Annotated in this window: 51 protein-coding genes (1 of these 51 running past the window's edge); 36 read left to right on the top strand and 15 right to left on the bottom strand. The window is 34.3% G+C overall.

All coding sequences use genetic code 11. The features are described 5' to 3' along the window. From AAEO59_RS09065 to AAEO59_RS09045, 5 genes are all read left to right on the top strand, one after another. Positions 1 to 172 carry the 3' portion of a hypothetical protein gene (locus AAEO59_RS09065; RefSeq protein ID WP_341700418.1) on the top strand. Its footprint begins 803 nt before the window's first position, so the window shows 172 of its 975 coding nt (coding positions 804-975); its start codon lies beyond the left edge, outside the window; its stop codon occupies positions 170 to 172. Positions 173 to 357: 185 nt separating this feature from the next. Next, positions 358 to 2,313 carry a PKD domain-containing protein gene (locus tag AAEO59_RS09060; protein ID WP_341700417.1) on the top strand — a complete coding sequence of 652 codons (1,956 nt, stop codon included), beginning with the start codon at positions 358 to 360 and terminating at the stop codon, positions 2,311 to 2,313. 92 nt (positions 2,314 to 2,405) lie between these two features. Next, positions 2,406 to 5,078 carry a CHAT domain-containing protein gene (locus AAEO59_RS09055; RefSeq protein ID WP_341700416.1) on the top strand — a complete coding sequence of 891 codons (2,673 nt, stop codon included), beginning with the start codon at positions 2,406 to 2,408 and terminating at the stop codon, positions 5,076 to 5,078. Next, the gene (locus tag AAEO59_RS09050) at positions 5,038 to 5,475 is read left to right on the top strand and encodes a retropepsin-like aspartic protease (RefSeq protein WP_341700415.1); all 438 of its coding nucleotides are present in this window, start codon (positions 5,038 to 5,040) and stop codon (positions 5,473 to 5,475) included. The genes AAEO59_RS09055 and AAEO59_RS09050 overlap by 41 nt, the downstream gene beginning before the upstream one ends. 19 nt (positions 5,476 to 5,494) lie before the next feature. Further along, complete coding sequence (locus tag AAEO59_RS09045) at positions 5,495 to 6,259, top strand: LamG domain-containing protein (RefSeq protein ID WP_341700414.1); 765 nt, start codon at positions 5,495 to 5,497, stop codon at positions 6,257 to 6,259. A 72-nt stretch (positions 6,260 to 6,331) separates the two neighbouring features. Here AAEO59_RS09045 and AAEO59_RS09040 read toward each other — a convergent pair whose 3' ends face one another. From AAEO59_RS09040 to AAEO59_RS09025, 4 genes are all read right to left on the bottom strand, one after another. Continuing rightward, positions 6,332 to 7,120, bottom strand: a complete 789-nt coding sequence (locus tag AAEO59_RS09040; RefSeq protein WP_341700413.1) for a ThuA domain-containing protein — start codon at positions 7,118 to 7,120, stop codon at positions 6,332 to 6,334. A gap of 156 nt (positions 7,121 to 7,276) precedes the next feature. Beyond that, positions 7,277 to 7,672, bottom strand: coding sequence for a hypothetical protein (locus tag AAEO59_RS09035; protein WP_341700412.1), 396 nt, complete (start codon positions 7,670 to 7,672; stop codon positions 7,277 to 7,279). A 109-nt stretch (positions 7,673 to 7,781) separates the two neighbouring features. Next, the gene (gene odhB / locus AAEO59_RS09030; RefSeq protein ID WP_341700411.1) at positions 7,782 to 9,014 is read right to left on the bottom strand and encodes a 2-oxoglutarate dehydrogenase complex dihydrolipoyllysine-residue succinyltransferase; all 1,233 of its coding nucleotides are present in this window, start codon (positions 9,012 to 9,014) and stop codon (positions 7,782 to 7,784) included. 222 nt (positions 9,015 to 9,236) lie between these two features. Then, positions 9,237 to 12,026, bottom strand: a complete 2,790-nt coding sequence (locus AAEO59_RS09025) for a 2-oxoglutarate dehydrogenase E1 component (protein ID WP_341700410.1) — start codon at positions 12,024 to 12,026, stop codon at positions 9,237 to 9,239. 116 nt (positions 12,027 to 12,142) lie between these two features. On the opposite strand from AAEO59_RS09025, the gene AAEO59_RS09020 reads away from it, so the two are divergent. Continuing rightward, on the top strand, positions 12,143 to 12,688 hold the full coding sequence (locus AAEO59_RS09020; RefSeq protein WP_341700409.1) for a hypothetical protein: 546 nt from the start codon (positions 12,143 to 12,145) through the stop codon (positions 12,686 to 12,688). 12 nt (positions 12,689 to 12,700) lie between these two features. Here AAEO59_RS09020 and AAEO59_RS09015 read toward each other — a convergent pair whose 3' ends face one another. Together AAEO59_RS09015 and AAEO59_RS09010 are read right to left on the bottom strand one after the other, a co-directional pair. Further along, positions 12,701 to 13,054: a hypothetical protein gene (locus AAEO59_RS09015; protein ID WP_341700408.1), complete on the bottom strand. Its 354-nt coding sequence runs from the start codon at positions 13,052 to 13,054 to the stop codon at positions 12,701 to 12,703. A gap of 68 nt (positions 13,055 to 13,122) precedes the next feature. Then, complete coding sequence (locus AAEO59_RS09010) at positions 13,123 to 14,097, bottom strand: polyprenyl synthetase family protein (protein ID WP_341700407.1); 975 nt, start codon at positions 14,095 to 14,097, stop codon at positions 13,123 to 13,125. A 193-nt stretch (positions 14,098 to 14,290) separates the two neighbouring features. Between AAEO59_RS09010 and AAEO59_RS09005 the strand changes: the two genes are divergently transcribed. From AAEO59_RS09005 to AAEO59_RS08960, 10 genes are all read left to right on the top strand, one after another. Next, the gene (locus tag AAEO59_RS09005) at positions 14,291 to 14,812 is read left to right on the top strand and encodes a YceI family protein (RefSeq protein ID WP_341700406.1); all 522 of its coding nucleotides are present in this window, start codon (positions 14,291 to 14,293) and stop codon (positions 14,810 to 14,812) included. Between the two features lie 18 nt (positions 14,813 to 14,830). After that, a complete protein-coding gene (locus AAEO59_RS09000; RefSeq protein WP_341700405.1) occupies positions 14,831 to 15,427 on the top strand; it encodes a TetR/AcrR family transcriptional regulator in 597 nt (198 codons plus the stop codon). Beyond that, positions 15,427 to 16,767, top strand: coding sequence for a TolC family protein (locus AAEO59_RS08995; RefSeq protein WP_341700404.1), 1,341 nt, complete (start codon positions 15,427 to 15,429; stop codon positions 16,765 to 16,767). Before AAEO59_RS09000 ends, AAEO59_RS08995 begins: the two co-directional genes overlap by 1 nt. A gap of 1 nt (position 16,768) precedes the next feature. Beyond that, on the top strand, positions 16,769 to 17,836 hold the full coding sequence (locus tag AAEO59_RS08990) for an efflux RND transporter periplasmic adaptor subunit (RefSeq protein WP_341700403.1): 1,068 nt from the start codon (positions 16,769 to 16,771) through the stop codon (positions 17,834 to 17,836). Positions 17,837 to 17,931: 95 nt separating this feature from the next. Then, positions 17,932 to 21,108 (top strand): efflux RND transporter permease subunit, encoded by a 3,177-nt coding sequence (locus AAEO59_RS08985; protein ID WP_341700402.1) that lies wholly within the window; start codon positions 17,932 to 17,934, stop codon positions 21,106 to 21,108. A 205-nt stretch (positions 21,109 to 21,313) separates the two neighbouring features. Continuing rightward, positions 21,314 to 22,837 (top strand): S41 family peptidase, encoded by a 1,524-nt coding sequence (locus AAEO59_RS08980; RefSeq protein ID WP_341700401.1) that lies wholly within the window; start codon positions 21,314 to 21,316, stop codon positions 22,835 to 22,837. 319 nt (positions 22,838 to 23,156) lie between these two features. Further along, on the top strand, positions 23,157 to 25,592 hold the full coding sequence (locus AAEO59_RS08975) for a TonB-dependent receptor (RefSeq protein ID WP_341700400.1): 2,436 nt from the start codon (positions 23,157 to 23,159) through the stop codon (positions 25,590 to 25,592). 61 nt (positions 25,593 to 25,653) lie between these two features. Then, on the top strand, positions 25,654 to 25,983 hold the full coding sequence (locus tag AAEO59_RS08970) for a hypothetical protein (protein WP_341700399.1): 330 nt from the start codon (positions 25,654 to 25,656) through the stop codon (positions 25,981 to 25,983). 11 nt (positions 25,984 to 25,994) lie between these two features. Further along, a complete protein-coding gene (locus AAEO59_RS08965; protein ID WP_341700398.1) occupies positions 25,995 to 26,297 on the top strand; it encodes a hypothetical protein in 303 nt (100 codons plus the stop codon). A gap of 2 nt (positions 26,298 to 26,299) precedes the next feature. Next, on the top strand, positions 26,300 to 27,844 hold the full coding sequence (locus tag AAEO59_RS08960) for a PepSY-associated TM helix domain-containing protein (RefSeq protein ID WP_341700397.1): 1,545 nt from the start codon (positions 26,300 to 26,302) through the stop codon (positions 27,842 to 27,844). A 77-nt stretch (positions 27,845 to 27,921) separates the two neighbouring features. Here AAEO59_RS08960 and AAEO59_RS08955 read toward each other — a convergent pair whose 3' ends face one another. Together AAEO59_RS08955 and AAEO59_RS08950 are read right to left on the bottom strand one after the other, a co-directional pair. Beyond that, a complete protein-coding gene (locus tag AAEO59_RS08955) occupies positions 27,922 to 29,037 on the bottom strand; it encodes a sensor histidine kinase (protein ID WP_341700396.1) in 1,116 nt (371 codons plus the stop codon). Positions 29,038 to 29,246: 209 nt separating this feature from the next. Then, on the bottom strand, positions 29,247 to 29,933 hold the full coding sequence (locus AAEO59_RS08950) for a response regulator transcription factor (protein ID WP_341700395.1): 687 nt from the start codon (positions 29,931 to 29,933) through the stop codon (positions 29,247 to 29,249). Positions 29,934 to 30,111: 178 nt separating this feature from the next. Here AAEO59_RS08950 and AAEO59_RS08945 point away from each other — a divergent pair, with 178 nt between their 5' ends. The 8 genes from AAEO59_RS08945 to AAEO59_RS08910 all read left to right on the top strand — a co-directional run bounded on the left by AAEO59_RS08945 (position 30,112) and on the right by AAEO59_RS08910 (position 38,818). Next, positions 30,112 to 32,862, top strand: a complete 2,751-nt coding sequence (locus AAEO59_RS08945) for a TonB-dependent receptor (RefSeq protein WP_341700394.1) — start codon at positions 30,112 to 30,114, stop codon at positions 32,860 to 32,862. Between the two features lie 203 nt (positions 32,863 to 33,065). Beyond that, the gene (locus AAEO59_RS08940; protein WP_341700393.1) at positions 33,066 to 34,178 is read left to right on the top strand and encodes a hypothetical protein; all 1,113 of its coding nucleotides are present in this window, start codon (positions 33,066 to 33,068) and stop codon (positions 34,176 to 34,178) included. A gap of 99 nt (positions 34,179 to 34,277) precedes the next feature. Beyond that, positions 34,278 to 34,616 (top strand): T9SS type A sorting domain-containing protein, encoded by a 339-nt coding sequence (locus AAEO59_RS08935; RefSeq protein ID WP_341700392.1) that lies wholly within the window; start codon positions 34,278 to 34,280, stop codon positions 34,614 to 34,616. Between the two features lie 99 nt (positions 34,617 to 34,715). After that, positions 34,716 to 35,696: a LuxE/PaaK family acyltransferase gene (locus AAEO59_RS08930; protein WP_341700391.1), complete on the top strand. Its 981-nt coding sequence runs from the start codon at positions 34,716 to 34,718 to the stop codon at positions 35,694 to 35,696. A gap of 78 nt (positions 35,697 to 35,774) precedes the next feature. Continuing rightward, positions 35,775 to 36,353 carry a Crp/Fnr family transcriptional regulator gene (locus AAEO59_RS08925; protein ID WP_341700390.1) on the top strand — a complete coding sequence of 193 codons (579 nt, stop codon included), beginning with the start codon at positions 35,775 to 35,777 and terminating at the stop codon, positions 36,351 to 36,353. A 162-nt stretch (positions 36,354 to 36,515) separates the two neighbouring features. Continuing rightward, on the top strand, positions 36,516 to 37,373 hold the full coding sequence (locus AAEO59_RS08920) for an SDR family oxidoreductase (RefSeq protein ID WP_066327368.1): 858 nt from the start codon (positions 36,516 to 36,518) through the stop codon (positions 37,371 to 37,373). Positions 37,374 to 37,412: 39 nt separating this feature from the next. Continuing rightward, entirely contained in the window at positions 37,413 to 38,432 is a 1,020-nt protein-coding gene (locus tag AAEO59_RS08915) for a VOC family protein (RefSeq protein ID WP_341700389.1), read from the top strand. A 5-nt stretch (positions 38,433 to 38,437) separates the two neighbouring features. Further along, a complete protein-coding gene (locus AAEO59_RS08910; RefSeq protein ID WP_341700388.1) occupies positions 38,438 to 38,818 on the top strand; it encodes a putative quinol monooxygenase in 381 nt (126 codons plus the stop codon). 90 nt (positions 38,819 to 38,908) lie between these two features. Here AAEO59_RS08910 and tyrS read toward each other — a convergent pair whose 3' ends face one another. Further along, a complete protein-coding gene (gene tyrS / locus AAEO59_RS08905) occupies positions 38,909 to 40,201 on the bottom strand; it encodes a tyrosine--tRNA ligase (RefSeq protein WP_341700387.1) in 1,293 nt (430 codons plus the stop codon). Positions 40,202 to 40,421: 220 nt separating this feature from the next. On the opposite strand from tyrS, the gene AAEO59_RS08900 reads away from it, so the two are divergent. Continuing rightward, a complete protein-coding gene (locus AAEO59_RS08900) occupies positions 40,422 to 41,414 on the top strand; it encodes an NAD-dependent epimerase/dehydratase family protein (protein WP_341700386.1) in 993 nt (330 codons plus the stop codon). On the opposite strand, the gene AAEO59_RS08895 is transcribed toward AAEO59_RS08900, so the two are convergent. The 3 genes from AAEO59_RS08895 to AAEO59_RS08885 are packed head-to-tail and all read right to left on the bottom strand — an operon-like array spanning position 41,411 to position 44,051. Continuing rightward, the gene (locus AAEO59_RS08895; RefSeq protein ID WP_341700385.1) at positions 41,411 to 41,971 is read right to left on the bottom strand and encodes a DUF4296 domain-containing protein; all 561 of its coding nucleotides are present in this window, start codon (positions 41,969 to 41,971) and stop codon (positions 41,411 to 41,413) included. The genes AAEO59_RS08900 and AAEO59_RS08895 overlap by 4 nt on opposite strands. 3 nt (positions 41,972 to 41,974) lie before the next feature. Further along, positions 41,975 to 43,315 carry a dihydroorotase gene (locus AAEO59_RS08890; RefSeq protein WP_341700384.1) on the bottom strand — a complete coding sequence of 447 codons (1,341 nt, stop codon included), beginning with the start codon at positions 43,313 to 43,315 and terminating at the stop codon, positions 41,975 to 41,977. A 10-nt stretch (positions 43,316 to 43,325) separates the two neighbouring features. After that, positions 43,326 to 44,051, bottom strand: coding sequence for a polyprenol monophosphomannose synthase (locus AAEO59_RS08885; RefSeq protein ID WP_341700383.1), 726 nt, complete (start codon positions 44,049 to 44,051; stop codon positions 43,326 to 43,328). Positions 44,052 to 44,155: 104 nt separating this feature from the next. Between AAEO59_RS08885 and AAEO59_RS08880 the strand changes: the two genes are divergently transcribed. The 3 genes from AAEO59_RS08880 (at position 44,156) to AAEO59_RS08870 (ending at position 46,084) form a co-directional block, all read left to right on the top strand. Beyond that, entirely contained in the window at positions 44,156 to 44,827 is a 672-nt protein-coding gene (locus AAEO59_RS08880; protein ID WP_341700382.1) for a DUF4271 domain-containing protein, read from the top strand. A 14-nt stretch (positions 44,828 to 44,841) separates the two neighbouring features. After that, the gene (locus AAEO59_RS08875) at positions 44,842 to 45,591 is read left to right on the top strand and encodes a uroporphyrinogen-III synthase (protein ID WP_341700381.1); all 750 of its coding nucleotides are present in this window, start codon (positions 44,842 to 44,844) and stop codon (positions 45,589 to 45,591) included. Between the two features lie 139 nt (positions 45,592 to 45,730). After that, the gene (locus AAEO59_RS08870) at positions 45,731 to 46,084 is read left to right on the top strand and encodes a hypothetical protein (protein ID WP_341700380.1); all 354 of its coding nucleotides are present in this window, start codon (positions 45,731 to 45,733) and stop codon (positions 46,082 to 46,084) included. Positions 46,085 to 46,183: 99 nt separating this feature from the next. On the opposite strand, the gene AAEO59_RS08865 is transcribed toward AAEO59_RS08870, so the two are convergent. The 3 genes from AAEO59_RS08865 to AAEO59_RS08855 all read right to left on the bottom strand — a co-directional run bounded on the left by AAEO59_RS08865 (position 46,184) and on the right by AAEO59_RS08855 (position 51,110). Then, on the bottom strand, positions 46,184 to 46,873 hold the full coding sequence (locus AAEO59_RS08865; RefSeq protein WP_341700379.1) for a zinc metallopeptidase: 690 nt from the start codon (positions 46,871 to 46,873) through the stop codon (positions 46,184 to 46,186). Positions 46,874 to 47,112: 239 nt separating this feature from the next. After that, entirely contained in the window at positions 47,113 to 50,445 is a 3,333-nt protein-coding gene (locus AAEO59_RS08860) for a leucine--tRNA ligase (RefSeq protein ID WP_341700378.1), read from the bottom strand. A gap of 47 nt (positions 50,446 to 50,492) precedes the next feature. Then, a complete protein-coding gene (locus AAEO59_RS08855) occupies positions 50,493 to 51,110 on the bottom strand; it encodes an outer membrane beta-barrel protein (RefSeq protein ID WP_341700377.1) in 618 nt (205 codons plus the stop codon). 178 nt (positions 51,111 to 51,288) lie between these two features. Between AAEO59_RS08855 and AAEO59_RS08850 the strand changes: the two genes are divergently transcribed. From AAEO59_RS08850 to AAEO59_RS08815, 8 genes are all read left to right on the top strand, one after another. Next, complete coding sequence (locus AAEO59_RS08850; protein ID WP_341700376.1) at positions 51,289 to 52,674, top strand: alginate export family protein; 1,386 nt, start codon at positions 51,289 to 51,291, stop codon at positions 52,672 to 52,674. 32 nt (positions 52,675 to 52,706) lie between these two features. Next, positions 52,707 to 53,444: a sulfite exporter TauE/SafE family protein gene (locus AAEO59_RS08845; protein ID WP_341700375.1), complete on the top strand. Its 738-nt coding sequence runs from the start codon at positions 52,707 to 52,709 to the stop codon at positions 53,442 to 53,444. A gap of 122 nt (positions 53,445 to 53,566) precedes the next feature. Further along, on the top strand, positions 53,567 to 54,445 hold the full coding sequence (locus AAEO59_RS08840) for a cell division protein FtsX (RefSeq protein WP_341700374.1): 879 nt from the start codon (positions 53,567 to 53,569) through the stop codon (positions 54,443 to 54,445). 62 nt (positions 54,446 to 54,507) lie between these two features. Next, the gene (locus AAEO59_RS08835; protein ID WP_341700373.1) at positions 54,508 to 54,738 is read left to right on the top strand and encodes a DUF3098 domain-containing protein; all 231 of its coding nucleotides are present in this window, start codon (positions 54,508 to 54,510) and stop codon (positions 54,736 to 54,738) included. Between the two features lie 97 nt (positions 54,739 to 54,835). Beyond that, positions 54,836 to 55,621, top strand: coding sequence for an undecaprenyl-diphosphate phosphatase (locus AAEO59_RS08830; protein ID WP_341700372.1), 786 nt, complete (start codon positions 54,836 to 54,838; stop codon positions 55,619 to 55,621). Then, positions 55,621 to 56,310: a tRNA pseudouridine(55) synthase TruB gene (gene truB / locus AAEO59_RS08825; RefSeq protein ID WP_341700371.1), complete on the top strand. Its 690-nt coding sequence runs from the start codon at positions 55,621 to 55,623 to the stop codon at positions 56,308 to 56,310. The genes AAEO59_RS08830 and truB overlap by 1 nt, the downstream gene beginning before the upstream one ends. A gap of 211 nt (positions 56,311 to 56,521) precedes the next feature. After that, positions 56,522 to 57,181 carry an ankyrin repeat domain-containing protein gene (locus AAEO59_RS08820; protein ID WP_341700370.1) on the top strand — a complete coding sequence of 220 codons (660 nt, stop codon included), beginning with the start codon at positions 56,522 to 56,524 and terminating at the stop codon, positions 57,179 to 57,181. Beyond that, positions 57,178 to 57,486: a hypothetical protein gene (locus AAEO59_RS08815; protein WP_341700369.1), complete on the top strand. Its 309-nt coding sequence runs from the start codon at positions 57,178 to 57,180 to the stop codon at positions 57,484 to 57,486. Before AAEO59_RS08820 ends, AAEO59_RS08815 begins: the two co-directional genes overlap by 4 nt. The last annotated feature ends 185 nt before the right edge of the window (positions 57,487 to 57,671 follow it).

The following is a 57,671-nucleotide window of genomic DNA, read 5'->3' as shown; positions in this document are numbered from 1 at the left end:
TCCTGTTGGTTTAGCTTGTCACGTGATCTTTGTAACCGAAGAAAACGGAAACTGGAGATACGCTATTAAAGGAGTAACTGTTCAGGCCAATGATGTGTACACTTTTACAATGGCTGAAACCACTGTAGGAACCGAAGCCCAATTAATTGCCGCAATCAATGCGATCCAATAAAGATTCCCAAATTTAAATTCTGAAAAAAGTGGTGATTTGCTCATCACTTTTTTCTATTTTTAAAAGTTTTTAAACCAACCAATTAAGAATTAGCAGCTTATTCCTGCTGTACGCTATATCTTTTATGTCTTAAAGAAAGCCATAAAAGGATGCCGCTTCCATCAGGGCTAAAACCAGATTTGATTATGAAACCACTATTTTCTTTTCTCTTTCTTCTTTGTTCTTTGCTCTTATTTTCCCAAAAAAAAGTCAAAGACACCGTCACCCGAAGAGCAACTATAAACTATAGTCAGAATGGCAACAGTGTTTCATACAAACCCGAAACACCACCATTAATCCCCATTGCCGGCGCACCAAAACCCAGTTTTTCTTATCTATGGGAATTTGGAGATGGCGCTTACAGTAAACAAGCTGAGCCTAAACATACCTACAAAAACAAAGGCACTTATACCACCCGACTCACCGTAACCAACAATTACGACAACGGAAAACCGCCTGCTACCCGACCAAAAAAAGTAGTTGTTAACGACATATCAGATAAAAATTTTGACGAAATAGCCTCAGTTGCTGACCAAAATGGTTTTGCTCTTCAAAAAAACTGTGATCCCATTCCGGACCAGGAAATGGAAGTTATCTTGAGTTATCAAAATCTGGAAAGCTATGTTACCAGCGGAAAACTCTATCTGTTTTACAACGAAAAACAATTCAAAGACAACAATTTTGAATTAGCTGATTTTAGAACTTATGCCGGTGAAAGAGCAATTAAAGAAAATACTTTCGCTGTTGTTAATGAAATAGATCAATCCAATTTTTATTTAGCATCTGCTAATAATTATTTACCCATAAAAAAATATGAAAATACCACCACCGAAGAAGATTTAGACGCCAGCCTAGCCGAAGCACACAAAACATTCAAAAACGTTTCCATCTTAGAATTTGACGATGCCAATCCGCAGGAAACCCGCAATGTTTTCTATACATTCAAAACCACTCCAGAAATGCTCAAAGATACTAGTGCCACCATTAGGATGCGCGGTATTTATGTTCCTAATCGTAGTTTTAAAAATCATAAGGTAAAAAATCTGGAAATGGAGATTGTGACTTCGCACGACCCCAACAAAATGGGTTCCAACGGCAGTTTTATGAATTATCGATTGGTACGTTTTAAAAGAGTCCATTTCAAAACCCGCTTTCAAAACAATGGCGAAGGACCGGCGAGAATGATTCGTTTGGAAACCGATATTCCGGATATGTTTGATAAAAAAACCTTCAAAATTGAAGGTATGTATCCTGAATGCTCTATTTGTCCAAAAGGCGAAATTCCTACCACCAGCTGTCTGGACACGATTATCAAACAAAAACAAATCATTTTTACTTTTAAAAACATTTATTTGCCCGGCAGCGAACAAAAAAATGTAAAAGAAAAAGACAGCACTAAAGGCTTCGTTAAATATTCATTGAAATTCAATGAAAACTTTCACAAAGTAAATACCCGAAGCAGAACCGCAATTATTTTCGACAAAAACGAACCCATTATTACCAATTACGCCACTACCCGATTCCTTCCCGGTATTTCTATTGGTGCTAAAGCCGGTTATAATTTTTATCCCAATCTGGAAAAATCGACTAGTTATTTTGCCGGATTCACCATTTCCCCTTATAAATCCTATCGTTTTTATTGGCAAGCCGAATTCATCAACAACAAAAATGATTACAACTCAAACACAACTATTACAAATGGTTTCACTTCTAACGCTAACGGATTACGCCAAGCGACACGTACTACAGAAATCACGAGTTATTCCAATTTTAATAACGAAATTCCGCTACTCATTCGCTATAACATCAATAATTATATAGGAATTGGAGCCGGAGTGCAAGCCAACATCAATGCTTCGCAAAAAGAAGAACAGTATACTAAAATCGAATATTTTGAATCTGAAAAACCTGATTCTCCTATTCTCAAAACCGAGGAAAACCGCTTTGCAAACAGCAAAACTTTTACCAATTTCAAATCGGGATTATTACTAGATGCAACTTTTGGTTTCGCCCGTATCGGCCCAAGTTTAGGCGTTCGTTATGTGATGAATTTCAGGGAGAATTTCAATTATTTACAAGTGTATGGGATATGGAAGTTTTAGTTTATTCAGAATATAATGCATCTTTTTTGTCATTCCGACGAAGGAGGAATCCCACTTGGAGAGATTCCTCCTTCGTCAGAATGACAAACTGGATGAAACCGATTTTCATTACATTATTACTTTTATTACTTTCACAAATTTGTTTCTCTCAAAGTCAATCATTGGAAGATAAAATCTACAATGCAGTTGATTCCTTTGTAGCACAACCATCAGCAGAAAATTTAAAATCCCTAAACATCACAGAAATCAATTTTTGGAAAAACCCAAAACCCAAAACAAAAGATGAATTACTGGCTATCGTTATTTTAAACTGCAACAAAGCCTATTACGAAAATCAGTTAAACCAACTCCAATCAGCCATTTCCTCTTACGAAAAGGCTTGGAAAACCTACCAAAAATACAAACTCAATAACTATGACATCGTAGAATTCTGCCTGAAACCATTGGGTAATTTATACACCATCATCGGTGATTATGACAATGCCGAAAACACCATCAAGCAGTATTATTACATTGCTACGCAACAAAAAAACCAAGCCCAACAATATGCTGCAGTATTGAATTTATCGAATGCGTATCAAAACTCCGGCAAGATAGATTTAGCAATCGACTTACTCGAAAAAACCATCAAAACAGAAAAATTATCCCAAACTCAAAAGGGAATTTTGTTGAATAATTTGGGCAACAGCTATGTTTTGAGTTATAAAAAACCTTTCCCTCCCACTTTTCCATTAAGAAATATTTTTTTCGAAAAACTTGAAAGTTGCTATAAAGATGCCATTCAATTATTACAAGCTGATAAAACGCAAACTGAAACGCTGGCAAATTCTTATCGAAATTTAGCTTCTCTAAATTCGCAATGGCAAAAATTTGAACTTGCTAATTCTTATTTCGAAAAGGCAAAAAACTATTTCTATACCACACCCAATCTTTCTAGCCGTAAAATAGCGCAATTCAAATTCGAGGAGGCTTCTTTGCTATTTCAACAACAAAATTTAAAGGGATCTGCCTCTGCTCTTACTGCTATATTCAAATTATTAATCCCAAATTATTCCAACAAGAAAAGCCTTTTACCTAATCAAAAATCACTCTATACCGAAACAACTTTATTAGATGCTCTAGACTTACAAGCAGCCATTTTAAGTAAACAAAACCAACCCAAAAAAGCATTAGAAGCCTACCAATTGGCTTTTCACATCGAAGAATTGTTAGCGAACATGATTATTTATGAAAACTCAAAAATCATCAATCAAAATCGTGTTCGTCTAAGAACTGAAAAATGCATTGCCATTTATGATTTATTGTATCAAAAAGAACAAAAACAAAGTTATATCGAAGCGGCTTTTCAATTGGCAGAGCACAGTAAATCGGGTGTTTTAAAAAGTCATTTATCCCAAAACAAAACCGCTTCCCGAAAAGAAAAACTCCACATTGAGCAATTGCAAAAATGGAGTAATGTTATCCTGAAAGAACAACAAAAAGGAGAATTGGCCAACATTGTCAAAATAAACGAAGCTATCGAAAAGCAAAATGGATTGATGCTTTCGCTAAAAAAAATTCGTTCTGAAAACACTGATTCTGAAAAAGAAACTATTGACATTAAAGCATTGTTTACCAAATTAGAAAAAGACAAAGCCATGATGATTGAGTATTTTTCAGGTTTCGAAAAAATGTATTTTTTTACCTTATCTGATAAAAAAATTTATTTACATTCATTTAGCAACAATGCACATTCCTCTGTAAAAATTTTTCAATTCATAGATTACTTCAGCAACTCAAATTCTATTATAGATAACATAAAAGACTTTAATCATTATGGGGAAATTGCTTATGATCTTTTACAACTTCCCAAAAATTCAAACTACAAAAACCTCATCATCATTCCGGACGGAATTTTAAATTTCCTGCCTTTTGAAGCGCTAATCACTCAGGAATCCAACACTACAAATTTTGCCCAAATGCATTTCATGTTGAATGATTTCAATATTGCTTATGAAAATTCGGCGCAGTTTTATTTGTCCTTCGACAAGCTCAGGATGACAAACAAAAACAAAAATGTTTTAGGGATTTTTCCGATTTTTGAAAAAACACCATTGGAGTTGTCTTATTCCAAAAACGAGATGCAGTCTATTCAGCAAAATTTCAAAGGAAAATATTTAGCAAATACGAATGCTACTTTTGAAAATTTCAAAAACAATGCAGCTAATTACAGTATTTTACATCTCTCCACCCATGCCGATGCAGGAGATATTGTTACTCCGGCGAGTATCAAATTTTACGATCAGGACATTCTGTATTCCGAATTGTATTATTTGAATCTCAAACCTGATTTGGTTGTTTTAAGTGCTTGTGAAACTGGAATTGGCAAACTTTATAAAGGCGAAGGAAGTATGAGTATTGCTCGTGGATTTCAATTTTCAGGCGCAAAAAATCTGTTATTTTCCTTATGGAAAGTTAACGATTATACGACTTCGGTTTTTATGGATTCTTTTTATCAACATATCAAAAATGGGGAGTCTTATATCGAAGCGAATGCGAATGCCAAAAGAGATTTCCTTAAAAATCCCGAGATTTCCAATGCCAAAAAATCACCTTATTACTGGAGTGCCTTTGTATATTATGGAACTATCGAACAAAAGGGAAACAATACGCTGTTTTATGTGTATTTTATTTTGGGAATTGTTACTGCAATTGCTTTAATTTGGCTTCTCATCCGCTACAGAAATGAAAAACTTGCACGAAATCCTAAAAAAGGAAAACTATAAAAAGGTAAAATTCAAGATTACTAAAACCCAACACCTATTAGTTAAAGCTAAAATCAATGGTGTTGAAGGGAGATTCATTTTGGATACCGGAGCATCTAACAGCTGTGTAGGTTTTGAACACGTTGAATTATTCCTTCTCAATGCAGAAGAATCAAACACCAAAGCTTCCGGAGCCGGAGCTACAGGCATGCACACGCAAACGGCATCGCAAAATAAACTCCAACTTGGTTCGTGGAAAAACAATGATTTCGACTTAATTATTTTTGATATGTCGCACGTAAACGAAGCTTTAACTGCTTATAAAACAAAAACGGTGGACGGCATTATTGGTGCTGATGTTTTATTGAAAGGCAAAGCAATAATAGACTATTATAATAATTGCTTATATTTACAGTAACCAACTGACAACCAAAACCATGAAAACCAATTACTACAAAGTATTCTGTTTAGCATTGGGATTATTGCTATACTCCTGTTCTACTGAAGACCTCCCAGAAGAAAGCCAAACAACTTCTAGCACCTCTAATACTAATTCTAATACTGCTGTGACTGCAAAAGGTACTTCTGCCACTCCAATTATCTCCAAAAAGTGGGATTTTAATACTCTAAATGAATGGGAAGATGCTACTCAGGTAGGATTTCCAAACTACTATATTGACAATGACACCCTACATATGTTTACCAATGCGAATACATGGGACAGAACCAAAATAAAATCGGCTGCAACTTATACAACAGGAACCTATTCCTGGCGTGTTTATGTTCCTGAAATGGGCGTAGGCGATTGTGCCAGCATCGGTGCTTTTTTATACAGTGACGATACCCACGAACTCGATTTTGAAATTGGTTATGGAAATACCGCAATTCGCCAACAATTAAACGCTGTTTCTGATGATTTGATTGTTTTTACCACATCTCAGGCTAATCCCTCTCATTCCTTTCAAACGACCATCAAAAGAGGGCAATGGTATACTTTTAGTATTACTTTAGCCTTGAACAATAAGAAAAAATATATTGCCAGTTGGAAATTAGATAATGCCCTTTTAACTTCTGCAACACTCACCTACGGAACATCAACTAAATTTAAAATTTTCTGTAGTGTTGAAAACCTAACATTTATTGGCGATCACATTCCTTACACACAAAATTATGCGCTATTTGATTGGGTTGAATTCAAATAAAAACTTATTTATTACCGCAGATTCGCAGATTTAATTTTTAAGCTATGAATCTGCGTTTTTTTTAAAAACAATTTACTTTCGGTTTTTTTTCTTCGAATGAGCCTCTTTTGGATATTCACCTAAAGCCCACAAAAGTCCGCCAGTTAGGTGCTGAACAAATACAGGATCAACATAATCCTTACTATCATGTCCGAGAGCCGTATAGAACACTCTTCCGCCTTCAAATTCATGACACCAGGCTAAGGGTAAATAATCACCAAAAGTACGTCCAGGATAAACTTCTTTTTCGCTATCTTTAACTGTTCGCATATCTGCAGCCAAAAGAACATGGTTGTTAGGATTGAATTCGTTCATATAATAACACTCGTCTTCTTTTTTCCAAGTTTCGCCTAACATCGAAGTCGCAGGATGATTTTTATCAATCACTTTTATTTCGAAAGGCTGAAAGGCAGGATGTCTTTTAAATTTTCCTCCCACCATTGCAGCGTACCAAGGCCAGTCTTTTTCAGAATCTGAAGCACTATGAACCCCTACATAAGCACCTCCGGCATGAATATAATCTACCAATGCCTGTCTTTGTTCTTCGGTATCAAAAATATCATTACAAGTATTCGAAAAAACCAAGCAACTGTATTGTGCTAAATTTTCTTTATTCATTACCCCAGAATCATCAGAAACATCCACGATTAAGTTGTTTGCTTCGCCAATTTTTTTCCAGGCTTCCACACTGAAAGGAATATTTTTATGCACATAACCTTTGCCGTTTTTGGTATAGACTAAAATTCGTTTTTTAGCCGGCGAATTGGAGAAAACAGTAGTTAAACCAAAAATAGCAGTAAGTAATAATAGTTTGATTTTCATTTTTCTTGATTTATTGTTTTCTTTATGTAAGAAGTTTAGGATCAAATTAAGTCTGATTTCTGATTTGTCTCAACTTCCCAAATTCAAGACTATTTTTAAATAAGGCCAAATGCCCAAATCTCTTGTAGAAAGTGTTACCATGTATCCGAATTTCTTTTATTTATTATATACAAGCGTACTTATTTTAGAGTTTAGTTCTCGCAACTCTAAAGTATTGTTAGTTAATTTTATTATTAGATATTTCAATATTTCATTATTTTCTATCGAGAAATATAGTTCGTTTGAGTTGTTAATTTCCCATGTTGCGTTCAATGTTCCTTCATAGTCATACAATTTCGCTGAAGACTTATTTACCTTAATTTTGGTAAAAAACATCTTTATTTCTCTTTCCGAAAATGGTTTATGATAGTCAGCCGTGTCGACTTCTGCAATTGTATCAGATACAACATTATATTTCCAAGTACCTAAAAACAGTTTTTCTTGTGCGGTTTTATTTTGGGCATTCGAATTCAGGAAGATTAATAGAAAAAAAATAAAAAATATTCTTTTCATTTTTTGCAGTTTTTTTGATGGCTTATTGGTAACTATCAAATATAAAAAGAAAATCCCAAACTCCATTAGACTGGAATTTGGGATTTTAAATATTTTGAATTTTCTTTTTTTACAATTCAAATGCTTTTTTAGGGTTTCCACCGCAAAGCAATTCTACTGGGTTTTCTAAAGCTTCTTTAACAGCAACTAAGAAACCAACAGACTCACGACCGTCGATAATTCTGTGGTCATAAGATAAAGCGATGTACATCATTGGATGAATTTCAACCTTACCGTTTACAGCAATAGGACGCTCGATAATGTTATGCATTCCCAAGATTCCAGACTGTGGAGGGTTGATGATTGGCGTAGACAACATAGAACCAAATACACCACCATTAGTGATTGTAAAAGTACCACCTGTCATATCATCAACTGTAATTTGACCATCACGAGCTCTTAAAGCCAATCTTTTGATTTCAGCTTCGATTCCACGGAAAGTTAAATTCTCAGCATTACGAACTACAGGAACCATTAATCCTTTTGGTCCAGAAACCGCGATAGAAATATCACAGAAATCAAATCCTAGTTTGTGGTCACCATCCATCATAGAATTTACATCAGGGAACAATTCTAAAGCTCTTGTTACCGCTTTTGTAAAGAATGACATATATCCTAAACCTACACCACCGTGTTTTGCTTTGAATGCATCTTTGTATTCATTACGCAAAATGTTGATAGGTGTCATGTTTACTTCGTTGAAAGTAGTCAACATTGCTGTTTCGTTTTTAGCAGCAACTAATCTTTCAGCTACTTTACGACGCAACATAGACAATTTAGTACGCTCTACTCCACGGCTTCCACCAGTAGGAGTTCCCATTGATGGAACAGCATTTACTGCATCGTCTTTAGTAATTCTTCCACCTTTACCAGTTCCTGTTACAGCTGCTGGTGCAATGTTTTTCTCGTCTAATATTTTTTTAGCTGCAGGAGATGGAGTCCCTGTAGCATAAGTAGCTGCTGGTGCTGCCGGAGCCGCTGGCGCAGGAGCTGCTTTTGGTGCTTCAGCAACCGGAGCTGCTGCAGGCACTGCCACTGGTGCAGCTGCTGATCCTGATGGTTTAGCAGCTGAAGTGTCGATATGACAAACTACTGCTCCTACTGCTACTGCATCACCTTCTTCTGCTTTTAGGGTAATGATACCACTTGCTTCTGCAGGTAATTCTAATGTAGCTTTGTCTGAATCTACTTCAGCAATTGCCTGATCTTTTTCAACATAATCTCCATCTTTTACTAACCAAGTGGCGATTTCAACTTCTTTAATAGATTCCCCTGGTGATGGAACTTTCATTTCTAAAATCATGTCCTTATATTTTAAATTATGAATTTAATTTTTTTAATTCTGAATCGTTATTCTTTTTTAGCCCCGATAGAAGTGGAAATCCTTTTTATTTTTTCTTTAAAAATAAAAAGATTATTTCACTTGACTTTCATTTTAAGCGGAGTTCAATGAACTTCGTTTGCAACGAACAGCGGGAATAGCTTCTTATAATTATTAGTGAGATTGCTTCGTTCCTCGCAATGACTATCTAAATAAATTTTTATCAAATACCATTCTGATTGCATCAGCATGACGGCGTTTAGCTCTGGTGTAACTTCCTGCTGCCGGAGCTGAGTAAGCTTTTAGCGAAGCTAATCTCCATTTCACCAAATCAAAATTAGCTAACATATACGTGTAAGCTCCCATGTTTTTAGGTTCTTCCTGTGCCCAAACATAATCATCGGCATTTGGATATTGTGCAATAATCGCTTTTAATTGCTCTACCGGTAATGGGAACAATTGCTCGATACGAACAACTGCCACATCATTACGACCGTTGTTTTCTCTCTCGGCAACGATATCATAATAGAATTTACCTGTACAGAAAACTAATGTTTTCACATCTTTTTTGTTTACTGTAGTATCGTCGATAGTCTCCTGGAATTCACCATTTGCCAATTCTTCAACGGTTGAAACACATCTTGGATCACGCAATAAACTTTTTGGAGAGAATACTACCAATGGTTTACGGTAATCTGTTTTCATTTGTCTTCTTAACAAGTGGAAAAAGTTAGCCGGAGTAGTACAATCAGCTACATACATATTGTGACGGGCACATAATTGTAAATAACGCTCCATACGTGCAGAAGAGTGCTCAGCACCTTGTCCTTCATATCCGTGAGGCAATAACATTACCAATCCGTTTTGATTATTCCATTTATCTTCTCCACAAGAAATGTATTGGTCAATCATAATTTGAGCACCGTTAGAGAAATCTCCAAATTGTGCTTCCCAGATTGTCAAAGAGTTTGGATTAGCTAAAGCATAACCATAATCAAATCCTAATACTCCGTACTCAGACAAGAAAGAGTTGAAAATACGGAAGTTTCCTTTTTTATTTTCAATCTTATCTAACAATACTACTTCTTCTTCAGAATCTTCTACTTTCACAACCGCATGACGGTGAGAGAAAGTACCACGCTCTACGTCCTGACCTGAAATACGAATATCAAAACCTTCTGTCAATAAAGATCCGTAAGCCAATGCTTCTGCAGTTCCCCAATCTAAGGTATTGTTATCATAACCTGCTTTTCTGTCCGTAACAATTTTTCTAATCTTGTTGATGAATTTTTTGTCTTCCGGTAAAGAAGAAATCGTGTTGATGATAGAATCTAAAGTCCCTTTATCCACTTTAGTATCCACTTTTTTCAACATTACATCGTCAGAAACTTGTTGGAATCCTTTCCATTCATCCTGCATAAATGGAGTAATGATAGTCAAATCTTTTTTACGGGAAGCTTCTAAATTGTGATCTAAATCATCTTTGTATTCTTTTTCTAAAGAAGACACTAAATTAGCATCGATAATTCCTTCCGATAATAATTTCTCAGCATAGATATCTCTAGGATTTCTGTGCTTAGCAATGATTTTATATAATAATGGCTGCGTGAAACGAGGCTCATCACCTTCGTTGTGACCATATTTTCTATATCCTAATAAGTCAATAAATACATCACGTCCAAATTGCATACGGAAATCCAAAGCAAACTGCATAGCATGAACTACAGACTCAGCATCATCAGCATTTACGTGTAATACAGGAGATAAAGTTACTTTAGCCACGTCAGTACAATAAGTAGATGAACGAGCATCTAAATAGTTAGTAGTAAAACCAACTTGGTTGTTGATTACAATATGGATAGTTCCTCCTGTTTTGTAACCATCTAACTGAGCCATTTGGATGATTTCATAAAGAATCCCCTGTCCTGCGATAGCAGCATCCCCGTGAACAGCGATAGGCAATACTTTTGAGAAATCTCCAGGGAAGTATTTATCTTGTTTAGCACGAGCTATACCTTCAATAACTGCACCTACAGTTTCAAGGTGCGAAGGGTTTGGCGCTAAGTTGATGTTGATTTTTTTACCTGACTTAGTGATTTTGTCAGCTGTAAGTCCTAAGTGGTATTTTACGTCACCGTCAAAATATTCCTGATCGTAATCTTTTCCGTCAAATTCAGAGAAAATATCCTGAGTAGATTTTCCAAAAATATTAGCTAAAACGTTCAAACGACCACGGTGAGCCATACCCATTACGAATTGCTCTACTCCTTTTTCGGCAGCTCTTTCAATTAAAGCGTCCAAAGCAGGAATGATAGATTCTCCACCTTCAAGAGAGAAACGTTTTTGACCTACATATTTAGTATGCAAGAAGTTCTCGAAAGAAACCGCTTGATTTAGTTTATTTAAAATCCCTTTTTTCTCCTCAGCATTGAAAGTAGGACGATTTTCATTGATGTTTAATCGATCCTGAATCCAGTCTACGATTTCCGGACGACGGATATACATATACTCGATACCAATATGCTGACAATAAACTGTAGTTAAGTGATTGATAATCTGAGACAATGAAGAAGGTTGTAAACCTAAAATTTTTGCTGCATCAAAAGTAGTATTTAAATCAGCTGCACTAAGACCAAAGTTCTCAATATCTAAAGTTGGCGAAAAAGTTCTACGCTCTCTAACCGGGTTTGTTTTAGTAAACAAATGCCCTCTTGAACGGTATCCGTCAATTAATTTCACAACTTTAAATTCTTTTTGAAGTTGCTCAGAAATTTTGCTGTTATCAACAGAAGATGAAGATACTGAAGCTGCCGGAGCTACTTCTCTGATATATTGAACTGGATTTTCGTCATTATACGTTTCCATTCCAAAATCGAAACCTTGAAAAAAGCTTCTCCAGCTTGGCTCTACGCTATCTGGACTATGTAAATATTGCTCGTATAATTGTGCGAAAAACTCGGTATGCGCTGCATTTAAAAATGAAAACCTATCCATAATGTTAGTGAATATACTTTTTGTTAAAATAGTTTGGCAAAAGTACAATAATCAACTAAATTAGCTTGAAAATTAAAACACTTTTAACTGTTAAAATGTTAAATACCTAAATACTTATGTCAAAAAAACACTCCTTAGCCGTTACAAACACCATTTTAATTGCTTTATTCGTATTTTTTTCGACCCATTTATCCGCTCAGAACCAAAATCAAAACCTTACATCAAGAGGTGATTTTTGGCAAAATATACAGTTTGGAGGTGGATTAGGATTAAGTTTTGGAAACCGTTACACCGATATCACTGTAGCTCCAAGTGCTATATACAATGTGAACGAATATTTTGCCGTAGGTCTTGGCGCACAGTATACTTATGTAAAACAAAAAGAAGTTTTCAATTCTAATATGTACGGAGGAAGCCTAATTACATTATTCAACCCACTGCAGGAAATCCAACTTTCAGCAGAATTAGAACAATTAAGAGTAAATGTAAAAGGCATTGGCATGAATAATTTCAGCAATAACTTTTGGAACACAGGTCTATTCTTAGGCGCAGGTTACCGAAACGGAAATATTACTATTGGCGCACGTTACAATGTTTTACATAAAGAAGACCAAGGTGCCTACAGCGATGCTTTTATGCCATTTGTGAGGGTTTACTTTTAAGTCGATAAGTTACTATTTAAACTTATTCCTAAACCACACTTTTTGCCATTCTCTTTTCAGGATTAAAAACGCAACATCTTCGGCAAGCGTAACCAAATCAAAACCGTCGAGTTTTTTAACCTCTTCTTCGGCAACATCAATCACATAAAGTAAATTCAGATATTCGGCAAATTTATACTGAATCAGTCGGTAGATTTTCTCATGCAACTGAATCTTTAATTCATTTGGCGAAATACTCATAGGAAAATCAACACCTTCGTTAGCCAAATTAAAATCCTTATTTAATTGCTCAATCAATTTAAGATACAAGGCTTCTTTTTGAGCTTCCTCGAAAAGCAAATCGGTATTTAAAGGACTTATATACATCGTTTTTAAATTTCAAAAATCAACACAATTTCAAAAACAACAATTTATTAAAATTGTAATTACTTTTTTTATACTTTTCTTCCCATTAAACCTTCTCCAAAAGCTCTTAAAACAGCTTTCTTTTCAGCATTAATATCCATTTTTTCTAAAGTTTCAAAAGCCTTAAAAGTATATCCTTCAATAGCTTTTTGTGTTGCATTTGCCGCACCTGAATTTAGGAAGATCTCTTTTACCTGCGCAATTTTAGCTTCATTTTCCTCCATTTGTACCGAAAACAAATCAGCCAATTCCTGTTTATCAACTCCATTAGCATATTCCATTCCTTTCAAATACAAATAGGTTTTTTTGTTCTCTATAATATCACCTCCCACTTGTTTCCCAAAAGTCTCCGGATTTCCAAAAGCATCCAAATAATCATCCTGCAACTGAAATGCAATGCCCAGATTTAATCCAAAATCATAAATCAAATCAGCGTTTTGAGACGAAGTTTCAGCAATAATTGCTCCCATTTTCATCGCAGCAGCCACTAATACAGCTGTTTTGTACTCAATCATTTTTAAATATTCCGGAACAGTCACATCCATACGGGATTCAAAATCCACATCCCACTGCTGTCCTTCACATACTTCCAAAGCCGTCTTACTAAACAACTTTGCCAAATCCCTAAAAATTAAAGGCTCATATTTTTCAAAATATTGATAGGCCAAAATCAGCATCGCATCACCTGATAAGATTCCGGTATTGATATTCCATTTTTCATGCACCGTAACATTACCTCTTCGCAATGGCGCATCGTCCATAATATCATCATGTACCAATGAAAAATTATGAAAAACCTCCACCGCTAAAGCTGCAGGCAAAGCTTTTTCATATGAAGCATCAAAAACCTCAGCACTCATAAGTGTCAACACAGGACGAATTCGTTTTCCACCCAAACCTAATATATAATGTATAGGTTCATACAAATTCTTAGGTTCCTTTACGGCTAACTGTGACTGGAGATATTGAGCAACAAATTCCTGATACTGACTTACGGCGTGCATAAACTTAATTTTCGGGCTAATTTACAGCATTCACATGGGATAACAAACTTCGTTTATCAACGAAATGTTAAATTATTAAAAATACATAGGAAACTATTTTGGTGTTAAAAGTTTCCATTCTATATTTGCAGCAAAATTTAACAATCAAATTCGGAGTCACCTACAAAACTTGCAACCTAACATTTAGCTCACTATGAAAACCAAATGGATTGTAAATTCCAATCAATCAGAAGCATTGATCAGAATAAAAGACTCAATTATTGCTTACCTTAGTGGTAACATAAATAATTTTCAGGGTTATGCCGATTTTAACAATGGGGAAATCGAAAATGCCACAATAGCATTTTCATTAGACTTTAAAAACCGAGAATCCAAATTAGAACGCCTAGGAAATTATCTAAAACTAAATAATTTCTTTGACATTAATCACTTCCCTACAATCAGTTTCAAATCGACTTCATTCCAGAAAGCAAATAAAAACATCCACTTTTTAAAAGGTGATTTGACGATAAAAAACATAACTAAATCAGTAGAACTAGATGTAGAATTGATTGAAAATGACTATTTGGACACAAAAAAGAAAAGAGCAGTTGAACTCACTGCTAATATAAACCGAAATGATTTTGAATTAAGTAACAATCAATTACGCACACAAAGCAAATCAACAAAAGCATCAAATATTAAAATTGTAGCCAATGTTGAATTCAATATATAAAAAATGGAACACTAAAAAATGAAGGACAAGATTATATCAAAAGCGACAGATATGTTCCTGAAACTCGGTTTCAAGAGCGTAACGATGGATGATATTGCGGGAGAAATGTGTATCTCAAAAAAAACGATTTACAAATATTTTTGCAATAAAGAAAAACTAATTGAGGAAGGAACTGAAGTAATTCACCAAAACATTCATAAACTAATGGATGAAGTTGTTTCTAAAAACTTTAATGCAATTGAAGAAAATTTTGAAATGCGTAAAATGTTCAAAGAAATGTTTCAATCCTTTGATCATTCTCCAGCTTATCAATTAAAAAAACATTACCCTCTAATTTATGAAAAATTGATGGCTAATGAAATGGAAGATTGCCGTAAAATGTTTTCACAAAATGTAATAAAAGGAATTGAACAGGGATTATACCGTCCTAATGTTGACATTGAATCGGTTACCCAATTTTATTATACGTTGATTTTTTCCATTAATGAAAATACTGTTTTTGAACGCGATGCCTACGAGCTGGAAGGAAAAGCATTAGATTACCACACCAGAGCTATCGCAACAGAAAAAGGAATAATAGAACTCGAAAAAAACTTACTTAATACATCTAAATAATGAAGCAATTACTAATACTAACATTTCTATCATTTGTAAGCATTACAAGTGCACAGGAAAAAACAACGCTGACACTCAAGGACGCAATAAAATACGCACTTGACAACAAAGCCGATGCCAAAAAAGCGCAATTACAAGTTGAAAACAGCGAGTATCAAATTCAGGAAGTACGTTCCAGAGCCTTACCTCAAATTTCGGCCAACGGGAATATGACCTACAATCCTATTTTGCAATTAAATGCATTACCAGGAGATTTCTTCGGTGCTCCAGGAACAACTCTTTTAGCACCATTAGGGCAAAAATGGACAGCAACAGGAGGTGTCTCCTTAACACAAACACTGTTTGACCAATCGGTTTTTACAGGTTTAAAAGCAGCCCGTACTACTCGCGAATTTTATCAAATCAACAATCAATTAACCGAAGAAGAAGTAATTGAAAGAGTAGCAAACAACTATTATCAGGTTTATGTGTTGCGTCAAAAATTAGCTTTAGCAGAAACTAATTTAAAAACAACTACTAAAGTTCGCGACATTGTTAAAGGACAATTCGACAATGGTTTGGCTAAAAAAATTGATTTAGACCGAATGAATGTTAATTTATCCAATATCAACACACAACGCCAACAAACCCTAAATGCGGTACAATTACAGGAAAACGCATTAAAATTTTATATAGGAATGCCAATGGATTCACAAATTGATATTCCTCAAACAGAATTTGAAATAACTCCGGCTGCCATTGCCGAAGCTCCAAATACAGCAAACCGCACTGAATATTTGTTACTAAAAAAACAGGAAGAATTATTAGTATTACAAAGAAAAGCAACATTAGCAGCTTACTATCCTACACTTTCTCTTTCTGCAAACTATAACTACATTGGTCAGGGGCCTGAAATGCCTTTATTTGCAAAACCTTCTAATGGTGTTTATTGGTCTGATTTCTCTTCAATTGGAATGAACCTAAGAGTTCCTATTTTTAGTGGATTTGGAACCAGAGCCAAAGTAAGACAAGCTGATGTACAGTTAAAAACGGTTCAAGAAGACATTAAAGACACTCAACTTGCGCTTGATTTAGATTACAAAAATGCAAAAACACAAATTGAAAACAGCATCATTACCGTTCAAAACCAAAAGGAAAACATGCGATTGGCTGATGAAATTTTAAAAAATATCAACAACAATTACTTGCAAGGCTTAGCATCATTAACCGATTTACTAGATGCTGAAAACGCTTCTACCGAAGCTCAAAACAATTATACTGCAGCTATTTTAGATTACAAACTGGCAGAAATAAAACTAATTAAATCAAAAGGCGAACTAAAAACTCTTATAAATAAATAACATGAAAAAATACATAACTACCGGACTTGTCATTATAGCTTCATTAGCTTTAATAGGCTTTATTTTAACAAAAAACAAACAGGAAAACGAAGCAAAAATTGCCGTTGTTGCGGAACAAAATGCTGCGGTTTCTGTAAAAGTAGCCACAGTTAAAAACGAAGATGTTTCGTTGGATTTTGTTGCCAATGGAAATTTCGAACCAAAACAAGAACTTAGTATGGAAGCTGAAAAATCCGGAAAAGTAATCAAAGTAATCGCTAAAGAAGGTGATCATGTAACTGTAGGTCAAACCTTAGCTATCATGAGAGCTGATGCAATTAATGTTAATGCACAGGCAGCTGAAGCCGCTTATTTAAATGCAAAATCTGATTACAGTCGTTTTGACAATGCTTACAAAACTGGTGGTGTTACTAAACAGCAATTAGACCAGGCAAAAGTAGCTTTGACTAATGCTGAAGCAAATTACAAACAAGCAAAAATCAATGTAGGTGATACCCGAATTAAAGCTCCTATAAGCGGAATCATCAATGCAAAATTAATCGAATCAGGCTCAATGCTTTCTGCAATGCCACCTACTAAAATGTTTGAAATTGTTAATGTTAATACTTTAAAATTAAAAGTAACTGTAAACGAAGCACAAGTAGCTAACTTAAAAGTAGGTAGCAACATCAGTGTAACTAGCAGTGTCTATCCTGACAAAACATTTTCAGGAAAAATTACTTTCATTGCTGCTAAAGCAGATAGCACGCTGAATTTCCCAGTTGAAATTGAAATCACTAACAATGCTAATAAAGACTTAAAAGCAGGTATGTACGGAACTGCTGTTTTTAAATCAAACCAACAAAAACAAAATCTTACTGTAATTCCTCGTACAGCATTTGTAGGTAGCGTAAGCAGTAATCAGGTATTTGTAGTTGAAAATGGAACTGCTAAATTAAAAACAATTACAGCAGGAAGAATTTTAGGTGATAAAGTTGAAGTATTAAACGGATTATCTGATGGTGAAACGGTTGTAACAACAGGACAAATCAACTTACAAGACGGAAGTAAAGTAGAAATCATTAAATAAAATCATTTAGTACGGAGTACTTAGTCCTTAGAATTAGCTTAACAAAGCAGCAACCAAGGACTATAACTAAGAACTTAATGAAATAAAAGAAATATATGAAATTAGCAGAAATATCCATAAAACGTCCTTCCTTAGTTATCGTTTTGTTTACGATACTTACACTTGGAGGACTGTTCAGTTACAGCCAGCTGGGCTACGAGCTGATCCCAAAATTCGAAATGAATGTAATCACTGTTTCTACGGTTTATCCGGGTGCTTCTCCAAGCGAAATAGAAAACACGGTTACTAAAAAAATAGAAGATGCCGTCGCCTCCTTAGAAAACATCAAAAAAATTGATTCTAAGTCTTACGAAAGCCTCTCGGTAGTTTCTATTACATTAACATCTAATGCTAATGTTGACATTTCGATGAACGATGCGCAACGAAAAATCAATGCCATTTTAAGTGATTTACCAGAGGATGCTAAAACACCTTCGTTAAATAAATTCTCACTGAGTGATATGCCCATTATTACTATTGGTGCCAATGGAAAAATGGACGAAGTCGCATTTTATGACTTGATTGATAAAAAAATTGCGCCTGTTTTATCTCGTGTTCAAGGTGTAGCTCAGGTAAATATCATTGGAGGACAGGAACGTGAAATTCAGGTAAATCTTGATGCCACTAAACTTCAGGGTTACGGATTATCAGTTCCTCAGGTACAACAAACTATTTTAGCTTCTAACCTGGATTTCCCTACGGGTAACATCCAAACTCGTGAACAAAAAATCCTTATTCGTCTTGCCGGTAAATACAAAAATGTTGAAGAATTAAGAAATTTAGTTGTTTCTTCTAAAAACGGAATACAAATTCGTTTACAGGATATAGCTGATGTCCAAGATTCTCAAAAAATTGCAGAGAAAATTGCACGTGTAGATCAAAAAAGTGCCATTGTGCTACAAATCATCAAACAATCTGATGCTAATGCCGTTGCAGTAAGCGAGTTGGTAGCTAAAACGATTTCCAAATTAGAAAGTGACTATAAAGTCAATGAGTTAAAATTAGAAACGGCTAAAGATAGTACTATCTTTACTCTTGAAGCAGCTGATTCAGTTATTCACGATTTATTAATTGCTGTAATTTTAGTGGCATTAGTAATGTTGTTCTTCCTGCACAGTATTAGAAACTCATTAATCGTAATGGTTTCTATTCCAGCTTCATTGATTGCTACTTTTATTGGTATTTATCTAATGGGATATACCTTAAACTTGATGAGTTTATTAGGATTATCACTTGTAGTAGGTATCTTGGTGGATGACGCTATTGTGGTATTAGAAAATATTTACAGGCATATGGAAATGGGCAAAAGCCGTATTCGTGCTGCCTTTGATGGTACAGCCGAAATTGGCGGAACCGTAACTTCAATTACCCTTGTAATTGTGGTAGTATTTTTGCCTATCGCCATGAGTTCCGGATTAGTTTCTAATATCATTACGCAATTCTGTACGACTGTAGTAATTTCGACTTTACTATCACTTTTAGCTTCTTTTACCATTATTCCATGGTTATCTTCCCGATTTGGAAAATTAGAACATATCGAAGGAAAAAACCTTTTTGGAAGAATAATTCTAGGTTTCGAAAGTATGTTAAGCCGTTTTACTCATTGGGTAACCGGAATTTTAGAATGGTGTTTGGATCATTATATCAAAACAATTTTAGTAGTAGTGGTATTATTCTTCGCTTCAACAATAGGATTGATGGGTGGCGGATATATTGGAGGAGAATTTTTTGCTACTTCGGATAGTGGGGAGTTTTTGGTACAAATCGAAATGCCAAAAGACGCTTCATTGGAACAAACCAACTTTATGACACAAAAAGCGGAAGCTTATTTGAAAAAACAAGAATACGTTCATAGTCAAATTACCACTGTAGGTCAAACTTCAGAAGGTATGGGAGCTACTCAGGCTACTGCTTACAAAGCAGAGATTGACGTAAAAATGATTGAACAGTCAGAGCGTACTGATGATGCCTCAGTTTATGCCGCTAAAATGAAACGTCAATTAGAAAAAGTATTGGTGGGTGCCAAAGTTAAAACCGTTCCTGTAGGTATTATGGGAACTGCAGAGGATGCTAAATTAGGTTTGATTGTAACAGGTCCAAATGTAGAAAGCGCCATGAAATTTGCCAAACTAGCAGAAGCCGAATTAAGAAAAATTCCGGGAACAACGGAAATCAAATTAACGGTTGAAGATGGAAATCCAGAAATCAACGTTCAGGTAGACCGTGATAAAATGGCTGCTTTAGGATTAAACCTGCAAACAGTAGGTATGACTATGCAAACAGCCTACAATGGTAACACCGATGGTAAATTTAGAGCAGGTGAATACGAATACGATATCAACATTAAATACAATGCTTTTGACCGTAAGAACATAGATGATGTAAGTAATCTTATTTTCATTAATGATATGGGACAACAAATTAAACTATCCCAATTTGCAGCTATTACGGAAGGTTCCGGACCAAGTAAACTGGAGCGTAGAGACAAAACAGCTTCGGTTACAGTTCAGGGACAAAACATTGGAGTACCGGCTGGAACAATTGTACAACAATGGGAAGAAAAATTACAAAAATTAGACAAACCTACCGGTGTAAATTACATTTGGGGAGGTGATCAGGAAAACCAAAGCGAAGGTTTTGGTACTCTTGGAGTTGCTTTATTAGCTGCGATTATCTTAGTTTATCTGGTAATGGTTGGTTTATATGACAGTTTTGTTCACCCGTTTGTGGTATTGTTTGCTGTTCCGCTTTCTTTTATTGGAGCCATGTTAGCCTTAGCATTAACGAATAATTCCTTAAATATCTTTACCATTTTAGGTATTATCATGTTGATTGGATTAGTTTGTAAAAATGCGATTATGCTTGTAGATTATACAAATCAGCGAAGAGCCGCCGGAGAATCCATTAGAACTGCTTTAATCCAAGCAAATCACGCCCGTTTACGTCCTATTTTGATGACTACCATTGCGATGGTATTTGGTATGTTCCCAATTGCATTGGCATCAGGGGCAGGAGCTGAATGGAAAAACGGTTTGGCTTGGGTAATCATCGGAGGTTTGATTTCATCTTTATTCCTTACTTTGATTATCGTTCCGGTGATTTATGAAATCATGGAAAAAATCATTGCCAAATTCTCTAAAGGAGAAAAAATCGATTACGAAGCCGAAATGGTTGCCGATTACGACCACAAAGAACTAAGTGAAGATGGTTTTAACCCAAAACACACCATGTAAAACTTCATTTTTCAATAAAAGAAACCACCTGAAACTTGCGTTTAGGTGGTTTTTTTATTATGTAAGAATATATTTAATACATTAGCAAAAAAAAATATCTTAAAATATTGACTTACATAATTAAACTTCCATAATGAATAAAAATTACTTTTCTTTATTAGTGATACTTTGTCTACTATTAAACTCGTGCAGCAAACAAAGTCTAATGAAAATAATGACCAAAACACCCAAAATTGATTATAGAAATTCAGTTGGATTCAAGTCTTTTTCGGACTTTCATAAAGACGCGATCTATACAGTACAAATTATAAAAGAAACATATCCTAGACTCTACGATAAAATACCTGATTTTGACCAAAAATCGAATCAGTTCATAGAAAAAGCATCACAAATTGTAACAGAGAAAGATTTTGACATTAGCCTGAAAAAATTCATTTCTATCCTCAATGACGGACATTCAAATTATAGGATAGATTTCAATAAATATGATAAAACCCTGTTTGGTCTAAGTATTTATAAAGAAAAAGAAAATTGGATTATTGGAAACATCGACAAGGAAATCGACAGTACTATAATTGGAAAAAGAATAGTATCCATCAATAATATTCCAATTAAAGAAATAGAACAAAAAATAATTGAATTTGAAAGCGGTGAAAATGAACATTATAAATACTTTCAATTTCTTTCTCATTATTCTTTCCCTTCTTATTGGGAGGCTATTGAAATTAGTACGTCAGGCAATAAAAACCTAAACATTGAAGTTGAAAATAATGGAAAAATTTCCAGTTTTAATTTAAAAGAAAAAGAAAAAAGCCAAATTAAGGGATATAAAGTTAAACCCACAAAACCAAAATATCGATTTACATTTAAACAGAATAACGGATTTTATGACACAATTTCGAAAAATCAAAATTTTGCATATTTGCAAATGAATACTTGTTTGGATTATGTTAGTGTTAAGTCAGGAATAGACAATTATACCAATTTTATAACAAAACCTTTAGCACTATTTTTTTTGAAAAAATATAAAAAAGATGCTCGTGATTTTGGAAAATTTATTCAATCCTTTTTCAAAAGGGTACAAGAACAAAAGATTAACAATCTTATCATTGATTTAAGTAATAATACTGGAGGAAGCGAAAAAATTGGTAAACAACTCATTTGGTATCTTACGGATAAAGGCCCAAAGGGTTTTACAGAATATATTAATAATTCAGATTATTTCAAAACCCAAATTAAGGAAGACTACAAAGAATACAATTCCTTATACAAAGCAAAATACCAAACAGAATTACCAAAAGGAGAAGTAAATATTACCGAAAAAATATTAGACAAGCCTTATTTTGAAGATATAACTAAAAAAAACAGTCCTTATTTATTAGATAAAACTATCCCAAAATTCAAAGGTAAAGTTTATGTTATTATTGGACCTCAAACCTTTAGTGCAGGGCAGGTTTTAGCAACAACTATAGCCGATAATAAATTAGCCACTATAATTGGCAAACCAACAGGTAATAAACCCACAACTCAAACAGCAGCTTCGGCATTCAAATTACCAAATACTAAAAAAATCATCTCCCTATCTTATCTCTATATGGAACGACCTGATAAAACAAAAAACCAAGAAAACGCACTGTATCCTGATGTAGAAATATACAACACTTTTCAGGATTTACTAAATGGAAATAATCAAGTAATGGAATACATATTAAATCAAACAAAGAGATAACTTGAAGCAATCTTAAAAGTAAAACTATATTAAAAACTAAATGCTGGTTAAAATTTGAGGTAATGCCTCACTCTAATCTACCCGACACACATTTACTTTTAAGGAATAAGAAAAGACTTTTCAATCCAAAACACATCATGTAAAACTTCATTTTTTAATATTATTAAAGCCTGTACTACCACAATGTACAGGCTTTATTATTTTAATAACGAACGATTTAAAGCATTTTATTCTAATTTTATTTAGAATAAATTAAAATAATTTGTTTTGTAAAGATTTAGAATATACTTTTGCGCTATTAAAAATTATTCTAAATAAGATGCAAACAAAATCTACCCTAACTGTTTTATGTCTGTTTTTCGTTCTGTTATTTGCAGGCACTAGTTGGTCTCAAGAAAAGGGAACCATCAAAGGACAAATCACTTTAAATGACAATCAGTCTCCCGAAAACATTTCTGTAATTTTAAAAGGAACTCGTTTAGGTACAATTACCGATGCGAAAGGGAATTACAAAATAAAGAATATCAAAGCTGGAAACTATATTTTAAAAATATCTGCTGTTGGCTATTTTACGAAAGAACTAAAAATTACTTTATCTAATGGTCAGGAACTAATACAAAACGCCAGTATTAACTCGAATTCAGAAGAACTAACAGAAGTTGTAATTAATAGTGGCAGAAAAAACCATTTTGCCCGTAAAGAAAACATTCAAGTATCAAGACTACCTCTTAAAAATTTAGAAAACCCACAAGTCTACACTACCATTACCGGTGAGGTCTTAAAAGAACAAGTGGTAACCAATTTTGATGATGCCTTAAAAAATGCTCCCGGAGTAACCCAACTTTGGTCTTCAACAGGTCGTGGTGGCGACGGTGCCGGATATTATTCTCTTAGAGGTTTTTCGGTACAGCCAACAATGGTTAATGGTTTACCTGGTTTAACTAACGGAAGCTTAGATCCAGCTAATGTGGATAAAATAGAAATCATCAGAGGTCCATCAGGAACATTGTTTGGAAGTAGTCTAATCTCCTACGGAGGATTAATTAATACCACAACTAAAAAGCCCTATAAAACATTTGGCGGAGAAGTCAATTACACAACCGGAAGTTATGCCTTAAACAGGGTAACAGTTGACCTAAACACACCCTTAAACGATAAAAAAACATTAAATTTTAGAGTTAATTCGGCTTACAACAATCAAAACAGTTTTCAGGATGCCGGTTTTAGAGAATCATTCTTTATAGCACCTTCGCTTTCTTATGAAGTAAACAACAGATTATCATTCTTAGTTCAAACTGAATTTATGAGTAATGAATCTACAAACCCAACCATGTTATTTTTTGACAGAGGTTATCCATTAAGAGTTCACAATATTGATGAATTAAAGTACGACAACAAACGTTCGTACACCAGTGATGAACTAACCATCAAAACGCCTTCATTTAACATACAGGCTCAGATGAATTACAAACTTTCTGATCAATGGACCTCACAAACTGTATTCTCTAACAGCACCGCAAAATCTGAAGGTTACTATTCCTATCTATATGAAGGAACTCGATACTACCCTACTATTACCGAAGGAATTGTACTGGGACGTTATTTTAACTATCAGGACAATAAAAATGCAACTACTGATGTGCAACAAAACTTTATTGGAGATTTTAAAATCGGGAGTTTAAGAAACAGACTCGTTATTGGTTTAGATTATTTCAAAAGAACTTCAGCTGATAATAGTTCTGGCTATTATGGTAACGGAGCGATATATATTGGAGACGATTTAGCTTCATTCAATGCGGTATTTGGTCCATCAAACGGAGATACGGGAGATTTAACAAAAGCCGGATCGGATGCAATAATAGGAAATGATCCAAGAAATAACAGCAAAACCAAACAGGAAGTTTACAGTGTCTATTTTTCGGATGTAATCAATATTCTTCCTAATTTATCAGCTATGGTAAGTTTACGTGCAGACCGATTTATGAATGCTAAAAATGATGGTTATAACCAAACCGCTTTTTCTCCAAAATTTGGAATCGTTTACCAACCAATTTTGGACAAAGTATCCCTTTTTGCCAATTACATGAACGGATTTTCAAATGTAGCACCATCATCTGATGTTAATGGTTCAGTTACGACACTAAGGACCTTTGGACCTGAACATGCAAACCAATTTGAAGCAGGGACAAAATTGAATTTATTTAATGACAAATTGTACACTACCATTAGTTATTATGATATTCGAGTAACAGATCAGGTTTACAGCATCAGACCTAATGCAACCGATGTAACTTATTTTCAAAACGGAGCTCAGGAAAACAAAGGTATCGAAGCAGAAATTGTTGCTAATCCAGTCAACGGTTTAAACATTATTGCCGGATACAGTTACAACGAATCTATTTTGACTGAAGGTGATTTAGACTTTTTAGCACGCCGTCCTGAAAGCGCAGGACCACAGCATTTAGCAAACCTTTGGGCGAGTTATAAATTTACAAAAGGTGTATTAAGAGGTTTTGGATTTGGATTTGGCGGAAATTATTTAAGTGACAACAAAATCATGAACAGATGGACAGCAGGTGAATTTACCATTCCGGAATATGTAGTATTAAATTCCTCATTATTTTACAATACTGAGAAATTCAACATTTCGCTTAAACTAAACAATATATCTAATAAAGACATTTACGATGGCTGGTCAACGGTACATCCTAAGGATCCAAGATCTTTAGCCGCAAGTTTCACCTATAGATTCTAATTACTTATAAACAACAGCTTTCTTAATCAATTTAAGAAAGCTGTTTCTTAATTCAAAAAACATGATTGCATTAATTAGTTTGAACATCTTTTTAGGATTCTATGTCTTGTATAATACTTCTAAGAAAGCAACCTTAGAAAGCAACTTACAATTAGAAAAATGGATCCAACAAAACCCAAAACCTTCCCGATTTATAGGATTAGCAATTCTAGCATTAGCCTATAGTTTTTTAATCAGTATAAAAGCAATTGGAGTGTCAACTTTAATATATTTTATTCAAATCATGGTTATTGGTAGCTTAATAGTAATCTTAGCTCCGCTTAAGCTTATTAATTACAAAATAGTATTAGGAACCTTCTTAATCGCTTTCCTTTTTGAAACTTTATGTTAAAAACTTAAATCATGCCGGCAAATCCAAAATATTTAACGCAATCCAAATGGCAACGTTTTGCCAAAATAACAGCCGCCATCCTTGGCGGTTATCTAGTTTCAATTAGTTTTCATTTAGCCGTAGGTTCCTGGTTTAACAAAGCCAATACAATAATCACCATGGCGTTTAGTGCTTTCATTCTTTGGGTCGCTCTGATGATTTTGGCTTTTTTAGCAAAAAATGGCTGGAAAATCTGGTTAGTATATTTAACATTAAGTCTACTCTTTTTAGCAGTTAGCTACATAGGCCCTAATTATAATCCGGCAGTAAAGTAATCATGAATAATAGAAACTACAATATATTTTTTAACCTCCATACTGTTAGTGGTATTGTAATTAGCGTCATACTATTTATCATCTTTTTTGCAGGTTCTTTTTCATTTTTCAGAGATGATATTGCTTCTTGGGAACGCGGAGAATCGGCTAGTTTATCAAAAGGCATCCAAATAGATTACAACCGCGCATTAAAAACCTTAGACAGCATTCATGATTTGCGGGGAAGAAAAATCAGTATTTACCAACCACATAACGAAAAAAAAGTCTCCTTTAGTCTGGAGGCGACTAAAGACAGTTTAGCTTCTAAAAAAGCCCGTGAAGCACAATTCCTATATCTTGACAACACCACTTATAAAGCAGAAACCTATACTGAAACTTACAGTCTGGGCGAATTCCTATACCGACTACATTTTTTAGCTCAAATTCCATATCCGGCGGGCTATTATTTAGCAGGATTTACAGCCTTATTTTTCCTATTTGCCACCGCTACAGGTGTATTATTGCATTGGAAAAAAATTGTATCCAATTTTTATGTCTTTCGACCAAAAGAAAAATTAAAAACTTGGTGGACTGATGCGCACACCTCACTAGGAATTTTAGGACTACCTTTTCAATTTGTATATGCGGTAACAGGAGCCTTTTTTATGATTAAATTATTAATTGTGGCGCCTAGTGTACAATTACTTTATAAGGGAGATGAATCAAAATTATACCAGGAATTAGAATATAATACTACTGAACTCCCTTTTGAAAATCAAAAAATAAAACAATCATACGACATTAGTCAAATGATAAGTGACACAAAAAAACAATGGAAAGATTTTGACATCACACACATAGAAATTCAAAACTACGGCGACACCAATATGCATCTCCTGGTTGAGGGAGAAGCCGCTTACGATAAAAAATTTACAGGAATTGGTAAAATAATTTATAAAGTAGCAAGCGGAGAAATTGTATTTAAGAAAGATCCTTATGCTAGCAGCAGCTATCTAGATAGTGTAAAAAATGTACTGTATCGTATTCATTTTGGCGATTATGGCGGTTATGGCTTAAAAATCTTAAGCTTTATTTTGGGAATTCTAAGCTGTTTTGTCATCATTTCGGGAGTAATGATTTGGCTGGTTGCCCGTGACAAGAAAAATATGCCTGAGAAAAAAAGACGTTTCAACGAAACTGTTGTTCGCTTCTATCTCGCTATTTGCTTAAGTATGTTTCCGGTTACAGCACTCAGCTTTATCATCGCAAAGCTATATTATCCATTAGCTCAAAACACTACTTATACGGTATTTTTTATAAGTTGGTTATTATTAAGTATCTTTTTTATTCTAAAGAAAAACAACCATTTTACAAATCAATTTTGTCTGTTTTCAGGAAGTATTTTAGGTTTTTTAATTCCTGTTGTTAACGGAATTAAAACCGGAAACTGGTTTTGGATAAGTTATACTAACAATCATTTTCAAATGTTCTTTGTAGATGTTTTTTGGATAATTCTTTCGGCTATTAGCTTATACGCGGCATATAAATTGAAAACTAACTCTAAATAATAAATGAGGCTTTCACATTAATCAGAAAGCCTCATTTATTTATATTCTTTTAGAAAGTAAAAACTTGTATTTGAACTTTACTCCTCTTCTTCTTCCTCAATTTCTTCAAGTATTTCTTTTCTTTCTTTCTTTTCTTTATTTACTGCCTTTTCGATAGTAAAAGAAAATTCAGAACCTACCCCAAATTCACTCTCTACATAGATTTTTTCTTTATGGGCTTCAATAATATGCTTTACAATGGCTAATCCTAAACCTGAACCTCCTTCGGCTCTGGAACCGCTTTTGTTCACCCGATAGAAACGTTCAAAAAGTCTAGGAATATTTTGTTTTTCAATTCCTTCGCCATCATCAGTTATTCGAACTAATACTTTTTCCTTTGTCAAATTCACAACTGCTACTTCAGTAATACCATCTTTTTTACCATATTTAATAGAATTTACAATCAGGTTTTCAATAACTTGCTGGATTCTATCCTTGTCTGCACGAACAAAATTAGGACGGATGTACTCGTTTTCAAAAGACAGCGTGATTTTCTTCTTATCAGCTTTCATTTCTAATAAGTCAAAAATATTGCGTATCAATTCTACAATATCAAATTCGGTAATATCTAAATTTAAATCTCCTGACTCTAATTTAGTGATCATATCCAAATCTTCTACGATATATATAAGACGCTCCACTCCTTTGTCGGCTCGTTTTAAATATTTTTTTCGGATTGCTTTATCTTCCATGGCACCATCAAGCAAGGTAGAAATGTACCCCTGAACGGTAAAAAGAGGCGTTTTTAATTCATGTGAAATATTACCTAAAAATTCCCTGCGGTATTCTTCACGAACCTGAAGCATTTCAATTTCCAACTTTTTATCGGTAGCAAACTTTTTAACCTCACGGGTCAAAGTTTCCATATCAGTGGTGATAGGCTGATTGATAAGTGTACTGGATTCTAATAAGGAAACATCGTCGTAGATTTTCTTCACCCTTCTATAAATGAAACGTTCCACACGATATTGTAATACTAAAAAGGAAAATAAATAAATAGCCATGGCAAACGTAATTCCAAAAAGCCACAAACTTTTTGCATTAGCATGAAAAATGACCATTGCCGAAAAAAGAACAAAAGCGGTAGAAAAAAGACTAATATAAAATGCCGACTTTATGGCAAACTTGTAGGTTTTTTTAAAACTTATTTTCATTTATTCATTTTATTCTTAAATAATAACAACCTTATCTTTCTTTTTAGCCCTATAAGTCAGAGACGTTTTTTGTCTTAGGCTTATTAGAAAAATATAACTTTTAAAAAAAGAAAAAAGTCTAACTAATATTACTATCAGTCAAACTTATATGTCTTATTGGGTTATGACAAATATTTTTTTATCTTAAACTATAAGTTCTTTTTGAAAAACTATACCTCAAACTTATAACCTACTCCTTTTATGGTTTTAAAAAGCTCATCACCTATTTTCTCTCTTAGTTTTCTAATGTGAACGTCGATGGTTCTTCCTCCTACAACCACTTCATTACCCCAAACTTTATCTAAAATTTCGTCGCGTTTAAAAACCTTTCCTGGCTTAGAAGCTAACAGATAGAATAATTCGAATTCTTTTCTAGGTAAAGCAATTTCAACATCATCTTTAATAATCTTATATTCTTCTCGATTGATTTCGATACCACCCACATTTAATGTTTCACTATCCTGCTCACCTGCTTCCTTAAGTCTTCTTAGTAAAGCTTTTACTTTACTAACTAATAATTTTGGTTTAATAGGTTTTGTGATATAATCATCGGCTCCGGCATCAAAACCAGCAACCTGAGAATAGTCTTCGCTTCTGGCTGTCAAAAAGGTGATGATAACTTCTCTTAATTCAGGAATATTTCTAATGTTTTCACAAGCTTCCATTCCATCCATTTCTGGCATCATCACGTCCATAATAATTAAGTCTGGCAACTCTTTTTTGGCTTTAGTAATTGCTTCTTTTCCATTAGAGGCCGTCACAATTTGATAGCCTTCCTGCATGAGGTTATAACCAACAATCTCTAAAATATCTGGTTCATCATCTACCAGTAAAATCTTTGTATTTTTCTTTTTCATAATCTAGCAAATTTTCTTTTGCGATGTAAATGTAACAATAAAAAAACTGCATAAAAGTCCTGTTAACCGTAATTTAAAGAGATAACAATTTGGTAATACTAGAGCAACACAAAGGTAATACCTCGTTAACATCAACTTTACAAAGCTAGCATTTCTTTGCAAAAAATTTAAACAAATTATGAAACTTAAATTATTCATTCTTACACTTTTTATTACAACACTTAGCTTTGCTCAAAGTAAAGGTACGATTTCAGGGGTAATAACAGACAAAGATTCCAACAATGAAACATTGCCTTTTGCAAATGTTAATGTAAAAGGAACCAAAGTGAATGCAACAACAGACATAGATGGAAAATACAGTATCAATATCGCTCCTGGAGATTATATTGTGCAATTTTCATTTGTAGGCTACGAACCAAAAGAAGTCTCTGTAAAAGTTACAGCAGGAGCTAAAATTGTAATGAACCAAGCATTATCATCTGGAGCATATGCACTGAAAGATGTAGAGGTTAAAGCAACCGTAAACAGGCAAAAAGAAACTGCTTTGTTATTAGAACAAAAAGAAGCGGTTGAAATCAAACAAGCCATTGGTGCTCAGGAATTATCCAGAAAAGGGGTAAGTGATGTTGCTTCTGCGGTTACTAAAGTAAGTGGAATTACTAAACAAGAAGGATCAGGAAGTGTATTTGTAAGAGGTTTAGGAGACCGTTACAATGTTACAACTTTAAACGGTTTACCATTACCTTCAAATAATCCATCTAACAAAAATATCCTTTTAGACATTTTCTCAACTGATATCGTTGAATCGATAGGAATCAGTAAAACATTTGAATCACAAAATTACGGTGACTTTTCAGGTGCTAATGTTGATATTGTTTCTAAAAAGATGAGTGGAAATCCTTTTGTTGAATTAGGATTAGGAATTGGAGGAAACTCTAATGTTTTAAAATTAGACCATTTTTATTTACAAGACGGCCCATCTTATTTGGGTTTCAACCAAGTCAAAACTCCAAGCAACCCTTTATTACCTTATAATTTTGCAACTAGTTGGGACAGACAAGATAGAAAATACAATTTAAACAATAACTTTTCTATTTCAGGAGGAAAAAAGTTTAATGTAGGCGAAAACGGAAGTATTGGTACATTTATCACAGCCGCTTTTGATAATGACACTAGATACAATGAAGGTGTTTATAGAACAAACATTACTGCTCAAGGATCTGCTAACAGTGATTTCTTTAAAAAATCATACAAATACAACACCAATACAACAGTAATGGGAAGTGCTAATTACAAAATTAACACTAAAAACGCTCTATTATATACTACCTTATTTTTAAACTCAACATCACAGGATTACAGTGAATTTGAAGGTAAATACATAGAATTCCCAGGAAATGACCAAATAGGTTTTATTAAACGCGGAACTTTTGACAAAACACAGTTAATTGTTAACCAATTATTAGGTAAACATGAAATAAATGACAGATGGAATACTAACTGGGCTATTGGATACAGCATACTTGACAACACCATTCCAGACCGTATGCAAAACACATTTGTACCAGACGGAGACGGTTCATCTGTATATACTTTCTTTAAAAACTCGAGTATTGATAACCACAGATATTACCAGACATTAACTGAAAACGAGTTATCTGCTAATTTATCTGCTAGTTATAAATTTGCTAAAAATAATGAAGAATACAAAGGAAAAGCTACTTTAGGCTATTCTGGAAAAATGAAAAATGTAGATTTTAACTCTCATCAATACTCCTTTTTCCCAGAAGCAAATTCAATATTTTTCACTAGAGAAGGCTTCAACCAAACAGACCTATATTTAAGCAGTACTTATTTTGATTTATCAGATGGTGACACATCTGATAAACTTGATCAATTTTACGAAGGTCATTTGAATATCCATGCTGTATTTGGTAATATTAAATATGATTTTACAGATAGATTATCTGTAATTCTAGGAGGTAGATTTGAGCAAATTGAACAATATGTATTTTACAAAAGCTTAGATGCACCTGATGGAGCAGGTAGAACTTATGCACCAGTAAAATTTTTACCTAGTATCATTGCTAAATACAAATTGAACGATAAGCAAAACTTAAAGTTTGCTGCAAGTAATACTTATACTTTACCTCAATTTAAAGAAAAAGTAAAAATTCTTTTCCAAGAGGTAGGTCAAAGTTTTGAAGGAAACAATAAATTGTATGCCTCAACAAACTACAATGTCGATTTAAGTTGGGAATTATACCCTAGTTCAGATGAATTAATTTCGGTAACAGCTTTTGGTAAAATAATTCAAAATCCTATCAACCAAATGTACACCAACTCTTCTTCAGGAAACATCACTTATGCCAACACTGGAGACAAGGCAACAATAGCCGGAATTGAAGTAGAGTTCAGAAAAAATATTTTTGAAATAGAACATGATAATTTAAAAGATAAATTAGCTTTTGGATTCAATGGATCTTACATGTATCAAGATCAAGATTTAAGTAATGAAAAGGTAGTTATCGAAAACGGATTTGGTGCTAATTTTACTTTTAAAAATTCAAAATTAACAGGAGCTTCAGATTTTCTTGCAAATGCTGATGTATCCTTTACAAAAGAATTCAAAGAAGACAGAGATATCACAGCTACTTTAACTTACGCCTATGTATCAGATAAACTGGCAGTTATTGGAACTCAAGACAGAGGAAACCTTGTAGATAAAGCAATCAACAGATTAGACTTTATATTCAAATCCAATATCAATAAACATTTAGGAATTGGACTAAACTATAAAAACATTTTAAATCCAGCTTACAGAAGAGTTGCTGAACAAAGTAAAGCAGCTGTAAAAAACCCAGATGTATTAGCAAGCTCTTACAAGATAGGTTCAAATCTTAGTTTATCACTAAGTTACAAATTCTAAAGCAATAAAATCAAAGCATAATAAAGAGGCAATTATAAAATATAGTTGCCTTTTTTTTTACTCCATTAAATTATGTTAAGTCAATGTTACTAGATGTAAAAAATAAATCAAAATACTTAACAACAATGTAATAATGACTTAACCGAGTAAAAACATTCCATGCTTTACTTTGCGGTGTTAATAATAAACAACAAACAAAGAAAATGAAAAAATCAATTTTAGCAATATTAGCTATTGCAAGCTTAACTTTCACAAGCTGTAGTAATGACAACTCAAATGAGGCATCTAGTTCATTTCAAGTAAATGTAGATGATTTAAAAGGTGAAATTACAGATGGCACAGTAACATTAGACGCTAACGAAACTTACACCTTAACAGGTGGGTTAATTGTAAAATCTGGAGCTACTTTAGTTATTCCTGCAGGAACTACAATCCAATCTGATCCAACAGCTGACGCAGCAAAATCTAAAACAATATTTGTTGCTGTTGAAAGAGGTGCAAAAATTTATATCAATGGTACTGCTGCTAAACCAGTTGTAATGACATCTGGAAAAGCTACTCCTGCTCAATCTGACTGGGGTGGATTAATTATCTGTGGTGATGCAAAAGTAAACACTGGAGACAATGGAACATCTGAAGTAGGTAGTTTACTTTACGGAGGTAACAATAATGCTGATAACTCAGGATCTATCACTTATTTAAAAATTGCTTATACTGGATCTAAATTCTCTGATTCTAAAGAATACAATGGAGTTTCTTTCTTTGGAGTAGGTAGCGGAACTACAGTATCTAATATTTACGCTTTTGAAAGCGGTGATGACGGAATTGAATTTTTTGGAGGTGCAGTTAACGCTTCTAACTTACTAATCATCAATTCTTATGACGATTCATTAGATTTTGCTGATGGTTACCAAGGCACTATCACAAATGTTTACATTTCTGGAGTTACTGCTGCTGGAGTTGAAGGTTCTAATAATGCTGCTAATGATATCAAAGAACCAATGACAAATGCTAAAATTAACAATATCTCAATCTATAAAGGATCTGATGCTAAATTTACAGCTTCTGAAAAAGCAATCAACTTTAAAGAAGGTGGTGGTATCGAAACTTACACTAATTTATTTGTAGGTAGTGATATGCCAACTACATTTGCTAAATTAGACACAAACACTGGTGCTACTGCAAGAATTGCAGCTGGAGATTTCAAAGTTAACGGTATCAACTTTGTAACAGCTAATAATACAGTTGCTACTTATGTTTCAAACCAAACAGGTGCTACAACTTCAGCATTTGCATGGACAAACTACTTCAACTAAGAAGCAATTATCTTAATATAAAATGCCTTCCATTCGGAGGGCATTTTTTTTTGGCATACTATTTGATTTTTTGTATATTTACTAATCAAAATCAAGCTGATGAAGAAAAACTACTTTTATAGTATCCTTTTAACGGTTTTTTTCTGCTCTCTAAGCCTCAAAGCTCAGGAAACTAAGCAGCAAGCTAACCCTAACGCCCCCACTGTAATTGAAGGTTTGAATTTGTACCCAAATCCTGTTACTACTGGAAAAGTTTACATTTCAACCAAAAATGACGGTGAAAAGGACATCATTATATTTGACTTATTAGGAAAGCAAGTGCTACAAACCAAACTAAGTTCCAGAGAACTCAATGTATCTAACCTTACTCCGGGTGTTTATATCATCAAGATAAACGAAGATAACGCAACTGCAACCCGTAAATTAATCATAAGGTAATTTAGAAAAAATCATAAACTAAAGGCTTCAACTACAATTGAAGCTTTTTTTATTGGTAAACAAACCGCTTTTAATTTATACCTTTGCAAAAAAAACTTCTTGGTTACAACTGCTGACATCTTTACTATTTCAAGCCAAAAGCAATTTGAAAAAATAGCTTTAAAAGTGTTCCGTTATCAATATGAAAACAACTTAGTATATCAGGAATTTTGCAACTTTTTAAAAACCGATGTTCAAAAGGTAAAATCACTCCAACAAATTCCGTTTTTACCCATTCAGTTTTTTAAAAGCCATAATGTAGTTTCAAATTCTCAACCTATCCAAACTACTTTTACAAGCAGCGGAACTACCGGTATGATAACAAGCAAACACCTGGTAACTGATGTAACGCTTTATGAAGAAAGTTACCAAAAAGGTTTTGCTGAATTTTATGGAAATATCGAAAACTATGTCGTTCTGGCGTTGCTTCCGTCTTATTTGGAAAGAGAAGGCTCTTCGTTAATTTATATGGTCGAAGATTTAATTAAGCTTTCTAATAATCCTGAAAGCGGTTTTTACCTGCACAACCACGATGATTTGATTAAAAAATTGATGGAACTGGATGAATCGGGACAGAATGTAATTTTAATCGGAGTTACTTATGCCCTGCTCGATTTAATCGAGAAACAAAAATTCCAACTCCAAAATACCATTATAATGGAAACTGGAGGTATGAAAGGCAAAAGAAAAGAAATGATTCGCGAAGAACTACACGAACAACTTTGTGCCGGTTTTGGTGTTTCATCTATCCACTCTGAATATGGAATGACCGAACTACTTTCACAAGCTTATTCCCTAGGCGACGGAATTTTCGAATGCCCTGCCTGGATGAACATCCTAATTCGCGATACCGAAGATGCTCTTTCTTATGTTTCTCAAGGAAAAACAGGTGGAATCAACGTAATAGATTTAGCTAACATTAATTCCTGTTCTTTTATTGCCACGCAGGATTTAGGCAAAAAATATCCCAACAACTCTTTCGAGGTATTGGGACGTTTTGATAATTCAGATATCCGTGGTTGTAATCTAATGGTAGTTTAATAATTAAATTTCAACATTTTCAAACTGATGAAACAATCCAATTAATAATTCGGAAACTTTTATCTAATTTTACAAACTATGTATGAAATTTTCCAAAAATATCTTGACGAAAAAACGACACTGACAAAAGCAGAATCAGAACTTATACAGTCGTATGCAATTATTAAAAAATTACGTAAACGACAATATTTACTTCAGGAGGGTGATATCTGGAAATACAATGCTTTTATTACCCGCGGCTGTTTACGCACTTATTCCGTTGATGAAAAAGGAACTGAACATGTAAATAGTTTTAGCATCGAAAACTGGTGGACAGGAGACAGGGAAAGTTTAATGTTCCAACAGCCATCCCGCTTTAACATAGACGCTATTGAAGACAGCGAATTAATCTTATTTACACAAGACAATTTTGAGCTTTTGTGCAGAGAGATTCCAGCCTTTAACAATATGGTAAATGCTATACTGCAAAAAAGTTTTATTGCAGCACAAAACCGAATTCAGGCATCGCTTAGTTTTACAGCAGAAGAAAAGTATCTTAATTTTATAAGCAAATATCCCGGATTTGCTTCGAGAATTCCTCAAACTATGATTGCGTCTTATCTTGGAATGACACCGGAAACATTAAGCCGTATAAGGAAACAAACGGCAAAAAAATAATCAATACATCAGGAGCTTTTCAGCTCCTTTTTTTATGTCTTTTCAAAACACTTGATCTGGATCAAGTTTTTACTTATTTCTAATCAATGCCCAGGTTTTGCATTCTGCGCAATTTTGTAATGTTCAAAAGAAACAATATAAACATTATAAAAATTAGAAATCATGTCAAAAACAATTTTCATTACAGGTACAAGTACAGGCTTTGGTAAACTTACAGCTATTACATTAGCTAATGCAGGTCATTCAGTAATTGCAGGAATGCGCAATACAAAAGATAAAAATGCTGAAGCTGCAAAAGAACTTTCGCAACTTTCAAACATTGAAGTAGTAGATATTGATATTACAGATGATGCTTCGGTAAATCTGGCCTTTGAAAAAGTAATTAATAAATACGGTAAAATTGATGTCCTAATCAATAATGCAGCCGTAAGCGGGTTTGGTCTATTAGAAGGTTATTCAATCGATCAGATTAGTAAAATGTTTGATGTCAATGTTTACGGAGTACTTCGCACTTATCAGGCTGTGCTTCCTTCTATGAGAAAAGAAAGAAATGGTCTTATCATCAACATTACTACTGGTGCAAGCGGTCATACACTTCCTTTTATGATTCCTTACATTTCTTCAAAATTAGTCGTAGAAAGCATTACTGAAGGCCTGCAGGATGAACTTGCTGATTACGGAATTGAAAACGTAAGCATTCAGCCTGGTGTATATCCTACAGAAATGAATAATGGTTCAAAAGCGGGTATCCATGCCGATAAACAGGAAATCTTAGACCAATATGGTACTGCAGCTACAGAAAAATTCAATGCATTAGGAGCTTCACTTTTTGGAAAAATGGCTCAGTTTGAAATGAATCCGCAAACTATTGCTGATGGAATACTGGAATTGGTCAGCATGAAAAAAGGAGAACGCCCTCTTCGTTTTCCACTTGATGCCATTGCTCAGGGAACAGATAAAGAATTTATTGAGGCACGCGCTACTATTAAAGCAAAATGGCTGGCAGCTTACAGTAATTAATTCTCTTAATAATAATTTAAAACACAATACAATTAGATCATGAAAACAAATAATAAAACAAATCAGAAATTACAAACCTCTGCAATTGCCTTACTGAATTTAGTGCTGTTCTTTTCAGCTTCAGAAAAGGCAGAAGCTCAAAATAGCGCAAATATAGTTGGCATAGACCACGTAGGAATAAATGTGCCGGATCTGAATCAGGCGATAGGATTTTTTACCAATGTACTGGGATTTTCTCCCGTTACCACACTAGGACCGATTCCTTTAGATGACGTTTGGAAAAAAACAAATCAGATGCAAGCCGCAACGGGTCCCGTTACCATAAAAATGATACAAGCCGGTACAGGTGCCAATATTGAATTATTCGAATATAAAGATAATAAAGGCAGTACAAAACATCCCGGAGGAGATGATATAGGAGCAAGTCATATTGCTTTTTATACAGATGACATCAACCAAAGTGTTGATTATTTGAAAAGCAAAGGCGTTCAGTTTCTTGGCGAACCCTTTCTAATGCCATCGGGTGACACAGAAGGCGAAAGCTGGGTCTATTTTTTAACACCCTGGGGTTCTAAAATGGAATTGGTATCCTATCCAAATGGTAAAGGTTACGAAAAAAACAAACCTGCAAAACTGTTATGGTCGCCTAAAAATCCTCTTGGGAAATCAAATTTATCCCAAAATAATACGGAGATTTTATCTGAATCGGCAATTCGTTCTTTAGTTGAAACGCATCTTACTATATGGAATGAAAAGAATCTAAAAAAGCGTGAAACTTTAATGAAAAAAGTTTATGCTGATGCTATTGAAATGGTAGAGAGTCATTTCATTGCAAAAGGTCATACCGAAATCAACGGATTTATTGATGAGTTGCATAAAAAAAATCCAAATTCCAGATTTTCTCATATCAAAGCTATTGATGTCAATCATAACATAGCACGACTTTATTGGCAAAATGGTCCATCTGAGAAACCTGATGCCGTAACAGGAATGGATCTTTTCATTTTTGAAAATGGAAAAGTAAGTCGCTTATATGTTTTTGTTGACGATAAAAAATAAATAGCATGAAAAAGATTTTGCAAAACGGGACTTCGACAAGTCATGACAAGACCCAACCGACAGCTATTACAGTGAGCGCTTATTACAGAGTTCATCCAAACGACAGGCAAACTTTTATTGATGCAGTTATACCGGAAATGATTGCCGCAAATCAATTGGAAGGTTGTATTTATTACGCCTTTTCACAGGATCTTACCGATGAAAACACTTTCCATCTCCTGGAAGGATGGACAGATGAAGAAGCCTACGAACGTCACGAAAATTCAGAAACATTTTTAACAGCTTTAAGTACAGTTGTAAAAAATGTACAAATACTCGATCGTCAGGGAGTTCGTTATACTATTTCTAAAACACATATTGATGACCCCAGAGGTAAAGTATCTTAACCAAAACAAACCTTTCTAAAACACAAAACCTGATAACATGATGTCATCAGGTTTTTGATTGAATATAATTTTAGTTAATCTGTTTTCTGATTAAACTACTCTTACGACAAAATAATTTTTCTTTCCGCTTTGTAATAATACAAATTGATTGTTGATTAAATCATTGTTGGAAAGTGCAAAATCTTCTTTTACTTTTTCTCTGTTTACCGAAATTGAATTGGCAGTCAAAGCACGTCTGGCTTCACCATTGGATTTCATAAACCCTGTTTTTTCATTCAAAACAGTAACAATATCAATTCCAGCTTCAATTTCATCACGAGCGATTTCAGCCTGCGGAACTCCGTCAAAAACTTCTAAGAAAGTCTTTTCGTTTAATTGTTTCAAATCATCAGCAGTAGAATTTCCAAACAAAATATTAGATGCTTTAATAGCATTTTCCAATTCTTCGGCCGAGTGAACCATTGTAGTAATTTCCTCAGCCAAACGTTTTTGTAACAAACGTAAATGTGGTGCTTCTCTGTGTTTTTCTGTCAGTTCTTCTATTTCTTCTTTTGATAAGAAAGTGAAAATCTTGATATATTTTTCTGCATCCACATCAGAAGTATTCAACCAATACTGGTAAAATTTGTAAGGTGAAGTTCTCACTGCATCTAACCAGATATTTCCTCCTTCTGATTTACCAAATTTAGTTCCGTCAGCTTTAGTAATTAAAGGACAAGTCAAAGCATATGCTTTTCCTGCTTCAATTCTACGAACTAATTCCGTTCCAGTGGTAATATTTCCCCATTGATCACTTCCCCCCATTTGCAAAGTACATTTTTTATCTCTGTACAAATGCAGGAAATCATAACCCTGAACTAATTGATAGGTAAACTCAGTAAACGACATTCCTTCGGCAGACTCAGAAGACAAACGTTTCTTAACCGAATCCTTAGCCATCATGTAGTTTACCGTAATATGTTTCCCCACATCACGAATGAATTCTAAGAAAGAAAAATTCTTCATCCAGTCGTAGTTATTTACTAACTCCGCTGCATTAGGCGCATCAGAAGTAAAATCTAAGAAACGCCCTAATTGTTCTTTGATAGATTCCTGATTGTGTCTTAAAGTAGCTTCGTCCAATAAGTTTCTTTCGTTTGACTTTCCGGATGGATCACCAATCATTCCTGTTGCACCACCTACTAAAGCTAATGGTTTGTGTCCTGCGATTTGAAAATGCTTCAACAACATCACACCTACCAAGTGACCTATATGTAATGAATCTGCAGTTGGGTCAATCCCCACATACGCCACACGCATTTGTTCTAACAAATGTTCTTCTGTGCCTGGCATAACATCGTGGAGCATTCCTCTCCAAGTTACTTCTTCAATAAAATTTTTCATGTTTTTAATCAATTTACTTTCGTCAATTCAAGGCATTTTAACCTCGCGTGCGCAAAGATAACAATATCAATGGCAATGACAAAAATCAATAACAATGACAATAACAATAAATCAAAAGATAAATTTCAAATTCCAAAAACACACAGCCATTGAAATTTGGAATTTTTAAATTGGAATTTCTTTTTTTGCCATTGAAGTTGAAGTTGATTACATTTACAAAATGATATTAGTTACCGGAGGAACAGGTTTAGTAGGCGCGCATTTACTACTTCATTTAATTAAAAATGGAGCTAATGTTCGTGCTATTTATCGCGATGAAAAAGGCATTCAAAAAACAAAATCCTTATTTCAACATTATAATAAACTAGCTTCATTTGATACTATCGAGTGGGTTCAGGCTGACATTATCGATATTCCTTCCTTAGAAAATGCTTTTGTAGGTATCACTCAAGTCTATCACTGTGCCGCTTTAATTTCATTTGAACCAAAAGACGAAAACAAACTCCGAAAAATCAATATCGAAGGAACTGCAAATATTGTCAATTTTTGCCTTTCCAATGAAGTCCAAAAACTATGTTATGTAAGTTCAATTGCAGCTTTAGGCGATTTAGCCGCACACGAAACCATTACTTCTGAAGAAACCGAATGGAATCCTGAGAAATATCATAGTGATTATGCTATTTCTAAATACGGAGCCGAAATGGAAATATGGCGAGGCCAACAAGAAGGCTTAAAAATTATTATCGTAAATCCAGGCGTTATATTAGGTACCGGTTTTGAAGAACAAGGCAGCGGACAATTAATTAAGCGCGTTGGTGAGGGATTAAAATTTTACACTTACGGAAAAACAGCATTCGTAGCCGTTGATGATGTAGTAAGAATTATGATTCAGCTTATGGAAAGCGCTATTTGTAATGAACGCTTTATTATTATAAGCGACAATATTACCTTTAAGGATCTATTTGACACTATTGCCGACACACTAAAAGTAAAAAGGCCCAGCATTGAAGCTAAGCCTTTTCTATTAGAACTTTATTGGAGATTTTCATGGTTGACCCATCTTTTTTCAAACAAACCAAACAATGTTTCTAAGAATACGGTTCGTTCCTTTTTAAACCAAACGACATTTTCAAATCAAAAAATTAAAAAAACCCTTCAAACTTCCTTTTTGGACGTTCACCAATATATCAGAGATAATTTTTCGGTGCGTTAATTAACAATTTTACCGTTTTTTATCACTACCGATTTCTTAACTGGCACAATCGTTTTCTTTGCCGAAGTAATTTTCTTTTTCAGCAAAAGCAACGAATCTTTCTTTTTGATTTTCTTCAAAGAATCTTTCTTAGCCAAAGCCACTTTTTTAGCGGTAGCTATAGAATCTATCCTTTTCTTTTTAGCTTGATTCAAAGAATCTCTCTTTACCTCTTTTTTAACTAAAGAATCTAAAAGCGCTTTTTTCCTGTCAATGCGCTTAATTACGCTATCATACATGGCTTTATAAGATTCAAAATCAGAAGCATAATAAATATTGTTTTGTGCAAATTGAGCACTATCAACTTTATATTTTCTAAAAATAAATTCCTTTGGATTTACCTTATATTCTTCAGTAGTTGAGGGTTCATTATATTTTATCGCATCAATAAGCGATAAATCATATATAATGTTTTCCATAACTTCTCTATCTATAAGATGTTCAGGCTTTTTAACTGCATCTTCTTTACAGCTAAAAAACAACATTATAAGTGCTAAAAATGAAACCGTTTTTTTCATGGTCTATCTGTCAAATAAAAGTCTTTTACCTGCACGAATATCTTTTACTTTAAAAGCATTGTATACTAATTGTCCGTTTACAAAAGTATGTGTAATTCGAGACTTAAAAGTAAATCCTTCAAAAGGTGACCATCCGCATTTAGCAAAAATATTTTCTTTTTTTACACCCCAAGGCAAACCGGCATCAACAATTACTAAATCAGCAAAATAACCTTCTTTGATAAAACCACGTTTTTCAATTTTGAAAATTTTAGCCGGATTGTGACACATTTTCTCCACAATTTTCTCCACGCTAATTTTCCCTTGATGATAAGCCTCAAACATAGCCACAACAGCATGCTGTACTAATGGACCTCCTGATGGCGCTTTTAAATACGATTGTTTTTTCTCTTCCAATGTATGAGGCGCGTGGTCTGTGGCAATCACATCAATTCTGTCATCTAAAAGAGCTTTCCACAAAGCATCCCTGTCTTTGGCTGTTTTTACAGCAGGATTCCATTTGATAAAATTTCCTTTGGTTGCATAATCATCATTGGTAAACCATAAATGATGCACACATACCTCAGCAGTGATTTTCTTTTCTTCCAACGGAATTTTATTGGTAAACAAATCCATCTCTTTAGCTGTAGAAAGATGGAAAATATGCAAGCGGGCTCCTGTCTTCTTAGCCAGTTCAATCGCTTTTGATGAAGACAAATAACAAGCCTCCTCACTACGAATTAAATGATGTACAGTTACCGGAACATCATCTCCATATTCTTCTTTGTATTTTTCAGAATTGGCTCTAATAGTAGCCTCATCCTCACAATGAACCGCAATTAACATGGGTGTACTCGAAAAAATTCTTTCCAAAGTAGCCTGATTATCTACCAGCATATTTCCTGTTGAAGAACCTAAAAATATCTTAATTCCAGCAACATTCTTTGGATTAGTTTTTAGAACTTCTTCTAAATTATCATTAGTAGCTCCCATCATAAACGAATAATTCGCATAGGATTTCTCGGCAGCCAACTGGTATTTTTCTTCTAAAATTTCCTGAGTAACGGCATTAGGAACCGTATTAGGTTGTTCGATATAAGAAGTAATCCCTCCTGCTACAGCAGCTCTTGATTCCGATTCAATATCACCCTTATGAGTTAAACCCGGTTCTCTAAAATGCACCTGATCATCAATCGCACCCGGAATCAGGAAATTCCCTTCGGCATTTATTATTTTACAATCGGATGATTTTGCACTAATGCTTTCTGAAATTTCAACAATTAAGTCATTCTCAATTAAAACATCGCCCTCAAAAATTACTCCTTCATTTACTATTTTGGCATTCTTAATTAAAACCCTGTTCATTGTTTATCCTTTATAATCTGTTTATTAATTTTTTTAATCGAAGTGCAATTACTCCAAATACCGCTTCTACAATAATCGAATTACTCATCTTAGATTGTCCCTTAGTTCTATCGGTAAAAATGATTGGAACTTCAGAAATTTTAAAATTATTGCAAAAAGTACGGTATTTCATCTCTATCTGAAACGCATAACCTACGAATCTAATTTTGTCAAGGTTAATTTTTTCCAAAACTTCCCTTTTGTAACAAACGAATCCAGCTGTTGCATCATGTATTTCCATTCCGGTAATCATGCGCACATAAACTGAAGCAAAATAAGAAAGCAACACTCTGTTCAATGGCCAATTGACCACATTTACTCCCGTTACATAGCGTGAACCTATAGCCAAATCGGCATCTCCAAAATGACAAGCATTGTAAAGCTTTTCTAAATCATGCGGATTATGTGAAAAATCAGCATCCATTTCAAAAACAAATTCATAGCCATGAGCCAATGCCCACTTAAATCCATGAACGTAAGCTGTTCCTAAACCTGATTTTTGTTTACGGCTTTCTAAAAATAAGCGTCCTTCAAATTCCGTTTGCAACAATCTTACCTTATCAGCCGTATGATCAGGTGAATTATCATCCACTATAAGAACATGAAAATGTTTGTGTTGTGAAAGCGTAGCCCTAATGATACTTTCTATATTTTCAATTTCGTTATAGGTAGGAATTATAACTATGCAATTATTCATATTTCTAGAAATTTCACCGCAAAAGTAACCTTTTTATAGCATTTGTTCCATAATAAAATTATAATAAAAATATTGATACAAAATTTTACTAATTTTGCTCCACTATGACAGAATATCTTCTACATCCAAGAATTACCGAAAGCAAAGACTGGGCAACGGTTTTGTTTGTTTTAGCCTTTGGAATTATTGCCGTTACAAAAGCGGTTTACGGAAATCGCTTTGGTGATTTTATCAATTTAATTTTTTCAGATAAATATTCTAAAGTCTATCGTGATAGTAGCCAGCTTAAAAGCAGTTTTACCATCTCCTTATTTTTTGTTCAGGTCATCTCATTTGCTTTTTTTATTCAAATTTGTCTCAGTATTTTTGGCTATGGTTCAAAGACCGATTGGATTCTGTACATCCAAATAATTACTTTCATCATTTTTTTCATTTTATCGAAGTTTTTAGTCGAAAAAATTATAGCGACAACCTTCAATATTGAGGAATTTGTAGAGCAATTTAACCTTCAGAAAATCACTTACCGAACCTACATAGGAATTATAATTCTTCCTATCAACATTGTTTTGTTTTATTACAACGCTGTATCACAGAATATTCCTATAGCAATAATCGCCATTATACTAATGCTAAGCATAGTAACTTATTGTCTTTCTATAAAAAAATATCAAAATTTAATATTCAGTAAGTTGTTTTATTTTATTTTATATCTTTGCACTCTCGAAATAGCTCCCTATTTTTTCATGTATTATTTGTTTACAAAAGGGAGCGCTTAGAAAAATGTTAAAATATGAAAGTGAAAACAATTTTGGTATCGCAACCAGAGCCTAAAGTAGAGAACTCACCTTACTTTGAACTCCAACAGAAACATAAAATCAAAATTGATTTCAGACCTTTTATTCATGTCGAAGGAGTAAGCGCAAAGGAAATCAGACTACAAAAAGTTGACCTTAACAATTATTCAGCTATTATTTTAACAAGCCGTAATGCTGTTGACCACTTCTTTAGAGTTGCTGAAGAAATGCGTTATAAAGTACCGGAAGGTTTAAAATACTTTTGTCAATCAGAAGCAATTGCTTTCTATTTACAAAAATATGTAGTCTACAGAAAACGTAAAATTTATGTTGGCGCAAAAGATTTTGCTGACATGGCTCCTTTGATTAAAAAATACAAAGACGAGAAATTTTTACTACCTGCTTCTGACCAGTTAAATGCAGATGCACCTCAAACTTTAAATAACTTAAAAGTTGATTGGACACAGGCTACTTTTTACAGAACTGTAATGAGTGACCTTTCTGATTTAGCCGATGTATATTATGATGTTTTGGCTTTCTTTAGTCCTACAGGAATCAAATCATTATACAAAAACTTCCCTGACTTTCAACAAAACAACACCAGAATTGCTGTTTTTGGACCAACAACTCAAAAAGAAGCTTTAGACCACGGACTAAGAGTAGACATAATGGCTCCGGCACCAGGAACACCTTCGATGACTATGGCATTGGAAAAATACATTAATGAAGTAAATAAAGCTAAATAATAGCTAACTTTTTACATATATTTAAGCCGCGAGTTTCGCGGCTTTTTTTATTCCAGTTTCGAAATTAATTTTAAAATCAAATTAAACCCAAATCCTTTTTTGAGGTCTTAAAAACAAAACCAACTTTAATATTATATTTATGAACAAATTCAAAATTATTGCATTGATGATTCCTTTAGCAGCTGTACTTAGCAATTGTAGTTCGGCCAAAAAAAACAAAGACTATGTTGATGTAAAAAAAATTACTTACACTAACGATGTAAAACCAATCATCGAAAATAGTTGTACACCGTGCCATATGCCACCTCAAGGCCGAAAAGAACCTTTTGAAAACTACGCTCAAGTAAAAGAACATATTGCCTCAATTATTGCCCGCGTTAAATTACCTAAAGAAGATCGTAAATTCATGCCTCCAATGAATAAAAAACCAGCTTTAACAGATGAGCAGGTTGCACTTTTAGTTCAATGGCAACAACAAAATATGCCTGAATAAAAGCAATATTCAATAAAAAAATTCCAAATCCCAAGCAACGTATTGTTATTGGAATTTGGAATTTTATCCCGATAACTATCGGGATTGGAATTTTATTTTTTAGTTCCTTCTGTTTCCGCCCAAATAAATAGACAAATAATACAACAAGGTAGCAATAGAACCTAGAGCCGCTACCACATACGTTCTGGCAGCCCATTTCAAAGAATCTTCCGCTCCCGAATATTCGGCAGGATTCAGCATATTTTTATTTTTTAACCAAGCCAAAGCACGATTACTAGCATCATATTCTACCGGTAAAGTAATAATCGAAAACAAAGTAGTTGCCGCAAACAATATTATCCCAATTAGCAACAATCCTGGAAATGTTTTCAGCATCATAATTCCTGCTAATAAAATCCATTGCATGTAGGAAGAGGCCACATTTACAAAAGGAACTAATTTAGAACGCATCGTCAGCCATTCATAACCCACAGCATGTTGTACCGCATGACCACATTCGTGTGCTGCAACTGCAGCCGCAGCAGCATTTCTTTGATTATATACAGACTCACTCAAATTCACCGTTTTATCCACCGGATTATAATGATCCGTTAATTGTCCCGGAGTCGAAATCACACGAACATCATAAATGCCGTTATCATGAAGCATTTTAGTAGCAATTTCGGCACCACTCATATTATTTTGCAAATGCAACTGCGAATAATGCTCAAACTTGCTCTTTAACCTCGAACTTACCAACCAGCTGAACAACATAATTGCTCCCGCCAGAATTAAATAACCACTTCCCATATCTGTTTATATTTTTAGTTTCAAATTTTAAATAGAATCCGCAAATTCTAAACCAAATTACAAAAATGCCAATTTGACAGCTGTTAAAAAAAATCCAAATTTTAAATCCCAAATTCCAGCTAAGAAAACACAATAACAATAGGAAACAGCAAAAGCAAAAATTCCAAATTCCAATTAACATGCTGTCATTGGAATTTGGAATTTTTATCCCGATAGCTATCGGGATGGAATTTATTTGGTTATCCAACCAAATTGATGATTTTCCCCGGAACGATAATTACTTTATTTGGCGTTCTGCCGTCTAATTGTTTTTGAGTTCTTTCGTCTTTCATTACGATTTCCTCAATTTGTTCCTTGGTTAAATCCAAAGGCAATTTGATAGTAAAACGCATTTTTCCGTTAAACGAAACCGGATATTCTTTCTCTGATTCTACTAAATGTTTTGGTTCGAAAACTGGGAAAACTACCGTTGCAATCGAACCTTCATTACCCAACAAACTCCATAATTCTTCTGCAATATGCGGTGCATAAGGCGAAATCACAATAGCCAACGGTTCTAAAATAGCACGGGAATGACAGTTTTGAGTTGACAATTCGTTGACACAAATCATAAACTGAGAAACCGAAGTATTGAAAGAGAATCCTTCAATATCTTCTGCTACTTTCTTTATGGTTTTGTGTAATGATTTTAAGTTGTCTTTTGTTGGCTCGTCGTTATTTACAATCAAACCATTATCATCAAAATACAAACGCCATAATTTTTTCAGGAAGCCAAAAACTCCCGAAATACCAGCCGTATTCCAAGGTTTTGCCTGTTCCAATGGCCCTAAGAACATTTCGTATAAACGCAAGGTATCGGCACCATATTCCGCACAAATAGCATCCGGAGTAACTACATTGTATTTAGATTTCGACATTTTTTCAACCTCACGACCAACGATGTATTTTCCGTTTTCGTCTAAAATGAATTCTGCATTCGCATAATCTTCTCTCCAGGCTTTAAATTTTTCAATATCCAATTCATCTGAAGCATTTACAATTGAAACATCAGCATGAATTGGCTGTACTTTATGATCTCCAATTTTATTCTTAGAAACAAAACTATTCGTTCCTTCGATTCTGTAAACAAAAGCACTCGTTCCCAAAATCATTCCCTGATTGATCAGTTTTTTGAACGGCTCTTCTGTTGGCGCAAAACCTTTGTCTTTTAAGAATTTGTTCCAAAAACGGGAATACAATAAGTGCCCGGTTGCGTGCTCGCTTCCGCCAATGTATAAATCCACAGATTCCCAATATTTCAAAGCTTCCTGACTTGCAAATTCGTTTTCATTCCCCGCATCCATATAACGCATCCAATACCAGGAACTTCCTGCCCAACCCGGCATGGTATTTAATTCCAATGGAAAAACAGTCACATTATCTATCAACTCACAACCGACAACCGACAACTTTTCAGAATCCCAAGCCCAAACAGCCGCATTTCCTAATGGAGGCAAACCGTCTTCTGTTGGTAAATATTTCTCTACTTCCGGTAAAATGATTGGCAAATGCTGTGCTTCAATCATTTTTGGAAGACCATTTACATAATACACAGGGAATGGCTCTCCCCAATAACGCTGGCGGGAGAAAACCGCATCACGCAAACGGTAATTGATTTTCCCGTAACCCTGATTGATTTTTTCTAATTCGGCAATTACTTTTTGAGTTCCGTCTTTGTAACCCATGCCGTTTAAGAAATCGGAATTCACTAATTGGAATCCTTCCTTCCCGCCAAAAGCAGCTTCCGAAACATCTTTGTCAACAATATTTTTAATCTCAGGCATTCCGTTTTGTCCTTTGAAGAAATTAGCAAAAGCATAATCTCTTTCATCGCCGCAAGGAACCGCCATTACAGCACCTGTTCCGTAACCCGCCAACACATAATCACCAATCCAAACCGGAATAGCTTCTTTGGTAAACGGATGTTCGGCATAAGCACCTGTAAATACTCCCGAAATGGTTTTTACATCAGCCATACGTTCACGTTCCGAACGTTTTGAAGTTTTTTCAATATAAGCTTCAACAGCCGCTTTTTGCTCTGGAGTTGTAATTTGAGCTACCAATTCATGTTCCGGCGCCAAAGTCATGAATGTTACTCCGAAAATAGTATCAGGACGGGTTGTGAATACGTCAATATACCTCACCCCCAGCCCCTCTCCAGCGGAGAGGGGAGCTTGTGTATCGCTGGTGTTATAAGAATTTCGCAAACTCAATTCTTCTTTTATCTTCGATAAAACTGATTTTATGTCACTTAAAACTTCTTCATTGGTAAAACGAATTACTTTATAAAGATGTTTTTGCTCTAACTCTAAAGTACGTTCTCCATCTAATTCAATTTGTTCTTTTGTATCGTGATATCCTCCGTCAACTTCAATAATTAACTTTTTCTCCAAACAAACAAAATCAACTATGAAATTGCCAATATAATGTTGTCTTCGAATTTTATAACCTAAGTTTGAATTTCGAACTTCCTGCCAAAGTACATTTTCCGCTTCTGTTGGATTCTTTCGATTTTCTCTTGCATTAGCTACTAATTGATTTGCAATCGAAACATTGGCTGTCATGTATCCCTTTTCAACAGCCTGACTCCCCTCTCCGCTGGAGAGGGGCTGGGGGTGAGGTTTCACCGCAAAAGAAACCATCGCACCAACCGATTTTCCAATCCAGTTTCTTTGTGATTCTTTAATCGATTCGCTCCAGTCAATTGTATCCAAACCTTGCAGTAAACGTTCTGCATAAGCAGAAATTCGCATGCTCCATTGGGTCATTTTTTTACGAACAACCGGAAAACCACCACGCTCCGAAACTCCGTTTACAATTTCGTCATTTGCCAAAACCGTTCCCAATCCCGGACACCAGTTGACTTCTGTTTCTGCCAAGTACGTTAATCTATATTGTAAAAGGATTTTCTCCTGCTCGTCTTTTGCGAAAGCATTCCATTCAGCAGCCGAAAATGCAGCAATATTATCGTCACAAACTGCATTTACATTAGCATTTCCTTCTTTTTCGAAAAGAGCAATCAAGGTCGAAATATCCTCAGCTTTGTCAGTCGTTTTATTATACCAGGAATTAAATAACTGGATAAAAATCCACTGGGTATGTTTGTAATAATCTGGATTAGAAGTACGTACTTCACGATCCCAATCGAATGAAAATCCTATTTTGTCCAATTGCTTTCTGTAACCTGCAATTTGATTTCCTTCTTTATCAACACCTCCGTCAATGTTTACGCGGGTTGTATCTTCAGGACGCTGCCCTGTTTGAATCGCATATTGCTCAGCCGGCAATCCAAAACTGTCGTAACCCATTGGGTGCAATACATTAAAACCCTGATGTCTCTTGAAACGGGAATACACATCCGATGCAATATAACCCAGCGGATGCCCTACGTGCAAGCCCGCTCCCGATGGATAAGGAAACATATCTAAAACGTAATGTTTTGGTTTTTCGGAAGTATTAGAGGCTGCAAAAGTTTTATTGTCAGCCCAGTATTTTTGCCATTTGGCTTCAATTTCGTTCGGATTGTATTTCATGTATTGTAAATAATCTTTTTATTTTTTTTAAAAAAAGGATTAATAAATTAGTTTGAATGATTAAATAAAGGCTCTATGTTAAATAAAATATTTGCGTAACACCCCAAGTTTTTTGGTTTACTGTCATCCATATTAATTGTCTTAGTTAAACTGAAATCACCTACTAATTCAAAACTAAAATTTTTCAAAAAAGTAGTACCAAACCCAAACAAACCACCAAAATTAACTTTTTTATAAAACCCGTTTAAATTTTCATCTGTATCAGATTTAGCTTCTAAAACATTTGTCATTCTAAGTCCACCTAATAAATAAAACCCTTTATTATAATCTCGTTTAACATCATACTTTAAAAAAGAATGTAGTTGGAGAGTTTTCAATTTAGCTGAATCAAATAAACCCCTCATATCGGTTGGAGGATTGTAGTAATAATAATCATACTCGGTTGTAGTATTATAAATCAAATGTGTTTTAACCCCCAAACGATCCTTAATTCTATAATCAGCAAATCCACCAATATTAAAAAGACTAATACCTGAGGCAGCAATTATAGGCCCTTTAATTTCAAGGTCGTAAGAATTTGCACCTACAACTACTCCATACTTCAAATCTTGTGAAAAAATAGAAACAGAAAACAAAAACAGAAAACCAATTAATATTTTTCTCATTTAAAATTATTTAGAGTTTTAGAAACTTTAAAAACAAGTCGCAAATTTACGTTTATTGCACATTGCACCAAAGTTATTTATGGAAAAGAAGAAATAAATCAATAAGCAATTGAATCCTAAGTAAGAATACTTATTTTTGCAGTCTGTTTTAAAGGACATTTTCCACAAATATTTTTTTATGAAAAAAACTGCTCTGCTCTGCTTTCTAACTACATTAAGCTTTTTCTTTTTCGAAAAAACAGCAGCACAAGACAATTCGTCCTTAGCCAACTTACTGTTACAAAAAAAACTCATTACTCAAAGAGAAGCCGATTCGATAATGGCTCTTCCGATTGTAAATCAAAAAGTCAATTCTGAAAACAAAAACTTTTCCATTGGATTAGAATTCAGACCCCGAGCAGAATATCGTGACGGTTACAGACAATTGAGAACTGCCGATACCAAAGCCGCTTATTTTGTCACTCAAAGGAGCCGATTGTATTTTAATTACAGCCAACCGAAATTCAAATTTCACACTTCTGTCCAGGATCTTCGCGTTTGGGGACAATACGGACAAACTTCTACCACAGGTTCTTTTAATGTTTTTGAAGCTTATGCAGAAACGGGACTTTCTGATCATTTTTCGCTTCGAATAGGTCGTCAAAAAGTAGAATTGGATAACGGAAGACTTTTCTCGGCAGCCAACTGGAGTCAGGCAGCAAGAGCACATGACGGAATCAACCTGATTTATGAAAACAGTAAGATTCATTCGGAATTCATTACAGCTTTCAATCAAACAGCTGAACGTATTTTTGAAACTGATTTTTCGCCAACCACATTTACGAACTATAAGTTGTTAAATGTGCATTATTTAAAAGCAAAACTGAACGATCATTTTAGCTTAACAACTATCAATGCTGCGGATAGCTATCAAAGTAAAACAAATACGAACACCCTTTACACTCGTGCCACTTCGGGAGGAAGATTTGATTTTGAAAAAGGAAATTTATACGTAACATTGAGTGGTTACTATCAATACGGACAATTACAGGCCGGAAATAGAATTTCGGCTTATTATTTCCAGCCAGAAATCCAGTTGAAAACAAAAAAACTAACCAGCCGTTTAGGAGCTGAATTCATGAGTGGGGACAATGCCGATAAACCAAGTGAAATCTCGAAATCATTTGTTCCACTTTACGGAGTAGCATGGCGTTTTATGGGAAACATGGATTATTTTACAACATTCCCTTCCGATTTAAAAAACGGAGGATTAATCAATCCGTACCTGCATCTTATTTATGATCTGAACCCAAAACTTAGTTTGCGCTCCGACTTTCATTTGTTTTACCTGCAAAATAACGTAAAAAACAATCTGAACAACAGCATTCATCCTTATTTAGGATTTGAAAACGACTTATCATTACACTACAAATACAACAATTTCACTATGATTGATTTTGGTTTCTCCTATATGGCAGCCGAAAAAAGCATGGAAACACTTAAAACAGGAAACAGCAACATCATTCCGGTTTGGAGCTACTTGATGGTCACTTTTAAACCGGAACTATTCAATTTTAAGAAATAATAGACCTTTACAAAATCAGCAAAAAATTTCTTATGGAATTCAATTCTATTCTTTTATTACTTGCCCTGGCCATTGTTGCCTTTGTATATTCTTCAGTAGGTCATGGAGGTGCCAGTGGCTATATGGCTGTTATGGCTATAACAGGCGTTAGTCCCATCTTGATGAAACAATCTGCCTTGGTAATGAATTTAGCCGTTTCCTTATTCTCATTTATAGGTTTTTATCGAGCTGGTTTTTTTAAATTAAAACTGTTTTTGCCTTTTGTAATTGCAAGTATTCCAATGGCTTTTTGGGGAGGCACAATGAGTTTACCAGATGCTATTTATAAAAAAATATTAGGACTTTGTTTATTCATTTCAATAATCCGATTAGTATATCAATTTGAGGAAAAAAACGAACCCAACAAAGAAATCCCATTATGGGCAGGGCTTTTTTCGGGCGGAAGTATCGGACTCCTTTCGGGACTTTTAGGAATTGGCGGTGGCATCATCCTAAGCCCTTTAATGCTATTAATGCGATGGTCAAAACTTAAGGAAACCGCTGCTGTTTCGGCTTTATTTATTTTTGTCAACTCCCTTTCAGGACTGTATGGACAAATTCAAAAAGGAGGTTTTAATCTTGGTTCTGATTTACAAATTGCGGTTGTCGCCACTATCATTGGTGGTTTATTGGGATCCTATTTTGGAAGCCAAAAATTCAACTCCAAAACACTAAAATACCTTTTGGCTGCCGGACTAACAATTGCCGGTTTAAAATTACTTTTAACCTAAAATTGCCACCACTTTTTTTCAAAAAACACCTCTGTAAACTATAAGAAAATAAAAACTTTGAACGTTATTAACTTCATATAAAGAAATTCTTTATTATTTTTACCCCATAATAAAAATAAACTATGAGTTCTTCATTTGATAAGTTTCAAAAACGCAGGTTAATTTCCTCTTATTTTTCGGTAGTTTTAAGTATCTTCCTGGTATTGTTTTTACTAGGAACATTAGGACTTTTTATTATCAATTCTAAAAAATTAGCTGACGACTTTAAAGAAAAAATCGCCATGACGGTTTTCTTTAAAAACGAAGCCAATGATACGATTCTGAAAAGTTTTGGTGCTGAATTAAAAAGAGCACCGTTTGCAAAACAAATTGTTTATGTAAGTAAAGATGATGCTGCTAAATTACACACAGATATTATTGGCGAAGATTTCCTGACTTTCTTAGGCGAAAATCCTTTGCAAAACTCTTACGATATCCATATCAAAGCTGATTATGTTGAAAAAGACAGTGTGGCTAAAATTGAACGTCAATTGCGCGCTAAAAACGCAATGATTTCAGATATTGTTTACGATAAACAGTTAGTAAATCTAGTAAACGACAACATCAAAAAAGTAAGTATGTGGATTTTAATCATCAGTTGCTTCCTTACTTTTATCGCGGTTTTATTAATCAACAGTTCGCTACGCTTATCTATATATTCGAACCGTTTTATTATCAAAACCATGCAAATGGTTGGCGCAACCAAATCTTTTATCAGAAAACCATTTGTAATGCGTAGTGTAAGACTTGGAATGTTAGGAGCTGCTTTAGCCATCTTGGCATTAATCGGACTCTTATCTTATGTACAAACTAATTTTCCTGATTTAGGAATTCTTGAGGATAAAGGACTTATTTTACTTGTGTTCATTGCCGTTTTTGGTTTTGGAGTTTTAATCACCTGGTTAAGTACGCATTTTGCCACACAACGTTTCTTAAACTTAAGAACTGACGATCTTTATTAATTTTAGAATTAGAAAATAACTTAAAAAATAAGGAATGAGAATACTTCGTTCCTCTCAATAAAATGGAAAATAACAAACAAGAATTCTTATTTGATAAAGTAAATTACAAATTCCTTTTTATCGGAATTGGAGTAATTGCCCTTGGTTTTATTCTAATGTCAGGTGGTGGAAGCGATGATCCGAAAGTGTACAGCGATGCTATTTTTGACTTTAGAAGAATCCGATTAGCACCAACAACTGTTTTAATTGGTTTTGGAATCACCATTTATTCAATTTTCAAAAAAACAAAATAAACAGTTAGAAGTTTTAGTTAGAAAAAGCTTCGACTCCCGAAATTTCGGAACAAGCTGACAAACTGAATACTGAACGCTGAATACTGAATACTACACAATGAACACCATCCAATCAATTGTTCTTGCTATTATTGAAGGAATTACCGAATTCCTGCCTGTTTCATCAACAGGACACATGATTATTGCCTCTTCTTTTTACGGAATAGCTCATGATGATTTTACGAAGCTTTTCACAATCGTCATTCAGTTAGGTGCTATCCTTTCGGTTTTGGTTTTGTATTTCAAGCGTTTTTTCCAGTCTTTTGATTTCTATTTCAAATTATTGGTAGCTTTTATTCCGGCAGTCGTTTTTGGTTTGCTTTTCAGCAAAAAAATCGATACTTTATTAGAAAACCCGGTTACTGTTGCCATTTCGTTATTAATAGGCGGAATCATCCTGCTCAAAGTAGATGATTGGTTTAATAATTCAGATGACACCGAAATCACCTACTCCAGAGCTTTAAAAATTGGCTTCTTCCAATGTTTCGCCATGATTCCGGGAGTTTCCCGTAGTGGTGCGTCCATCGTTGGGGGAATGTCTCAAAAACTTTCCAGAACTGCCGCCGCCGAATTTTCATTTTTCCTTGCTGTGCCAACAATGTTTGGTGCTACCGCTAAAAAATGTTATGATTTTTACAAAGACGGTTATGTGTTAACTCACGACCAAATCAACCTTTTGGTTATCGGAAATATTGTAGCTTTCATCGTGGCTATGTTAGCCATTAAATCTTTCATTGGTTATTTAAGTAAAAAAGGCTTCAAAGTTTTTGGTTACTACCGTATCGCAGCCGGACTTATTTTGTTGATTATTCATTATTTCATTCACCCATTGACGGTTATCTAATGACAAAGGAAGAATATTTAGAAGGACAGGTTTTATTGATGGACAAACCTTTGCAGTGGAGTTCGTTTCAAGCGGTGAACAAATTAAAATACCTGCTGATTAACAAAGTAGGATTGCCTAAAAAATTCAAAATTGGTCATGCCGGAACTTTAGATCCTTTGGCAACCGGACTGCTATTAATTTGCACTGGGAAATTCACCAAAAAAATAGCCGAACTTCAAGGGCAAGCAAAAGAATACACAGGAACTTTCTACATTGGCGCTACCACACCTTCTTATGATTTAGAAACTGAAATTGATGCGACTTTCCCAACAGAACACATCGACGAAGCTTTAATTCACGAAACGGTAAAGCAATTTTTAGGCGAAATTGACCAAAAGCCACCTATTTTTTCTGCTATCAAAAAAGATGGAAAACGCTTGTACGAACACGCCCGCGCCGGTGAAGAAGTGGAAATTGCCAGCCGAAAAACCACCATTCACGAATTTGAAATCACCCGAATTGCATTGCCTGAAATCGATTTTAGAGTATTATGCAGCAAAGGAACGTACATTCGTTCCCTTGCCTATGATTTTGGAAAAGCCCTAGATTCTGGTTCACACCTTACTGCGTTACGTCGTACTAAAATTGGCGATTACGATGTGAAAAATGCGATTGACATTACGCTGTTTGAAGAAAGCTTAGGATAACAAGAAAAATAAATACTGTTTTGACAAAAAATACACAAAGCTATGATTAGGTTCGTAGCTTTTTTATTTTAGAAAAATACTACAAAAACCGATCGTTACTTGTTGTTTTTTATTAGATTTGTTTTGAAAACACCAATCTTTGCGAACACAGGTAAATACCTGCGCTAGCGATTGTGGTAAATCTGTTCGGTCGGAAATTAATATTAATGTAATGAATAAAAAACATATTAATCTAATATTAATAATTTTAGTAGTTATTATAGCTTATCTATACACTTCTAAAATTCAAAAAGACAAATGGGCAAAAGAAGTTCCTGAAATTAAATACTCTGAAGCCAGTGAAAAGGATGTTTGGGGCGAAATTTTACGAGGGAAAAATCCAGCCTTATTCTACGGGACACCTTTGTATGATTTGGCTGAGACCCTATCTGGAGCTATCTGGTTTAGAAACAAGGAAAAAATTTCTCGACTCATTGATGCTTTACCGAAAGAATACATCAACTTTCAAGACGAGAAATTTGGGATGACCATAGGACAATTTGCCCTAAGAACTAATAATATGTTTGCCATACGCAAACTTGTAAACAAAGGCTTAAACCCAAACCTGATGGACAAAAATGGTAATGCCATTATTATTGATCTTAATTCGCCAGTTTACAATAGTTTACCAGAAAGTTTAGAAACTTTAAAATACATAATTAAGAAGGGAGCTGACGTAAATTTGTATTCCTCAAAAGCACAATCGAGTACCCCTTTAATTGAGGCTGCTAAATGGCCTAAATTTGATAATGTAAAAATATTGGTTGAAGCTGGTGCTAATCCACATTTTACTCGAGTTATAGACTGGGGGGGGCGATTGGCACTTCTTTGAATTCTCCTTTAGAACAAGCGTTAGTTTATAGACGCATAAAAACTGTTAATTATTTAATATTCGACCAAAAGGTTGATTTTAGAAAACTTAAATATCCTAAAAAATCAAAATTTCATCCAGGAGATTATGAAATTTTATATAGACTTAGAGAGTTAACTTTTGATTTGAATACTAAAGATTATAAGGAAAAGATGAAATTGGTAGTTTATTTAAAAACTCAGGGGTTTGATTATTGGAAAACTCCAATACCAGATAACGTTAAAAATAGTTCTTTGGCAACTCCAGAATATTTGAGTAAATATTAATACTATTCACGAAATGTAATTAGACGAAGTTAATCCCGATGGCTCGGACTTGTAGATATTCGTTAGCGCATTCTATGATAAAAAACAAGTAAAATTTTAAAAATTAACAGGCAAATTTATAGGTGTTTATGTATGGAGTTTGTCTGTTAATTACAGAAAATACACGACCAATAATTTTGCATTTT

Origin of the sequence: Flavobacterium flavipallidum, assembly GCF_038289905.1 — a bacterium.
Classification (GTDB): domain Bacteria; phylum Bacteroidota; class Bacteroidia; order Flavobacteriales; family Flavobacteriaceae; genus Flavobacterium; species Flavobacterium flavipallidum.
This window is presented reverse-complemented; position numbering and strand designations above follow the sequence as displayed.

Bases quoted from the DNA above. Each gene is read 5' to 3' on its own strand.
- AAEO59_RS09060 (WP_341700417.1), top strand. From the start codon at position 358: ATGAAACCACTATTTTCTTTTCTCTTTCTTCTTTGTTCTTTGCTCTTA.
- AAEO59_RS09055 (WP_341700416.1), top strand. From the start codon at position 2,406: ATGAAACCGATTTTCATTACATTATTACTTTTATTACTTTCACAAATT.
- AAEO59_RS09050 (WP_341700415.1), top strand. From the start codon at position 5,038: ATGAAAAACTTGCACGAAATCCTAAAAAAGGAAAACTATAAAAAGGTA.
- AAEO59_RS09045 (WP_341700414.1), top strand. From the start codon at position 5,495: ATGAAAACCAATTACTACAAAGTATTCTGTTTAGCATTGGGATTATTG.
- AAEO59_RS09040 (WP_341700413.1), bottom strand. From the start codon at position 7,120: ATGAAAATCAAACTATTATTACTTACTGCTATTTTTGGTTTAACTACT.
- AAEO59_RS09035 (WP_341700412.1), bottom strand. From the start codon at position 7,672: ATGAAAAGAATATTTTTTATTTTTTTTCTATTAATCTTCCTGAATTCG.
- odhB (WP_341700411.1), bottom strand. From the start codon at position 9,014: ATGATTTTAGAAATGAAAGTTCCATCACCAGGGGAATCTATTAAAGAA.
- AAEO59_RS09025 (WP_341700410.1), bottom strand. From the start codon at position 12,026: ATGGATAGGTTTTCATTTTTAAATGCAGCGCATACCGAGTTTTTCGCA.
- AAEO59_RS09020 (WP_341700409.1), top strand. From the start codon at position 12,143: ATGTCAAAAAAACACTCCTTAGCCGTTACAAACACCATTTTAATTGCT.
- AAEO59_RS09015 (WP_341700408.1), bottom strand. From the start codon at position 13,054: ATGTATATAAGTCCTTTAAATACCGATTTGCTTTTCGAGGAAGCTCAA.
- AAEO59_RS09010 (WP_341700407.1), bottom strand. From the start codon at position 14,097: ATGCACGCCGTAAGTCAGTATCAGGAATTTGTTGCTCAATATCTCCAG.
- AAEO59_RS09005 (WP_341700406.1), top strand. From the start codon at position 14,291: ATGAAAACCAAATGGATTGTAAATTCCAATCAATCAGAAGCATTGATC.
- AAEO59_RS09000 (WP_341700405.1), top strand. From the start codon at position 14,831: ATGAAGGACAAGATTATATCAAAAGCGACAGATATGTTCCTGAAACTC.
- AAEO59_RS08995 (WP_341700404.1), top strand. From the start codon at position 15,427: ATGAAGCAATTACTAATACTAACATTTCTATCATTTGTAAGCATTACA.
- AAEO59_RS08990 (WP_341700403.1), top strand. From the start codon at position 16,769: ATGAAAAAATACATAACTACCGGACTTGTCATTATAGCTTCATTAGCT.
- AAEO59_RS08985 (WP_341700402.1), top strand. From the start codon at position 17,932: ATGAAATTAGCAGAAATATCCATAAAACGTCCTTCCTTAGTTATCGTT.
- AAEO59_RS08980 (WP_341700401.1), top strand. From the start codon at position 21,314: ATGAAAATAATGACCAAAACACCCAAAATTGATTATAGAAATTCAGTT.
- AAEO59_RS08975 (WP_341700400.1), top strand. From the start codon at position 23,157: ATGCAAACAAAATCTACCCTAACTGTTTTATGTCTGTTTTTCGTTCTG.
- AAEO59_RS08970 (WP_341700399.1), top strand. From the start codon at position 25,654: ATGATTGCATTAATTAGTTTGAACATCTTTTTAGGATTCTATGTCTTG.
- AAEO59_RS08965 (WP_341700398.1), top strand. From the start codon at position 25,995: ATGCCGGCAAATCCAAAATATTTAACGCAATCCAAATGGCAACGTTTT.
- AAEO59_RS08960 (WP_341700397.1), top strand. From the start codon at position 26,300: ATGAATAATAGAAACTACAATATATTTTTTAACCTCCATACTGTTAGT.
- AAEO59_RS08955 (WP_341700396.1), bottom strand. From the start codon at position 29,037: ATGAAAATAAGTTTTAAAAAAACCTACAAGTTTGCCATAAAGTCGGCA.
- AAEO59_RS08950 (WP_341700395.1), bottom strand. From the start codon at position 29,933: ATGAAAAAGAAAAATACAAAGATTTTACTGGTAGATGATGAACCAGAT.
- AAEO59_RS08945 (WP_341700394.1), top strand. From the start codon at position 30,112: ATGAAACTTAAATTATTCATTCTTACACTTTTTATTACAACACTTAGC.
- AAEO59_RS08940 (WP_341700393.1), top strand. From the start codon at position 33,066: ATGAAAAAATCAATTTTAGCAATATTAGCTATTGCAAGCTTAACTTTC.
- AAEO59_RS08935 (WP_341700392.1), top strand. From the start codon at position 34,278: ATGAAGAAAAACTACTTTTATAGTATCCTTTTAACGGTTTTTTTCTGC.
- AAEO59_RS08925 (WP_341700390.1), top strand. From the start codon at position 35,775: ATGTATGAAATTTTCCAAAAATATCTTGACGAAAAAACGACACTGACA.
- AAEO59_RS08920 (WP_066327368.1), top strand. From the start codon at position 36,516: ATGTCAAAAACAATTTTCATTACAGGTACAAGTACAGGCTTTGGTAAA.
- AAEO59_RS08915 (WP_341700389.1), top strand. From the start codon at position 37,413: ATGAAAACAAATAATAAAACAAATCAGAAATTACAAACCTCTGCAATT.
- AAEO59_RS08910 (WP_341700388.1), top strand. From the start codon at position 38,438: ATGAAAAAGATTTTGCAAAACGGGACTTCGACAAGTCATGACAAGACC.
- tyrS (WP_341700387.1), bottom strand. From the start codon at position 40,201: ATGAAAAATTTTATTGAAGAAGTAACTTGGAGAGGAATGCTCCACGAT.
- AAEO59_RS08900 (WP_341700386.1), top strand. From the start codon at position 40,422: ATGATATTAGTTACCGGAGGAACAGGTTTAGTAGGCGCGCATTTACTA.
- AAEO59_RS08895 (WP_341700385.1), bottom strand. From the start codon at position 41,971: ATGAAAAAAACGGTTTCATTTTTAGCACTTATAATGTTGTTTTTTAGC.
- AAEO59_RS08890 (WP_341700384.1), bottom strand. From the start codon at position 43,315: ATGAACAGGGTTTTAATTAAGAATGCCAAAATAGTAAATGAAGGAGTA.
- AAEO59_RS08885 (WP_341700383.1), bottom strand. From the start codon at position 44,051: ATGAATAATTGCATAGTTATAATTCCTACCTATAACGAAATTGAAAAT.
- AAEO59_RS08880 (WP_341700382.1), top strand. From the start codon at position 44,156: ATGACAGAATATCTTCTACATCCAAGAATTACCGAAAGCAAAGACTGG.
- AAEO59_RS08875 (WP_341700381.1), top strand. From the start codon at position 44,842: ATGAAAGTGAAAACAATTTTGGTATCGCAACCAGAGCCTAAAGTAGAG.
- AAEO59_RS08870 (WP_341700380.1), top strand. From the start codon at position 45,731: ATGAACAAATTCAAAATTATTGCATTGATGATTCCTTTAGCAGCTGTA.
- AAEO59_RS08865 (WP_341700379.1), bottom strand. From the start codon at position 46,873: ATGGGAAGTGGTTATTTAATTCTGGCGGGAGCAATTATGTTGTTCAGC.
- AAEO59_RS08860 (WP_341700378.1), bottom strand. From the start codon at position 50,445: ATGAAATACAATCCGAACGAAATTGAAGCCAAATGGCAAAAATACTGG.
- AAEO59_RS08855 (WP_341700377.1), bottom strand. From the start codon at position 51,110: ATGAGAAAAATATTAATTGGTTTTCTGTTTTTGTTTTCTGTTTCTATT.
- AAEO59_RS08850 (WP_341700376.1), top strand. From the start codon at position 51,289: ATGAAAAAAACTGCTCTGCTCTGCTTTCTAACTACATTAAGCTTTTTC.
- AAEO59_RS08845 (WP_341700375.1), top strand. From the start codon at position 52,707: ATGGAATTCAATTCTATTCTTTTATTACTTGCCCTGGCCATTGTTGCC.
- AAEO59_RS08840 (WP_341700374.1), top strand. From the start codon at position 53,567: ATGAGTTCTTCATTTGATAAGTTTCAAAAACGCAGGTTAATTTCCTCT.
- AAEO59_RS08835 (WP_341700373.1), top strand. From the start codon at position 54,508: ATGGAAAATAACAAACAAGAATTCTTATTTGATAAAGTAAATTACAAA.
- AAEO59_RS08830 (WP_341700372.1), top strand. From the start codon at position 54,836: ATGAACACCATCCAATCAATTGTTCTTGCTATTATTGAAGGAATTACC.
- truB (WP_341700371.1), top strand. From the start codon at position 55,621: ATGACAAAGGAAGAATATTTAGAAGGACAGGTTTTATTGATGGACAAA.
- AAEO59_RS08820 (WP_341700370.1), top strand. From the start codon at position 56,522: ATGAATAAAAAACATATTAATCTAATATTAATAATTTTAGTAGTTATT.